This window comes from Psychrobacter sp. CX97 (assembly GCF_057396285.1).
The window spans coordinates 57672-103451 of sequence record NZ_JBXYJE010000012.1 but is presented as its reverse complement, the minus strand read 5'-3'; the positions used below and the strand labels follow the sequence as shown (position 1 = coordinate 103451).

Below are 45780 nucleotides of genomic sequence, written 5' to 3'. Positions count from 1 at the left end.
TAAAACAATATGTTAAATAATAATTACTATTAAAACCCATTGTTGAGATGCTTACTAAATAAGTTGAACTCAAGACTTCTCTAGCTCATTGATCCTAGCTTATACTCAAAACTGGCTTATCCAAAAATCATTACATAAGACTCATTATAACCTCATGACAAAACCCAACACTCTACACCGCTTTCCTAATAAGACTCACAACCAGATTCAAGCTATAGCCCAATTCAAGGCCTTATCAGAGATAGTGTTAACGACTCTACAAAAGGACATCGAAACCGTCCTAAAACATGCCAATATGCCCAGTCCCTTAAGGGATGCTTGTGCTTATGCAATCCAAGGCAATGGCAAGCGGGTTCGGCCTTTACTGGTTGCCGCCAGCTACCAAACTGTGATGAAAACCACAACAAATGCTCAAGTTGATACCCCTTTTTTAAACGACGCTTGCCGCCGTGCTATGCTAGCTGTTGAACTACTACATACCTATTCACTCATTCATGACGATCTGCCTTGTATGGATGATGATGACTTACGTCGTGGGCGAGCCACATGCCATATTAAGTTTGATGAGGCGACAGCCCTATTAGCAGGTGATGCACTGCAAACCTTAGCATTTGAAGTATTGACAGCGGACATTGCTGATTTTGAACCCGTATCAGTTACACAGTCTATTGATACCTTGCAAGTCTTTACCCCCCGTGCCCGTCGCATGGTAATGGGTCAAATGCTAGATATAAACGCAGAGAACAAAACAGTACAGCAGGATGCACTAGAGGCCATACACCATGACAAAACAGGCGCGCTGATTGAAGCGGCTACATTGATGGGTGGGTTATGTGCCTTAACTGAAGCTGATGAAAACAGTGATAAACACAGTCAATTGCTGGCTTTACAAGAGTTTGCTACTAACATTGGCTTAGCGTTTCAAGTACAGGATGATATCTTAGATGTGATTAGCAATACCCAAGATTTAGGCAAACCTGCTGGTAGCGATGAAGCGTTAAATAAATCTACCTATGTTAAGCTAATGGGTGTTGACGACGCTCAAAACTATGCCCAAACACTATTTAGTTCAGCAAACAATGCAATTACCCAAACCTTTGGCAACTATACTTACTTGCACGGATTGGCCGATTGGTTATGGACACGTCAAAAGTAATTACCCGATGAAATAACTATCTAAAATGATAATATACCAATATTAATAGTTAACAATCGATAGTTAAGATAGAGTTAAGGCATAAAGTCATAATAGGTTTTATCATATGTAGTCAAACCACTCTTACTAGTAGCGCCGTCTCGGTTGGTCTGGCTGTGAACACCGTACTTATTATTACTCACTTAATTTTTAGTCTAAGTATTTTTTTAGTAATTGTATAATGTCTTTAGTCCATTACAGTTGCACAGTATACGAACTTTACTTGGTAAACTGATTATACTACTCAGCTATATTCTCTTAGTTGTGCTCTAGTTAAATCAAGTTCAACATTGAATGTTTTATTTTTGCTACTCACTATCCGCTTTAGGGAATAGTCTATAGTCGAAGTTACCTTGATAAGAAGTTGCCTTAATAAATGGTTATAAAACAACCGAGCTTAGATAGTCGCTGATTGATTAAATTGGGTACAGCAAGCGACGTTACTAGGGTAAGCGTTTAAAATGACTTTGGTTATACTTAATTATTATCGGCTTAATCATGATATTCCTGCACCATTTAAATCCGTCTAAAACCTTCATTGAAGGCGATAATATAGGATGCGAAAACTATTTTCGTTGTGCTAGCACACGTCTGTGGGTGCGCCATTTAACTTATTTACCTAGCTCAAATAAGTCAAATAAAAAGAAAACTGGGTCTAAATATAAATTACCTGATACTCTGAAAAGTAGATTAAAAAGTCGCCGTATGTTAAAGGTTTGCTTGGTCATTACAGTTGTTGGTATAACCACTTATTCACTACCAGCCAGTGCCAGTGTGTTTGATCCGATCATACGTGTTTTACTGCCTTCTAAAGAGCATAAAAAGGCAGACTATAGAGCAAATACAAACCAAAGTTCAGGTTCAGCAGCGGAAGAGCAGTCAAAAATTGACAATCGCACTGAACCTCAAGTCACACCTGACCAAACCATAGTGCGTAAAAGACCAAGTCTTATGAATGTGATGCATGCCGAGTTCTTGGCTAATCGTGGTGACATAGACAAAGCGCTGTCTATTTATAAAGCAGAAGCATTCAAAAATGATGCCACTAGCGTTTTTGAACGCGCGCTCTCGTTATCACTGTTATATGAGCCCGTGGAAGATTCGCTAAGCTTTGCAAAATCTTGGCAGCAGCAGAATCCTGAGCATATCCCTGCTCAATTTTATGTCGCTCATTTAGCCCTCAAAGCTTATGATTATAGCTTAGCAGGTAATATACTAACTCAAATCTTAGAGTACGACCCTCAAGCAGATTTGAGCGAAATCCTCATTGGTATCTACCCAACCAACGCAGCCGATAAACGTAAGTTACTTGCAACATTGCAAGATCTACCAGACCACGAAAACTCATCCATCCAAGTGATGGAGGCGGGTTTGATGTCACAGCTTGGGCAACCAGAAAAGGCCTACGTTAGCATTAGTAAAGCCTTAAAAGCTCAACCTAATAATGCCCCTTATATTACCCTTAAGGCAGATATCATAAAACAGCTACAACCCTATCCAGAAGTATTAAGCTATATTGAAAAGGAACGAAAAAGATTTGTTAATAACAAAACTTTGTATTTATATGAAATTCGCTATCGCTTATCGCTCGGTCAAAATAAAGAGGCTTGGGCACTTCTTCTAGAAGCACACGATTTATTCCAAGATGATGAAATAACCTTACTTGCAGCTTTGGTCAGTATCGATATTGAAGCCTATGAAAAAGCTGATGAGCTCCTCTCTAGCCTAGCCTCTTCGCCTTATTATCTTGATCGAGCTTATTATTATTTAGGTATCAGTGCTGAGCGCCAAGGTAATTATGACAAAGCTGAGCGCTTCTTATCCAAAGTGATGCAAGAAAATTTGGTGTTAGAAGCCCGTAAAAAGCTTGTGGCTATTCAACTACTACAAAACGAACCTGAACGTGCTTTAGATACTCTAAAGTTATTTAGCGAGCAGTTTGATGTCTATGCGCCTGATAGTGCCATTATGCAGGCAGATATTTTACGCCAACAAAACAGAATTGATGACGCACTGAGAATATTAGCCGACACAAATCTGCGCTTCCCTGACGATACTAAATTATTATTTGCCAGGGCACAATTACTCGATAATGATAAGGATGCGACGCTAAAACGCAGCCTCTTAAATCGGTTAATTCTTCTAAACCCTGAGAATCCCGATTACAAAATTACCTTAGCTGTGCTTTTATTTGAAAGCGATAACCAGCAAGATATTGATAAATCACTTGAGATTGCGCAATCTATATTAAATTTACCTTTTGACTCAGCATTTTATAGTCAAGACAATTACTTAATGGCACTAAATTTAATAGCAGCAGACGCCTTAGCTAAACAGCGTTACCAAGCTGTGGTCAATTATTTAGAAGTACCTTATCAAGTGTCTCCAACCCTTGATACGGGTATAATTTTATTACGTGCTTATCAAGGGTTAGAGCGTGATGATGAGGTATCGAAATTACTAACCGACTTACAAAATCGTTTTGGATTGGGTCAAAAAGATATCAGTGATCGATTACAGGCTTACTAAAGGCCAGTATACCATTCGACTATCATATCATTCGACTATGCCACTACCCGAGGCTGATAAAATCTAGCAAAATAGCCCGTCACTATTGTGATTAAGACTTAGGAATTATCATGTCAATATTTTCAAAAAAATACTTATCCAAATATTCAACCACACACTCAACCAAGAGTGTATCCAAAAGCAGACTGAAAAAAGTTACCGACAGCCATTATTTACTGGCAGTTAGCTTGATCGCTTGTGCGCTTGTAACCTCAGGTTGCCAAACTATCAAACCGGTTGCACCCCATGATTCAAGTAGCCAGATAATGACGCCTACAGTGCTTCCTAAGTTTAATATACGGGGAAAAATTGGTGTAACCACACCGCAAAATGACAGCAAAGCAGCGCAGTCTGGTAGTGCTTTCTACGTCTGGGCTCAAGATAATAATCGATTTGCAATCGATCTTACCGGTGCTTTAGGCATAGGTCATACCACTATCGAGTATAACGGCAATACGGCAAAGCTGGTTAGTGAGCAGACAGGGGAGATGAGTGCTACGAGTCCTGAAGAATTATTATACAAAGCCACTGGCTGGTCTGCGCCCATATCCCAGATGCCTTACTGGATATCTGGACATCCTGCCCCTTCTGATAGTAAGAGTACGCAAGACAGTATGGGTCGTTTAAAAACTGCAACTAATACCAATTGGTTAGCAACGTTTAGTTATAATGCTCAAGACACCTTACCCAACAAGATTAAAGTACAGCGTGACGATGGACATAGAGTTATTATGACGATTATCCACACACAGCCTTAACCTTAAGAACGCTAAGTTAAGCTACTTTGAATCAATAGGGATGAACCTTCATTTTTAGCCCTCTCCATAAAGGCACGCCATTAGGGCAAGCTTTGTCACTTGGTCTATTTTACTAAGTTCATGTCACTAAGCTTATGTCACTAAGCTTATGTCACTAAGCTCATGTTATTAGACTCATAATGCAGTCATGTGAAATTACCATAAATATAGGGTGTCGCTTATGACTTCAATACCGCAGCTCAGCCTGTTTTCCCCAGCTAAAATCAATCTTTTTTTACATATTATAGGCAAGCGAGAAGATGGCTATCACAATCTGCAAACTGTGTTTCGTTTGCTCGATTGGGGTGATACCCTTGATTTTTATGTCACAGAAAAGCCGTTTCAATTATCTGAGCCTATTAGCGAGACCTACCTGCCCATAACCCTGAGCTGCAATGTTCAACTGACAGATAACCTACTCGATAACTTGATTGTTAAAGCCGCTAATGGTCTAATAAATTGGGTAAAAAATAATAATATACCACTGCCTACCAGTTCGCTACCCTCTAGCGGTTTAGAAAGCTTGCCGGTTATTCACATTCGATTAAATAAAAACTTGCCCACAGGCGCAGGCTTGGGGGGCGGCTCCTCTAACGCTGCGACCACCCTATTGGCCTTAACTAAACTATGGAGACTGCCCATAGACCAAGCCGCACTCATGGAGATTGGTGCAAGTATTGGGGCAGATGTCCCTATATTTTTATTTGGTAAAGATGCCATTGCCGAAGGTATCGGTGAGGTGCTTACTCCGATTGCGCTACCTAAGCAAAATTATCTCATTTTAAATCCAAATGCACATGCTTCAACACAAGCTTTGTTTGCTCACCCTGAGCTTAAAAGAGACGTCATTAACCTCACTCATATAGAGATCATTGAGCAACAAAGCTGCTTTGTTAGCAAGCTCAAAACACCATTTGGTAATGTTTTTGAGCCCATCGTAATAAAGCTAGTTCCAGAGGTCAGATGCGCTTTAGAGTATTTAATAGGATTAGAACGTATTACCCAAAGTAGCGCTCGAATGACCGGCACGGGTAGCAGCGTATATCTTCCTATTCCGAGTAGCAAGCTTAATGAGATAGAACATTATATTGAGCATGTCCATGTTCCACCATGCCGCTGGGTAATTACTCACTCTATTGTGGCTTAGGTCTTTTATTGGCTAGTACCGTTAGTAGATTGCATAATTTTTCTGTTGCAAAAAAACTTAAAAACAGTTGCAATCATCAATTTGTACTGTATAATAACTCGCCCATATAGGGGTATAGCCAAGTTGGTAAGGCATCAGGTTTTGATCCTGACATCCGTTGGTTCGAGTCCAGCTACCCCTACCATTTTCGTCATACTGTAAGTCGTTTTTAATAGTGGTTTTAAACGATTTAGTTTATTGACATGTCTAGTTAGTTTTCGGTATAGTTCGCCTCGAACGTTATCGAAAAGCAATATCAATATTAGAAGTTATTTTAAAAAATAAAAAACCTTCTAATAGCTAATTATCAAGAAGAATGTTAAATTTGTTCTTATAAGAGTATGAACAAGTATCTTGATGATTGTTATTTGTTATAGGGGTATAGCCAAGTTGGTAAGGCATCAGGTTTTGATCCTGACATCCGTTGGTTCGAGTCCAGCTACCCCTACCATTTTCTGAACGTTCAACTTCTCTTTTTTATTTGTGCAGTCTCTACTGCTCCTCTCTTAAGTCAAATAAATAGGACTTGAACCATGCCATATCTGGCGATTTTTACGGGTAATGCCCACCCTGAGCTGGCAAAAACGGTTGCTGACCATCTACATATTCCTCTTGGTAGAGCTGATGTTACCCGCTTTTCCGATGGCGAAATTGCAGTTGAGATAAAAGAGCATGTCCGTGGTAAAGATGTCTTCATTTTACAACCTACCTGTTCTCCAACTAACGATAACCTAATGGAAATCATGGTAATGGCCGATGCACTTCGTCGCTCAAGTGCTGGCCGAATTACTGCCGTTATGCCCTACTTTGGCTATGCTCGTCAAGACCGTCGTCCGCGTTCGGCACGTGTCCCTATCTCCGCCAAAGTAGTCGCTGACATGCTAAACATCGTTAGTATTGACCGAGTTATGACCGTTGACTTGCATTCAGACCAAATTCAGGGGTTCTTTGATATCCCAGTAGATAATATCTACGCCACCCCTGTGTTATTAAAAGACCTGCAAAAACAAGGTTATGACAATCTAATGGTTGTGTCGCCCGATGTTGGTGGTGTTGTGCGTGCTCGAGCCATGGCAAAAGAGCTTGGCGATACTGATTTAGCGATTATTGATAAACGTCGTGCCCGTGCAAACGAATCGCAAGTCATGCATATCATTGGCGATGTAAAAGATCGTGATTGTGTTATTGTTGATGATATGGTGGACACTGCTGGTACGCTTTGTAAAGCAGCACAAGCATTGAAAGACAATGGGGCGCGCCGTGTACTGGGTTATATTACTCACCCTGTCCTATCGGGTAAAGCTATTGAAACAATCAGTAACTCAGTACTGGATGAGCTTGTGGTAACTGATACCATTCCGTTGACGGCGGAAGCTGAAGCCTGTGATAAGATTCGCCAAGTTACTATAGCCTCTTTATTAGCTGAAAGCTTACGCCGTATTAATAATGAAGAGTCTATCAGCGCAATGTTTGAATACATTGATATTTAAATTCTAAAGCCGCTAATTTGCTTCTCGTTATTACTGGCGGTTATTATTTTCCGCTATTAGTCGATTGAAACCGCTATCTTATTGATAGCGGTTTTTTGTACTGGATTTTAACCAGACAAATGCGTATAATACGGCCTCTGTATCTGTGTGAAATGCATTTATTGCCTTTCTACGCAAATTCAGATTACCTGATTCTTGTACTGTCTCGTTGGTCGCAAACGTGCTGTACAACATCAACAACCTAATTTTTTCAAGGATACTCCTATGAGTAACGTATTATATACAGTTCAGGGCATTGCCCGTACTGAAGACCAGCAGGGCAAAGGTGCGAGCCGCCGCCTGCGTAAGCAAAACTTAGTTCCAGCCATTATTTATGGTGGTAACGATGAGCCCACTGCTATCTCTATTAAAAACAATGAGTTGTGGAAGCTGTTAGAGAATGAAGCCTTCTTCTCAAATATCTTAACTATTAAGATAGGCGATGACGAGCAATTAGCCGTTATTAAAGACCTACAGCGCCATCCTTCAAAGGGTTACCCAATGCATGCAGATTTCCAACGCATTGTTAAAGGCGAGAAGATCCACATGAATATCCCTGTTCATTTTGTTGGTCGTGAAGATGCCCCAGGTACTAAAGCTGGTGGTGTATTATCTACTCTAGTTTCAGATTTGGAAACTATCTGCCTACCGTCACAACTTCCAGAATATCTTGAAGTTAATGTGTCAGAAATGGAGATTGGTGATTCCCTACACCTATCAGACATCAAGCTTCCAGAAGGTGTTGTTTTAGTAGAGCTTGAAAACGAAGATGGTACAGACCGTACTGTTGCTAACATGCAGCCACCAACTGTTGAAGAAGTTGATGAAGTTGATGAAGATGCCGAAACAGTTGATGCTGCTGATGTACCAGCTACTGAACAAGGTTCTGAAGAAGAAGGTAAAGACGACGAGTAATTGTCCTCTATGACCTACTTTATAGTTATGACAAGTTTGAACCTAAGCATTTCAAGACTTAATAAAGTGAGAAAGCCATGTCCCAACTTAAACTAATCGTTGGGCTTGGTAACCCAGGCCAGCAATATGCCCAAACACGGCATAATGCTGGTTTTTGGTTTGTGTGCCAAGTTGCTGACCTGTTTAATATTGAGTTAACCAGTGATAAAAAGTTTCATGGCTTAACCGGTCGCGGACTCATATATAATACAGATGTGCGTTTACTTCTACCCACGACGTTTATGAATAAATCCGGTCAGTCCGTTGTGCCTATGGTTAATTATTATGGTATTAAGCCTCAAGAGCTCTTAATAGCTCATGATGAGCTTGACATTCCCGCTGGAAGCATCAAGCTTAAAACGGGAGGTGGGCATGGTGGTCACAATGGCCTCAAAGATATCACACCGCATTTAGGCAACGACTTTCATCGTTTGCGTATTGGTATTAGTCATCCAGGTCATAAATCTAAAGTAAGTGGGCATGTGTTATCCAAGCCCTCAACTGATGAGCAAACTGCAATTGATGCCTCATTAGATGCAGCAATAAACTCGCTTGAACTTATGGTTACTGGTAATATCGAAAAGGCGCGCACTCAAATTAATGGCTTTAGATTACCTTCGATATAAATTCAATGACTTAAACCGTATTAATTTTAATGTTAGGTTTTTGTTGATATTGATTAACCCGCTATTTAAAACTTTTATTTTTGCCCAATTTATATAAATATAGCCGTTTGCAAAACGCTCAAATGGCTAATTTAGCATGCACACCATTTAGACTATTTAATTGATTCCAAGGAACTGCTTATGTTGTTGACCCTACTTAAAGGCAAATTACACCGAGCGCGTGTTACTCATGCAGATTTACATTATGAAGGATCTTGCGGTATTGATGGCGACCTTCTTGATTTGGCAGGTATCCGTGAGAATGAATCGATTGATATTTATAATGTTAGTAATGGTAAACGTTTTCGTACTTATGCGATAAGAGCTGAAGCTGGCTCTGGCATTATTTCACTTAATGGTGCCGCCGCCTATCAAGCGGACTTAGGCGATATTGTCATTATTTGTGCCTATGCCCAAATGGACGAACAAGAAGCTGATTTACATAAGCCTAAATTGGTTTATTGTAATGAAGATAATACTGTTAAAGACACCGCTAACATTATTCCTGTGCAAGTATCTTAAAACATGACGGTAGTCAGGCTTTATAAACGCCAAACAATATGATTGTATGGCGTTTTTTATTGAAATAAACAAAAGGGGAAGCCTTATGGGGCTAGCTGTAATCGCTATTGTTATCGGTCTTGTTATTTTGGTATGGAGTGCTGATACGTTTATCGATGGAGCAACTGATTTAGCCTTACGCTTTAATATGCCTAGCTTCTTGGTAGGTGTCTTGATACTGGGTGTTGGTACTTCAGCACCTGAAATGGTGGTCTCCGCTCTTTCTGCCTATGCAGGTAGTCCGGGGTTGGCATTAGGTAATGCTTATGGGTCTAATATTATTAACATTACCTTAGTACTTGGTGCCACTGCCGTGATTAGTCCTATCTTAGTCTCCAGCTCGGTTGTAAAACACGATATGGTTTTGCTATTGATAATAACGCTATTAGCGGCTTGGCAACTAACCGATGGAAATCTATCATTAATTGATGGTGTGGTTCTTATTGCAGCCCTTATTATTGTGTTATTAACTCAAATTTTTTTGAGTATACGTAGTAATCATGATAGCAAAATTGAGCGTAGTCATAATATTAACACCACTAAAGCATTCTTTACTGTGCTTGTTGGTTTAGGGTTATTAATTGCTAGCTCGCGCGCTATTGTATGGGGCGCTGTTGAACTGGCCAGATTCTGGGGCATTAGTGAGCTTATTATAGGTTTGACAATCATAGCCATTGGCACCTCATTACCTGAACTAGTCGCTAGTATAACGGCGGCAAGACGGGGTAAACATGAGATGGCACTGGGTAATATTATTGGATCCAACCTATTTAATACATTGGCCGTGGTTGGACTCGCCGCTATTATTAGCCCCATGAGTGTTGAACCTGAAATCCTAACCCGAGATATGCTAATGGTGGGTATTTCTACTCTATTATTATTTGTGCTATCTATTTTTGCCTTTAAACATCAAAATCAACTTAAGCTAAAAAGTGGGGTTATATTAATAGCAGCCTTTATAGGATATTCTATTTGGTTAGGGTTAACTTCGCTTACTTAATTGACCAATTGCATACTATAGTCAGCGAACTACTAAACGGTTACGGCGTTAACCTCGTTAAGCCTACTCCAGTAGTACTTGCACTCGATTGCCTTGTAACCATTTTAGACTTCTTTGACTATAATAATCACTCAGCAAAAGCGCTTAATTAGAACCTCCTGATTAAAAGGCGCTACTTAACCGCCTTTACTGCGACATAAATTCTTCAAGCTTGCTAAGTATGAAGATCATAGACTAACGGTTATTAATAGAGTAAGTATTGGCATAGCTAACCCCAAAATTAAATTAAGATATAAAATGGATACAAGTAACTAAAATAGTAGGCTTAGTCAGTTTGACACACGAATACTTCAAGAATCATATTAAATCCCCATTACTGACTGAATTGACCGTTTGGCAAATGAACGAACAATACACATAAAAAAGCACCGCTATAGCTTAGCGGTGCTTTTTTATGTGTACGATCTACGCTACATATCTTTGTGGTTTAGTGCAAACTCATCATGTTCAACTTGATATAAAGCACCAAGGCGCTGCTGCAAATCGTCATCAAGTATCTGACTTGCTTCTTTGAAAAATTCGTTCTCTTCTTCTTTTAAGTGATGTCGTACTTTATGGATCAAATCGGCACAGGTATCGTTCCAATTATCAATACTAACACGTCCATCATCTAACGTTTCCATCATTTCATCCATTTCATGATGTTCAGTAATTGCATGGCGCGATAACTCCAAACCCTCATCGTGCTGCATGACTGGAACGTATAAATGACGCTCTTCAGCCGCTGCATGCGCTTGTAACTCAAGCTTAAGCTCATTATAGATAGATAGGCGCTGATCTCTATTATCAGTGGCTTCAAGCTTATCGCATAAGTCCCGTTGAACTTCATGCTTAGCTATCAACGCTGCAAAAATATCTTGCTTAAGGTTGATATTATTTTGCTTGCTCATAGTTATCTCCTAATCACACGATCGACAGTTTGTTTCATGTCTAGATTATACCGATTAATCTACGCAGTTACCGTCATAGTTAGCATAAGTTTTGTATGAACGTTTGAATAATGCTAGCAGTGCTTACTTATATCTATTCAACTGATAACAAGTCAGCAAGATGAACTACATTTAATCTCAGAATTAAGCGATCGGTATACAATTTAACTATGCACTTATGCCACTGACAAAGGCTATTGTTTCTTTCTGAGCGATTTAAATAATCCTTGGTGATGAATCTTTGGCATCTTAAGGGTAACCGTATTGGATAAAATATCATGTACCGCCAAACTACGCCGATTGAATGAGCAAAAAACATAATTAAAAATGATGCCGATAAAAGCACTCGCTAACATAGCGCTTCGCGACCCATGTAATGCTAAACCAACTAAGCCACATAATACGGGAACGAGGCATGCCGCCAAAATGCGTTTAACCGTTTGTCCCCAATTTAACAGCTGACCCGTGCTAGTTACTGTTTTTAATCGCCAAGTCTGCATACCAAGCGTTTGACCAGCTCGGCGCCAAAATAGCCCATAAAATCCGATGAGAGTGATGATGAATGCTGGCGTTAATACGAGATTTTGATACCACTGCGGTAACGTTTGTGCTTGATCTGAGGTAACTCCTGTCTCCATAGTCATCATAGTTCCTATCACAGTGAGTACTGTACCCACTAAAAATAATAGGGCGAGAATAAGCATACCATCATAAATAATTGCAATCATCCGCAAACCTGCCCCCGCCACTTCAGGTTCGCCCGATATACTCACGCCTTCAATACCACTCGGTCTAGATTTCTTAGTATCGCTTTTGCTACGATTAATAGGATCTGTATTAACCTTACTTTTTTTTATATGATGTAATTTTTTCATAAAATAAAGTTAACCTAAAATAGTATAATCATAATAAGTCTAGCATTGTAGCGTATTTTTGCTCATAAGGCGGAGTCAAAAATATTGAATAACATACAGGTATACAAAAAGCACACGCACAAAAAAATCGCCAAAACTTAGGGCGATTAAAATATAGTAACTACTTAGGTTAGAACCATAAATGTTAGGTTAGAACGATAAATAGTAGGTTGGAACAATAAATGAGATCAGGTAAATCAGCCGACAGATAAAATAGACACTTTAAAATGATAGTAAATTTTATACCAGTTCTGACTCTGTACATTAGATGGTGCGCCTTGAGAGATTCGAACTCCCGACCCCTTAGTTCGTAGCCAAGTGCTCTATCCAGCTGAGCTAAAGGCGCATAATTATCTAATAAGTTTTCTGAAACCTTCCTATAAATACACTTGATAAATAACTTTCATCTTTAATAGACTGAGATAGTTACTAATGGTATTTAAGAAGTTATTTACTTTACTTCTTACTAACAGCGATACTTCTTATTAAAGGCGATGTACTGCTATTAACAGGCTGGCTATTATAGCCAATATTTCTATTTAGTCAATCACTTTTAATTAATTATTTATTTAGCAACTGTTGAATTTAATAACTTATAACTATAAATTGCAACACTAATTAAATTATATATTTAAAAATGGCGGTGAAGGAGGGATTCGAACCCTCGATACGCGTTAACGTATACACCCTTAGCAGGGGTGCGGTTTCAGCCACTCACCCACTTCACCGTGACGATATAGACCACGACCTATGCAAAAGCTAAAGAATCCAGCTTATTGCATCATGTCGTGGGCGAGTATTATAGCAAAATAATCTAGCTTTGCAAGGTTGATTTACGCTTATTAATAACTAATTCAGTATTGTACTCATTAACACAGCACATAGAGAATCAACTTCAATAAGTTCATGTCTGTCATAAATGCTATTCAGCCATAAACACTGTACATCTATAAAATACATAACTTTTTATTAACCGAACATCGGCGCCAAATTATTTGCAATAGTAGTCACAATAATTTCAATTAATAATAAACCAAAAATAGCGATCATTGGCGATAAATCAAGCATACCAAGGTTTGGAGTAATGCGACGGAATGGAGCAAGTATCGGCTCTGCCATTTGCATGATAATACCTAAAATAGGATGCATTTTTTGGGTAAACACGACAATCCAACTAATGATAATTGAGCCAATAATTAAATAGCGAGCAGCCCGTAAGAAAGCTAAAATCAGTGACAGCGTGCCTTCAAAAAACAGCTTTACCGGAGTGTAACCATAACCCAGTAGCGCGGCATTGCCCGATATGTCAACGAGCTTTAACAAAAACAATAACATGACCGCGGCCAGACTAATACGGCCATCACCTACGGTTGGAAAGATGCGACCAAACACATCAACGACTTGGGTCGCTTTATACGCTGGCTCAACGTAAGGGTTATTACGTTCAATTCCTGAGAACTGTAACATAAACCGGATAAAAACCAGCAACATGGCAAAGTTTATAACCATATTAAATATGGTAAAAATAGGACTAGTCATTCAGCATACTCTTACTAATTGGGCTTAAAATAAATGGGATGTACTACTTTATAAAGATCTATCGGCAATCTAATTGCGTAGCTCTTCACTGATTTCTTCGCTTCTGTCATAGCAAGCCTGCATTGCTTTTTGCATTATCTGACTAAAATGACTGTCTTGTAAGGATTCAATAGCTGCTTGTGTCGTACCATTTGGCGAGGTAACTTTATGTCGAAGCTGGGCAGGTGTTTCATCACTAGCGATGGCCATTTGTGCAGAACCTAAAGCCGTTTGCATGGCAAGCGCTCCTGCTTGCTTCTCAGTTAAGCCTAACTCAATACCTGCATTGATTATCGATTCGATCATGTAAAAGAAATAAGCAGGTGCTGAACCTGATACAGCGGTTACCGCATGTAATAACACTTCGTCATCTACCCAGCTGACTAAACCTGACGTTGCCATGACGGCTTCGGCTAATTTTTTGTCTTCCTGCTTAATAATGTCGGTTGCATACAGCCCTGATGCACCCTTTTGAATTGTCGAAGGTGTGTTTGGCATAGTACGTACTATTTTTTGATATCCACCTAACATATTACTTAGGGTTTGCATTGAAAGACCAGCTGCCACTGAAACAACTAATTGAGTCTCCAATACGTCAGCAAAATCTTCTACAGCTGCTTTCATAACTTGGGGTTTTACCGCTAGTAATACCACATCAGCATCCTGAAGATATATTTTAACCTTAGGCGATTTTGGATCAATTCCAATAATGCCTCGACTTGTGACAAGGTCGTTTTTTTGGATATGTGGATCAGAAACAATAATGTTTTTAGGCTTAACCCCTCTCCCAAGCAAACCGTTTATTAAGGCTTGAGCCATATTACCGCCGCCAATAAACATAATCTTTTTTTTATCTAAAATATTTTTCATAACACCCTCAGCCATCCTTTATGTGCAGCTTATTCGGAAAAAGCCTTTCTCTATTCTTGATATGCCATTTTTGATAGGCCTATTCTTGATATTGTTGCTGGAAAATACGTACACTAAACTTTTAGCACTATTAAAATCAAAATGCTGCTTAGTGTAACATATCGCTTTGATGGTTTTCATGTGGCTATTTTTGACCGCTTATTCTCATAAAGTATCTTGGCAGATTCTCTTGCAAACTCTTTCGCAAAAATGACACCTTATAAAACTTATTTTATAGAACTCATATAGCTAACCAATGCCCAAGTACTGATTAAGTGATGATTAGCCAGTCTCAGAATATACCACTTGAGTGACAAGCTGATGATTATTCCTCAAACCTACTATCTTATCCACAAACTCACTTTGTATTGGATAAATATCATTGATTGCCACTATAAACAGCGGAAAAAGGGTTTCATTTTGATAGCAGCTTACGTTATCCCTCTGCTTGACTAAGGAACACAACACCACAGAGTCACGCATGAACGCAGGTTGATTGATTGATTGCAATAGTTTTTTGCCAGACTTTCTTCCTACCCTACCTGCTAAGGCAAGCTTTATATCACGAGGCAATAACTCAAAACGTAACACCCAATTTGAATTTTTATCAGCATCAGATGCTAACTTTTTTTCAAAAATGAATTCAATTAGTTTGGGCATGTGACCAACCCGCCACACAAAATTTGATTTATCAGCTTTTAATTCATGATACTCAGGTATAGTTGAAGCTGTATGATTAGTAACCTTTATTTCTGTTATTTCAGGCTTAACATCAAGCCAGTTGAGCCAATCCATTCTAAGTCGATATAACCGCTGTTGATAACGGCGAATCTCATATTTATATAAGCTATTGTCCCAAAATAAACAGGTTTGATGATTGTTATCTGTACGTTGAGACAGTCTCAACACATCATTTACCAAGTGTTTAGCGGGTGGTAACTCTAAACTGGTTGGACTCAACCATGCATGTATCACTGCTGACTGCATAGCAGACGATAATTTGTGCAGTTTATTGATATCAATGACCGACTGCATATCGGTAAGGGTATGAATACTTTGAGGGTTTATGGATAAGCGGTTTAATTCTATTTCAATCTGCTCATCAATAATATGACTAGCATCACGCATATGCTGGCTGGTTCTAAATATAGCTTCAACAGCGCGCGGATAACGTTCAGTAACAATCGGCATCAGTACACTACGTAGCCATGCCCTATCATTTACATTTAAAGTGGCACCAAACTCTGAATAATTAGCCTTTGAATGATTAGTCTCGCTAGTTAAGTTAACCACATTAGTTGGGTCATCTATATAGAGTAGTCTACTGGCTTTAGCATAAGCGGTAATCTGCGACCTATTTACCGTCAACCAAGGCCGCCATAAATGGATGGCTTTATCGGATGCACATTTTTTTATATCAGTATGATCTTCATTTAACATGAAACGTTTAATAGAGAAGTCAGCCATGCCGCTAAGGCCATTTACCCCTGCCCCATTAAATAGGCGCATTAATACAGTCTCGACTTGGTCATCCATGTGATGACCTAACATAAGCACATCATCCGAATTCATCGCATTTATCATAGCCTCATAACGAGCTTGCCGAGCAGATTGCTCAGTTTTAATATCGCTGTGAATGGTTAATACATGGCAAGACATGTGGTTATTATCTGCCCAGTCTTTTACCTGCTTTGCCCATGCTACATTTGATTCTTGCATACCATGGTTTACATGTAATAGCTGGGGTAGAAAAGGCAATCGACCTTCATCAAATAACTGACGACACAGCATTGCTAAGCTCAATGAGTCACGTCCACCACTACACGCCAGCCAAATACGCTTGCCGTTTAGCTGTTGTCGATGCTGATTGAGACTTGTTATTAAGGCTGATATTAAAGGGGCTGCAAAGGCAATCATAAATAAGGACTATTAAAGAAGCGTTTAAGAAATTAGCAGGTGTGCTAAAAAGACAACTAATGAGAACTATAGCTCTCTAGGAACAAAGCTTCCAGAATAATAAGTTACTCTATTATCCCTTAAGAATCCTGCTAATCCAAGACCATATTGCTGTGCTACTCGTACCGCTGTACTGGTAGGCGCCGACATACCCACTAACCAAGGTAATCGACAACGGACTGCTTTTTGAACCAGTTCAATCGACAGCCTTGAGGTCATGACCACGCAGTCAAGCTCAGCCTGATGACATAGCTGCCAGCCAATCAACTTATCCAGTGCATTATGGCGGCCCACATCTTCAAAAATTTGCAGCTCATCTTTATATAAAGTCGCTGCTGCATGAACAGCGCCAGTGAGCTGGTGCGTCTGCTGAGCCTTGGTTATCTGGTCACGCAGTCTGAGCAGTTCATCTAAATTAGGCTTAGAGGCAAAATCGTGCTGATATGCACTTAAATCGGGTAGAGCTTGCTTCAGCCCTGTGATACCACACATACCACAACCAGTACGCCCAGCAAGTTGACGGCGCTGTGCTTGAATACGCTGATGACGGCGCTGGCTTAAGGTTAGCTGAACCACATAGGCATCATAATACTGTAATTGTTGCACCAGAGCCGCAAATGTCGCCGGCTCATCAAAGCTTCGACTGGTAAAGTCTTGCAAGCTTGAAGAGGGCGTTAGCTGGGTAATTTCCCAATCTAGCAGCTCATGGCTATGTTCAATCAGACCTTCACTGAATAAAAACCCAATAGCCAGATACTCAAGCTCACTAGGACTTGCCATAAGCACCGCATAATGGATACCATTGATCACAATGGCTATTGCCGCTTCTACTGCCAGACTTTCAGGGGTCAAGCTGACATTTAACTGAGCCGATCTCGCTTGCTTTAACTCAGTTAAGCGATAAAAATCTCGCTGCGTCATGTGCTGACGAGCAAGAGGCACCTGTTTATGAGCAGCATCTAATGCAAGCTCTTCATCAACACTCTTTTTTATAGGATGTGATTTTACACTGTCAACTATCATCGCATTGTCTGCTATCGAAATACCGTTGTATAGGGTAATTGTGGGGCGCCAATGTTTGGAAATGTGTGGTGCAAGAAACATAGTCATGAAGCGTACGGCCATTAAGCACATAGGCATGAAGCGGCTTACGACCTACATTGACGCTAACCTTGTTAAGAAAACTTTCGGTCAAGAAGCTGGCTAAGCAGATGCTGCCTCCGTAATGTGCTGTAGCTCAACGGTTACCGATTTATAGGAAGGAATATGCGACTCAGGTGCATGGCTGTCTAAATCCATTAAGTCATTACATTCTGGGTAGTAGGCAGCGACCGCATTGGCTGCGATATCCATTTTAGTCAATATTAATGGCCCTAGGGTACGCCGTTTACCTTGGCTATCCTCACGGATGACCTTGATTTTATCGCCTTCACTCCAACCCATTCTACTCATCTCATCAGGATGCATAAATAGTACATCTCGGCGTTTGGTCTGCCGGTAACGGTCTTCATGACCAAAGATAGTGGTATTAAACTGGGTGTGACTACGGACACTGGTAAATTGCCAAATGGATTGCTGCGAGCCTTGATTCTCAACTTCGTGTTGAGGTAATGACTTCTGAGTGTATGCCACTGTTTTATCATGCATCTCTTTAGCCACATAAGTGATAGGATACAGGGGCACTTCGAACTGCGCTTTACCACTCTCTGTATGCCATTCATAATGGCGGGCAGGATGATACAAATGAAATCCACGCTTGTTTTCTCGTATACGCACATTAAAATTTTCAAACCCATCGATAGTCTGGGCAATATAATCACGCACCAGATCGTAATCCTCACTCAGTGCTTTCCAGTCAATAACGCTATCTTCTCCGAATAAATGCATCGCAATTCCAGCGACAATCTGTGCTTCAGATTTAAGGGAGTCACTAATAGGGGATAATCGCCCCTGCGTCGGCACAATCTGGCACATAGAGTCTTCAATTGTGGCAAACTGATTCCCATTAACTGTGCTAAAGCGTTCAGTACGACTCAAACAAGGCAATATAATATTATTTACACCTGGATACAGCATGGTCTCATTGAGTTTAGTGGCCACAAACACGTTCAGCTGATTATTAGCGAGCGCCTGCTGGATTGCTTTGTTATCTGGTGCGGCAACTGAGTAGTTCCCACCCATCGCAATAAAGGCTTTTATCTTACCTTGCGTCATTGCCTGAGCACCTTTGACAACATCATAGCCAGGTTCTTGGGGCATGGGCGACTTGAAAATACGCTCCAAGCTATCTAATAGTGTTTGGGCGGGACTCTCGTGAATCCCCATAGTACGATCGCCCTGTACATTAGAATGTCCGCGTACCGGTGAAGCACCAGCACCTTCTATACCTATCATTCCCATAAGCAGTAACAGGTTCGTAATCATTGCCACATTGTCTTCACCTTGCACATGCTGGGTAATACCCATTCCCCACGTACAAATAGTAGCTGGACTATCAGCTACTAAGCGAGCCAAACTAATGATATCAGCTTGTTTAATACCGCATCCTAGTTGGATATCAGCCCAACTCTGTGCTTGTACCCACTGGCTAAACTCGTTAAAGCCTGCTGTCTGCTTATCAATAAAATCTTGGTTGATTTTGTTATTTTCAATAAGCCACTTTGCCATGCCGGTAAGCAACGCAGTGTCACCCCCAATTTGGATTTGTATTACCTCATCCACCATCTCATCACTGCCTCCCGCCACCATATGGGTTACTTTTTGCGGGTTTCTAAAGCGGCGTAACCCTTGCTCACGCATTGGGTTAATTGAAATGATTCGGCACCCTTGTTCATGAGCATACGCTAACATCTCAAGCATACGCGGGTGATTGGTTGCTGGATTTTGACCAAACATTAAAATGAGTTTTGCCTTCTCAAAATCTTCCAGAACGACAGTGGCCTTACCTACCCCTATTTGCTTAGACAGCATTACCGAGGTTGGCTCGTGACACATATTAGAGCAGTCAGGTAGGTTATTGGTACCGAATAGACGCACAAACAGTTGATACATAAATGCCGGCTCATTGGTCACTCGACCCGACGTATAAAATAGCGCCTCATTTGGCGAGCCCAAACTGTTTAATTGCTGTGCGATACATGAAAAAGCATCCTCCCATGATATAGCCACATACTTATCTTGCTCGGCATCATAGCGCATAGGCTGTGATAGTCGACCTGCCTGATCTAGCTGATAACCTGACCATGTTTGCAGCTCTTTAACACGGTGCTTAGCAAAAAATGCGGAATCTGCACACGTACTCATGGTCTCACTGGCAAGTACCTTGATACCCGATTCACAAACATCAATCGTTTTGGGTGTTTTATGATCTGGCCATGCGCACCCCGGGCAATCAAAGCCGCCTTCAGGTTGATTACTGCTTAAAACACTATAGCTACCACGTAGAAAGGCTTTGTAATCCATCAACACACCAGCACATTCAACTAAAGCAGACCAGCCAGCAGCAGGATGATTATAAACAGGTATTTTACGCATGGTAAACCTCATCGGTATATCATATTTAGAAAAAGGTATAATCGAGCAATTGATAGGTAGTTTAGGGATGAACACTACCCAATACACTTCTCATTGCAATCATGAATGAGTATATATATTTAGTCAGAAATTATATTTAGTATAGGTCAAACTACCAATCAATGTCAGTTCTATTAGCAATTTGAATACATTTAAATAAGTACCAAGGATATACGGGTATAAAACAGGAACGTTTATAAGACAGGATTATTTATAGAATAGATAAGGTGCTACATTCGCCATTAAAAAAGACAGGCTCAAAACCTGTCTTCATAAAGAATATAGTTTAATAAAATAGTTTCGCAGTTAAGCCTAGCGAGGCAAAACTTACAGACTTACTAGGGAATCGAAGCCTTTTAAACGTTGATAACGCTGCTCGACTAACTCATCAGTAGTCAATGCTTTTAATTCTGCTAGTTGCTCTGTTAATAGATTTTTAAGCTTATCCATTATGGGTTTAGCGTCAATATGAGCGCCCTTACCTTCTTCAATGACCGCATCGATCAATCCAAGTTGATACAAGTTGCTTGCATTCAATTTCAACGCATCAGATGCTTCAGACGCTTTTTCAGCAGTCTTCCATAAGATGGAAGCACAGCCTTCTGGCGATATAACGGAATAAATACTATTTTGGAGCATATTTACTTTATCGCCCACGCCTATCGCCAGTGCACCGCCAGAGCCACCTTCACCAATAATCGTGACAATGATAGGCGTTTTCAGGCTACTAAAGGTAGCAATACTCTCTGCAATCGCCTGCGCTTGACCACGCTCTTCTGCCCCAACACCAGGATAAGCCCCCTGCGTATCGATAAAAGTCATAACTGGTAAATTAAAGCGTTCAGCAAGCTTCACTAATCGAATTGCTTTACGGTAACCCTCTGGATATGCCATGCCAAAGTTATGAGCAATACGCTCACGAGTACTACGCCCCCGATGTTGTCCAATAATTACGACAGGCTCACCATTAAATCTCGCTAAACCACCAATAACAGCCCTATCGTCAGCAAATGCTCTATCGCCGTGCAATTCATCAAATTCTGTAAATATCTGGCTAGCATAGTCCATAAATAAAGGACGCTTTGTATGTCTTGCTAAACCAACACTTTCCCAAACAACACTCATTATATATCCTTATATTTTCCTTTTTTCTCTCTGCCAACTTTAGGTTCTTTCTAAATCTTGGCGAACAGTTGTAAACTTATTATATATCATTCATCCTGTTGATGAGTGATTTATTGATTAATTTATGTGTCTTAGCCAGTGCTTAAACTAGCCGCCATCATTCTCGGTATTAACGATAAGATCAATCCCCCATCTCTTAAACTGATCGACTTCTTCATTTAAATCAGCAAATATTAATGGACGAGAGTCACTAGAAGCATTAAGGCATATTTGCCATCGGTCATTATCTTTTATAGAAAGAGAGAGTAAATCTTGATCATTATCACTACGGCTGTGGTGTGCTAAAACAGCGAGGCGTAATAATAAACATAAATTAACTAAGCTACTCCCCCCGATCATCTGGGCCTGATCAAACATCTCTGCTTTTAGCTTGCGTCGATGATTAAGCACCAGTTGAGCCATGCGCATCTGATCGACTTGTGAAAAACCTGGTACATCGGAATGCTCAAGTAAATAGGCACTATGACGGTGATAGCCGCTATGGCTAATAGCCAATCCTATTTCATGTAAATAAGCAGCACGCCGTAATAAATCGGCATCTTCATTATTAAGCCCTAAACGATGCTGAACTTGCTGAAATAGCTGGTGGCAGGTTTTCACAACTCGTTTTGCTTGTATCTTATCAACGGAATAACGTTCTATTAAAGCCTGAACACTTCTGTCTCTGACATCTTCACTGGCAAACCTACCAAGCATGTCATACATGACACCTTCTCGTAAAGCGCCATCTGAATAGGTTATTTTATCTATCCCCATTACTTTCATAGTAGCACGCAGTACCGCAACGCCAGCGGGGAAAACTGCTTTACGATGCTCTTTAACCCCTTCTAAATCGATATTATCAATATGTCCACACTTAATCAGTTGGTGTTGTAAAGATTTTACACCTTGATACGTAATTCGTTCTTGATCATCTGTAAGACCTTGGGATACCAACACATTACGCACCGCTTTGATAGTGCCACTTGAGCCTACCACACTCGTCCAACCTGTTTTTTGGTAGGCACTACTGATCGCTAGAATTTCTTTGCGAGCAGCAACCACGGCTTTATCAAACTGCTTTTCATTAATCTCACCCTCATCGAAGTATTTCTTAGTATAAGCAACACAGCCCATTTGCAAACTTTCAGTTAATATCGGCTCGAACTCTTGACCAATAATAAATTCGGTTGAACCACCACCAATATCAATGACTAATCGCTTATCACTACTGGCATTCGTATGTGATACCCCTAAATAAATTAAACGGGCTTCTTCGCGCCCAGCAATAATCTCTATCGGTTTTGGCAGGATTTTGTTAGCACGGCTAATAAAGTCTTTAGAGTTTTTGGCCTGACGCAGCGCATTCGTAGCAACAATACGCAGTCTATCTGGGGATACAGACTCCAAACGCCCCATAAATCTAGTCAGACAGTCAAGTCCACGCTGCTGAGCGTCTTCATCTAATATGTCATTCTCATCTAGACCTGCCGCTAGTTGCACCTTTTCAGACATCGACGCAACTTTGCGTACTTCTCCATGATCTAAGCGAGCAATCGCAAGGTGGAAACTGTTTGAGCCAATATCAATAGCGGCCATGAGTTCATTATTAGCGAGAAAATTAGTAGACATGTGAAAATAAGATACCTCTAATGCGTAAAAATAAGGGGACGATAAGATGAGTGAGAGACTCTTTCAAAGACTTTTTAAAAAAATTTTAGGTACTTTATGTTCAAAAGATTTAACGTTAATGGACGACACTAATATTAAATCACTTATGCTAAAAAGTGGCAAGGTAACTTAGACGCAATTAGAGACTAATTATAATTTAATTAAATTTTGGGAGGTTGTTGAAGCTTTACCAGTATTAAATTTACGATAATTTAATTTTCAGCTTAACATTGAACAATAAAAACTGATAAGAATAAAACTTGATATACATAAAATCTAACTGGATTTATCATATTATTAGATTTGCCCCATTATTTATTACCCTGTCATGTTTATTCACACATAATATGCCGTCATGATTTATTAACAACCGCAAAAAGGCCATCCAAAATTTGGATGGCCTTTTAATGACTCAGTACGTTGAAATAGTGTTAGCTTTTAGCCATTTCAGTAAATACATCTTTAGCCGCTTTTATGCTAATGTCTAAATCCTCAGTTGAATGTTTAGATGACATAAAACCGGCCTCATAAGCAGATGGCGCTAAATAAATGCCTCGCTCTAACATACCATGGAAAAAGGTGTTAAATTTATTCATATCGCAAGCGGTAACATCGTCAAAATTTTGCGGCGTACCTATATGGCTATCTTTAACAAAGAATACCCCAAACATACCACCAAGCTTATTGGTACGTAAATTGATACCCTGTTTATCGGCTGCGGATTGAATGCCATCTACTAAATAATCTACCTTTTGAGCAACTGTATCGTAAAAGCCATCCGCTGTTAAGTCCTCAAACATGGCAATACCAGCTCGCATAGCAAGTGGATTGCCTGATAGCGTGCCCGCTTGATATACACCGCCCATGGGGGCAATACATTCCATGATATCTTTTTTACCCCCAAATGCACCGACAGGCAAACCTGCCCCAATAATCTTACCAAAACAGGTTAAGTCAGGATCTATACCGAAGTGAGCTTGTGCACCACCTAACCCTACTCTAAACCCGGTCATTACTTCATCAAATATAAGTACCGCCCCGCCTTTAGTACACTCTGCACGTAAGGTATTATGAAACTCTTGCGTTGGAATAACCATGTTCATATTACCGGCGATTGGCTCAACGATAACACAGGCTATCTCATCGCCCCACTTCTCAAAGCACTCTATGATGGCTTGGGGATTATTATAAGGCAGGGTAATGGTATGTTTTGCAAAGTCAGCGGGCACCCCTTTTGATGTCGGCTCGCCAATATCTAACATGCCAGAGCCTGCCTTAACCAATAAGCTATCTGAGTGACCATGATAACAGCCTTCAAACTTAACAATTTTATCTCGGCCGGTATATCCACGTGCCAAACGGATGGCACTCATAGTCGCTTCCGTACCTGAGTTGGTCATACGAATGAGATCAACACTCGGTACAATATTGCAAATGATATCAGCGATTGTGGTCTCAAACGGCGTCGGTGTACCAAAGCTTAAACCATCGTCGGCAGCGGCTTTAACAGCATTAATCACTTTTGGATGTGCGTGTCCTAAAATCATTGGACCCCACGAGCCAACATAGTCAATATAAGGGTTATCTTCAGTATCATAAATTTTGCTACCGGCAGCTTTGTGTATAAAGATAGGTGTGCCGCCCACGCCTGAAAAAGCACGAACTGGCGAATTAACCCCACCTGGAATATGTTTTTTGGCTTGTAAAAATAATTGTTCATTTTTAGTACTCATATCAAAACTCTTTTTATTAATTAAATGGGTTAGTCTCATTCACAATGTGGTAGCTTTCGTTAATTGAATTTAATGCTGTTATAGGCCATCGAGAAATGTGTCGATGTTATACATTTGAATAGGCTACTACTGTTACAGGCTTTAAATGTGATGACTATATATTATGTTAACCTTCAATACCAACAGCTATTACTAAGGTCTGCTATCAATATCATACCAAAAAAAAGTGAACCCTTAAGAGCTCACTTTTTATCTATTCATCATTTATCAAAAATTTCACGATAATTTAATGACAATCATTAGTCACGATTCAGGTTTTTTCTACGTTCCCTTTCGGCCTTAACAGAATCTAGACGACCTTGCTCGTTTTCCAGCCATATAGCGTTAACAATGGCAAGGAGGACAGCAAAACCTAATCCTAATATCCAAGCAAAGTACCACATATAGTGTTCTCCATTTAATCTTATATTTAAATTTAGTTATACCAATGCCAAAAATTAAGGCTAAACGAGTTTGTCAAAGCTCCTTTAGCTTTTGGTTTGGTATTAATATGCGGTATGATCATTTTCACGTATATAAGCAACGGTAACTTTACCGCGCATCACACTATAGGCCCAGCCAGTATAAAAAACCACAAGCGGGAGTAATAGAACCACCACATATAACATAATCATCAAAGTAAGATGACTAGACACACTATCCCAAATAGTTAAGCTGGCACTTGGATAGGTTGATGACGGCATAATAAATGGAAACAAAGCAATACCCGCTGTCATAATGACACCAAGAACAGCAACGCTTGAAGTGACAAAGGCAGTTAAGGTTTTGCCTACTTTTAATAACGCTACTGTTATCAACGGCATCACTACACCCAGTACTGGGAATGCCCATGCCCAAGGGTACGTCTCAAAGTTTGCCATCCATGCACCAGATTGCAGCACCACTTCTTTGGTTAGTGGGTTCGGCTGAGCAGCGGGATCAATTTGCGATACAATAGCGTAGCCATCAATAGACTGGATCCAGAAACCTGCTGCGACAAATAATACCACCATCGCTATCGCAGTAATCATGGTGTATTTCTTTGTGCGTGCTTGAATTCCATTTTCAGTTCGATGCGCCAGAAAAGTCCCCCCCTGCATAATAAGCATAGTGGCACTAACCAGACCACAGAGGATAGCGAATGGATTTAATAAATTCCAGAACGTACCGGTATAGGTTGAGCGCATCGTATTATCAAAGCTAAACGGCACCCCTAAAAATAGGTTCCCAAACGCCACACCGAACACCACTGCTGGAACGAATGAGCCAACAAACAGACCCCAGTCCCATGCGTTACGCCACCGTTGGTCTTTAATCAAATTGCGATATTTAAAGCCAACTGGTCGGAAAAATAATGCCCACAGTACCGCCATCATTGCCCAATAAAAGCCACTAAATGCCAATGCATATACCATTGGCCAAGCTGCAAATAGGGCACCACCAGCAGTGATAAACCAGACTTGGTTACCTTCCCAATGAGGACCTATTGTATTGACAATGACACGGCGTTCATCATCATTCTTACCGACAAAAGGGAGCAGAGAACACACACCCATATCGTGCCCATCCATAATAGCAAAGCCGATAAGTAATGCGCCAACAAGTAACCACCAAATTATTTTTAGGGTTTCATAATCAAACAACATGGTCGATCTCCTCTTTGACACTAACAGGAGTAACATCATGTGGTGTCTCACCATCATAACGGCCGGTACCTAAACTTGCTGGCCCTAGCTTTACATACTTAACCATTAAGTAAACTTCAATGATAAGTAGAATCGTATAGAAACCGACAAACCCAGCCAGCGACCCATAGACATTCGCCACACTAAAGTTTGTCACTGATAAGTGAGTAGGTAGCACACCATAGATAGTCCAAGGTTGACGCCCATATTCCGCTACAAACCAGCCTAGTTCAATGGCAATCCAAGGGGCAGGTAGCATAATCACTGCCCATCTTAATAACCATTTTTTCTCAGCAAAAGTACCTTTAACGGTAGACCACATGCTGACTATGAATAGGGCGAGCATTAAGAAGCCTAGGCCGACCATACCGCGAAAAGACCAGAACATAGGCAGCACTGAAGGAATCGTATCGTCCACCGCTTTTTGAATCATTTCAGGGGTTGCTTGTGACACATCTTCGGTATATTTCTTGAGCAATAACCCAAAGCCCAGATCATCTTTTACGACTTCAAACTGTGCCTTTAACGTCTCATCTTTAGGGTTTTCACGCAGTTGTTCAAGTAGCCCAACTGCGGCTATACCATGTTTAATACGCTCCCGATTGACCTCTTTAATCTCATGAATACCCGGAATCTCTTTATCAAAAGAGCGAGTACCTATAATACCCATTGCATACGGTATTTGGATTTGCCAATCGTTTTTCCCTTCTGCCTCATTAATACCGGCAACTAAATTAAACGCCGCTGGGGCTGGCTCGGTGTGCCACATCGCTTCAATAGTTGCCATTTTAGTCTGCTGTGCAGCGCCGATTGAATAACCCGATTCGTCTCCCAATACAATGACACTTAGAATTGAGGCAATACCGAATGCTGAAGCAACTTGAAAGCTACGCTTTGCAAACGCTACATCTCGTTTTTTCAGCAAGTAAAGTGCGGAAATTGATAGAACAAACATGGAAGCAGCCACATAGCCCGCCGATACCGTATGCACAAATTTATTTTGAGCGTCTGGATTAAATAGGATCTCAGTGAAGCTGACCATCTCCATTCGCATGGTTTGGTAGTTAAACGCTGCACCAACAGGACTTTGCATCCAACCATTGGCAATCAAAATCCATAGAGCTGATAAATTGGTACCTAGCGCCATTAGCATAGTGACCACAAGATGCTGGGCTCGTGAAAGTCTGTCCCAACCAAAAAAGAAAAGACCCACCATGGTGGACTCTAAAAAGAATGCCATGAGACCTTCAATTGCCAGAGGTGCCCCAAAAATATCGCCCACATAGTGTGAATAATAAGCCCAGTTAGTACCAAACTGGAACTCCATTGTGATACCCGTTGTTACCCCCAATGCAAAGTTAATACCGAAGAGCTTTCCCCAGTATTTGGTCATATCTTTCCATATCTGATTACCCGTAGAGACATATACAGACTCCATGATAACCAGAATCCAAACCATGCCCAAGGTTAAAGGTACAAATAAAAAGTGGTAAAGTGCAGTTACCGCAAACTGCAAGCGGGATATATCTACTAGATGTTCAGTAATCATACTAAACCTCCTAAAAAGAAGGGCCTAATAGATGGTTAAACAATACTTAGTTGAATAAAGAAAATAACCTTTACATGCCCCTTGTGTCGTAAAGCCATCATCCCTCTAACTAACTATATGATCTAACTTTGAACCCTACTGTAAGCCCTACATACCCATAAGATTTAACGACTTTAAAAGTGATCATTTTCGGCAATAAATATATATGCTGCTGGCATATTTACACCCTAAACTACCCTATTTTTAAAGAAGCCAACAATAAATGACTCTATCAACACCTCACAATTTAATGAAATGCTTATTTATATAGTGAGAATAGACCAATACACATTTAACGGATAATATACATATTAGTATATTATTTGCCATACCCTAACTCAAGAACTAAAAACCTAACCTGTTCAACTAGTTAAAACCTTTATATGGGCTAATACTTATCCATTAGATTAAGCAATTGTGCCCATATCGCTTATAACCTCAGTGATAGGGTGTATGAACAAACAGTTTACTGCCGATATTGAGAAGAAAATAAAAAATTAATGAACACTAACCAGTCACTATTGAGTGGTAAATAAAGCAAGATTGATAATCAAGATTAAATACACCTAGTTAGATAATCTAAAACTTGAATGAGTAACGCCACTTGACGCATCATATATCGTACGAATCATTGTTGAAAATAGTAGGTATGTCTCTATAATCAATAACACATAAAAAACTCATGCTACATATGTAGCCAATCCTTTGCGATAGACAACCTTATGGCAACTCTCTCAAACGCCGAAAAACGGTTTTTAAAGCAACTTGTCTCTACGGTCAGTCGTCCACTCAATTTAGCTTGGTTACTTACCGTAGTCAGCACCCTCTTATTTGTATGGCAGACTTATTTGCTTGCTCGCATTTTTAGTACATGGCTTACCAACTACTTCAATGCTTTTCCTTTATCAACTGATGTCTCTAACTACTGGTTTTTAGGGCTTATATTTTGTTTTCTAATGCGCCCTTTACTTAATAGCGGACGACAGTTAATCAGTAGCCGTGCTAGCCTTAAATTACGTAGCCAGTTGCGAGAGTCTCTATTAACGACTATGGCAGCTCTCGGCCCCAATTTAAAACACTTTGGTAGCGATGGCAGTTTATCTAGCCAAATAATCGACCAAACCGATGCGCTAGATGGATTTATAAGCAGCTTCAGCGTACAAAAAAAGGTGGCCACAAGCACGCCCCTTATTTTATTAATCGCAGTAGGCTCACAAAGTTTATTGGCTGCAATACTACTGCTGATGACAGCTCCATTAGTCCCTATTTTTATGATTTTAATCGGACATTTAACCGCACGTAAAAGTGCAAATCAATTTACCGCTCTAGCACAGTTAAGCGGACGCTTTTTAGACTGGGTACGCGGTATGCCCACCCTAAAGAGATTACAAGCGACTGAAACAGCAAGTCTCAACCTTGCCGTGAGCAGTGAAGACTATCGGCGCCGTACTATGGAGGTACTAAAAATTGCGTTTTTAAATGGCGCTGTACTCGAGTTATTAGCAGCACTGAGTATTGCTTTGGTAGCGGTTTATCTTGGCTTTGGATTGATAGGTATTTTACCTTGGGATAAAGGTCACATACCTGTTCACTATTTTTCTGCTTTATTTATATTATTACTGGCGCCTGAATTCTACTTACCGCTGCGCCAGTTAGGAGCAGATTATCATGCAAAAGCACAAGCTGAAGGTGCTGTGCAGAGCTTACTACCAATAATTACTGCCGCCGAACAAGCTCAGTTATCTAAATCGACCCAAATAGATAGTAACGGCACGTCCACAGTTAGCATTGTCAACCATAAAGCCGCTAATCAAGAAGAGACGTCTAACACCATTGATGTTTCTAAAGCATTCGGACTACAACTGCGTCATCTAAGTATTCATAGTTCCATATTAACAGCAGCAGATGACAGTCATAAGGCACAATCAAACAAAAACGTTAGTGACTTACCCATTTACAGAACCCGCTTAGCGCCTGTCAGCTTAGATATTAAAGCAGGCGAGAGAGTGGCTTTGGTCGGCGATAGTGGTAGCGGTAAGTCTAGCTTATTACAAGCACTAATGGGATTTGTTAAATATGAGGGAGATATTTACTTAGTAAGTTCTGATAGTAATCAAAGCTTCCCTTACAAAGCTTTTGATACTGATATGATACGTCAAAATGTGGGGTATCTCGCTCAGCAAGTAGCACTGATGCCCATAACCATACGTAATAACCTGCTCTTAGCAAACCCCAATGCAACGGAACAACAATTAATTAATGCGCTTGAAGTAGTAGGATTATGGCAATTAATTCAACGGTTACCAGACGGTATGGATACCCAACTTGGCGATAGGGGACAAGGCTTGTCAGGGGGGCAACAACAACGCTTAGGTATTGCCCAGCTTTTACTACGTGACGATAGCCTTTGGCTGCTTGATGAACCCACAGAGCATTTAGATCCAGATACCGCACAACATATTAATCGTTTATTAGAGCGCCTTAGCAGAAATAAAACCGTCATTTGGGTCACGCATGCAGTTGAGCAATTAGACTGGATTGATAAAGTCGTTAAGCTGTCTATAACGTCGCCTATTGATGCTCAGCCTACGGTTCAGAACACCTCTGCTACCCTAGCATTGTCAAATTCTGGAGTAGTTAGATGAACCAATCAAATGAGACTATAAAAAACGACCGCTATCAAGGCATCCAGCCCGTATTTCGCTTACGGGATATGTTTAAACCATCACTGGATTTATGGGTGTTTTCGTGGATTTTAGGTCTCGTTTTTACCCTTTCTATGATAGCTCTATTAATGGTTTCTGGATGGTTCATTACTAGTGCCGCTCTAGCAGGCATGGTTGCAGTAGGTTCACATACGTTTAATTACATGTTGCCTGCTGGTATTATTCGTATGCTAGCAATCGCTCGGACTGCTGGCCGCTATGGTGAACTTATGGTGTCTCATCATGCAGTATTTGACTTATTGAAAACACTCAGGCTGCGCTTTTTTAATCAAATGGCTGCTCTACCCCTATCACAACAACGTCATGCACTGCATGCCTCACAATATATGCATAGATTAGTCAGTGATATTGATAAACTTGACCAATTTATTTTGCGTGTGGTTTCGCCTTGGTTAATTAGCACCCTTACTGTTGTCTTATTAGCATTATTTATTGGTATAGTATTGCCACTACCTTTGCCAGTAAAACTTATTATTTTCTCTTTATTGGCATTCGCTTTGATATTGCCTCTACTTGGCACTATTTTGGGTATTAATCAAGCCCAACAGATGTTAGCAATATCCGAATCACGCCGTCATAAACTTCTCGCACCGTTATCTATCATCACACAGTTACTACTATGGCAACAATGGCAGGCCCAAACCAAGCCCTATACCGATCGAGATATTGCTTTACAAGAGCTTGAGTGGCAGGCACAAAAAAGACGCTCATTTTATATGTTAGGCATCCAGTGGCTGTTTTATATAAGCTTAATGGTGGTGTTATTTACGGCCGCTAAACAGTCGCAAAGTCAACTAGATCCTTCAACGATTGATGTCCCCTTAGTACTCGCTGTTACCCTTGGTTTATTAGGTATTCAAGAAGTCGTTGTCCCATTAGGTCAGCACTACTTATCACTCGGTAATAGTATTGCTGCTAAAAACCGTTTAAACGCTCTTTTAACACCTAGTTCCGGCTCTCCAGAGAGTAATAAAGCCCAGCAGCTTGTGAATCAACCTGAACAAAAAGGGGGTAATAATCCATTGACACCATTACCCAATGGTAAATTGTACGCTGAGTTAAAACATGTCTATGCGAAAATCTCTAATGCTTTGGTAGGTGCTCAAGATGTGAATATTGATATTGTCTCAGGCACACCTCTTATTATTAAAGGGCCATCTGGCTGTGGTAAATCTACATTGCTACACATGTTAGCGTGCGAACTGCCTGTTCTTTCTGGTAGAGTCCTCTTAAATGGTGCCCTATGGCAGGATTATGATTGGCAAGATCAACTTGGTTATTTGGGTCAACAGCTTGATATTTTTGACCAAAGCTTAGCTGCTAATCTACGTCTAGGTAAGTCTGATGCCACTGATAATGAACTTGTCGAAGCGTTAGAAAAAGTGGGATTAGCGAATTGGCTGCAGGCACAGCCGCAAGGTTTAGATACGCCTCTCGGCGAGTATGGCGCTGCTATTTCAGGTGGTCAGGCAAGGCGTATCGCTCTAGCGAGGCTTTTGTTAAAACCACGCCGTGTCTTACTACTCGATGAACCTTTTGCTGGGCTCGATAATAAAACTCAGAATCAGGTGTGGCAGAATATACAAAAACATCAAAAAGATGACATTTTAGTGATTATCAGCCATCAAGATTGGGATATGGGTAGCGTAGATATCTTAAGGTTAAAAGAAGGCATTTTTACACATTAAATCAGGGAACTATTATTAAATCTAATGACTACTAAAAGCGCATAATTAAGAAAAACGCTATCAAAGTATGCTTATGGCTACAGATTATATGACGTCAAAATCCGTTAGCATTCGCATAAAAACACCCCATAAGTTGTGTCCAACTTATGGGGGTTAGTTCAAAATGACAGGATTTTTTATAGGATATTTGAAATATATCTATTTAAGCAACCGCTAAATCATCTTTCTCGCCTAGCTCATACAGTGCACCAGCACGACCAACGATTAATGGGTCTGGTTTACCCACTTGTTTCATATCTTTACCATCGTATGACAGCTTATTTAAAACATAACGCATGGCATTCAAACGAGCCCGCTTTTTACAATCAGACTTAATCACAATCCAAGGCGATTCGGCAGTATCTGTGTTATAAAACATTGCTTCTTTAGCTAAAGTATAATCATCCCACTTATCCAATGAGGCCATATCAATGGGTGATAATTTCCACTGTTTTAAAGGATGGGCTTCACGTTGCTTGAATCGGCGACGCTGTTCATCACGACTGACTGAAAACCAGAACTTAATTAAGTGAATGCCTGATTCGATAAGATGTTTTTCGAAATCCGGCACTTGCTTCATAAACATCTCATACTGCTCATCAGTACAGAACCCCATAACACGTTCAACACCGGCACGGTTGTACCAAGAACGGTCGAAAAACACCATCTCTCCCGATGTAGGTAAGTGCTGTACGTAACGCTGAAAGTACCACTGACCCATTTCACGCTCAGTAGGCTTTTCAAGGGCAATAACTCGGGCACTCCGTGGGTTTAAGTGTTCCATGAATCGCTTGATTGACCCCCCCTTACCCGCTGCGTCTCGACCTTCAAAAATAATAACCACTTTCTGATCGTTCTGTCGAACCCACTTTTGCAGTTTTAATAGTTCAACTTGTAAATGATATTTTTGCTTTTCATAGTTTTTACGTGACAAACGATTTTTATAAGGATATCCTCCTTCACGCCAATTATCTGACAACTCGTCATCTTTTTTTGAACCTGTTTTAACATGGTTAGCAAGGGCGTGTTTCGCAAATAAATTCTTAAGCTTAATTAAATCATCCGCAGAGGCATCTTCGATAAGCGATTGCAGATGTTCCGACATGCCATCGATATTGCCATCTTTCAAATCTTTCAATAATACGTCATCAATAGCTTCTTTAGTCGCTATATTAGCACCAGACTTTTTCTTTTTTGTTTCGTATTTTTCAATACCTTTTTCATCTGTAATATAGTCATCATCAGTGTGTTCAATTTTCTTTGATTTGCTAGACATTATCCACCTCCAGTTATAAATAAAACTTCAAAGCTTTTCAGCCTTTAATTTATTATAGCAAGATTGAGCAAAGTATATAGTACCCTTTAAAGACTAAGTCATCACATTTCTAAAATTGCATTATGTTAAATCAAGTAATGTAATGAAAAATAATTGACTATTGATACTATTGTGTTTTAAGGGAAACTAAGATAACTTACTCATCAATTACCTAAAATAAATTACTGAATAATGATGACGGATAGTATCCACTTGATAAAATCAAGCTTAGACTGTGAACCATTAATATTATCTAGATAATATCGGTGCCATACTAAAATATACTAGGATGATATATAATTATTTTTTATACATCATAAGAACTTTAGTTATTAGTTAAAGATGTGATTAACATACTTATTACTAAGCAGCGGAACCCCTTATATGAGTCGCATCGTTTTAAGCACCTCTTCCACTGGACTTGATAATCTTAATATTCGGAATGATATTCAAACCATTCAACTAAGAATATATATCAATAATGTGGAATTTGTGGATGGCAAAAATATTAATACTCAATCCTTGCAGTATATGATGCAAGAAGTAAGTAAGTCGCCTATATATATAGCATCCGCACCCGCTATTGAAGTTGCTGAAATTTTGACCAAATTACAGAGTGCTAATGTTAAAGAGGTTTTTGTTACAACCCTATCCTCAGCAATGTGTAATAGCTATAACCTTATAAAAAAAGTATCTCAAAGCTTTCAAGATAGCATGGCGATAACGGTCTATGACTGCAAAGACTTAGGCAGCTGCGAATCACTCTTTGCGTTAGAAGCAGAGTCTTTAATGAATCAAGGCCATAGTATGCCTGGGATTGTAGACCGTTTGGATGAGCTGCGTGCTAGCTACCAGATGTTATTTGCGGTTGAAGATTTAGCAAGTTTCAATCGAAATTCAACAAACTATCAACCCTATGTATCTGGAGATTTTTTTAACAATTTATTAGGAATTAAGCCTATTTTACAAGCCACCCAAGAGGGTCAAGTCATTCCGGTCAGTAAAGCCCGCAATTTGAATAGAGCGCTAGAGTATATTATTCACGAATTAGGCGATATTGTACAAAGAGTTGACTCATTTGCCTATGTAATAAGTAGTGGCCAAAAAAGCTTAGATGACCAATTCGTCAATCTACTTAAGAAAAAAACAGGCATAAATAGCATTGCTGTTGTACCCGCTTCAACTATTGGGCTGACCAATTATGGACCCACTGGGGTTGGGCTAGGTGTATTTTACGGGCAAATACCCTACGCTGCTAGGCTATGTACACTCTACTAAATTGATGCTGATACTTGAATGACAACCAATCTACTAGCATTGATGGTTCTATGAATCTAATAATTTCTATAAGGATATAACCGTCGATTCATGATTACCTGCTATAAATCTCGCCTTAGCCTTACCTAAGCCTTAAGAGTAAACGTAAGCTAGAACGCTACTAAACTTAATTCCCGTATCGCTATAATTGACTGATATTGCTAACCTATGGTAGTTTTTTATAGTTTCATTTAGTTAGTAGTTATGCATTAATAGTAATCAATAAATACTAACTGTCTTGGATCTTCGCACCTGTATTCACGACCTATAATTGGCTATTATCGCCTAAAGCAAACCCCTACTTCGTTAAAATTAGGATTAAATAGAGTGACTACTCAACCCCAACTTTTAACTTAATAGTGCCTTGTATTGATTCATTTTATTCTTAAAACTCTCTGAGTTTAGCTTTTGAATAAAGGCTCTAAGCCTTTTTAACGACTGATGACTTCAACTTCATTTGACCAAAACCATCAATCTTGCAATCTATATCGTGATCATCAGGCGCATCATATAGTAGGCGAATGCTTTTAGCTTTAGTACCTACTTTAAGAGGGGTGGATGAGCCTTTTACCTTTAAATCTTTAATAACGGTTACCGCATCGCCATCTTGCAGTACATTACCAACGGCATCACGGATAATTGGCGCTGCATCTTCAGCTTCTTCTGCTTCAGAAGTTGTCCATTCATGTGCACACATTGGGCAAACATATAATGCCCCATCTTCATAGGTTAAATCTGAATCACAGCTTGGGCAATTAGGTAAGCTCATCTTATCCTCGCTAATAGTGTTGAGTTAATTTTGGCTTGTATTGTATATTAATTAGTAATACTTTGCTTAACTGCGCTCAATACCTTTTTCATTTTTAGGTAGAGTTTATTTAGAAAATATGTATTTTACTCAAACAAATATCTTTATGTACAATATGGACTGACAATCGACGCTAATAACCATAATAATAATAAACAATAAACTAGGATATCTAACTATGAACATACCAACTTTTAAACAAATAACTTTACAAGGTAAAGATGCTGCCACTTTTTTACAGTCGCAACTTACTGCAAATATCAATAAACTTAACTCAAGATATCAAGCCACAGCAATTGCTAATTTAAAAGGGCGGATAGAGTTTGGCGTCTGGGTAAAGAAACTTGATGATACACAGTTTATGGTCGTGATCAGTGAGGACTGTTTGTCCGACCTGCAAAGCCATCTAAAAAAATTTGGGGCATTTTCAAAATTTACCACTTCTGAGCCGGAGAACATTTACCCCTATGTAAAAGAGGAAGTAGCTACTTTCACGCCCAATGAAGCTGAATCAAATATATCGGCTTGGATGAGTCAAAGCATAGCGACAGGCAACTATTGGATTACCAAGGCCACACAAGGCATTTTTCAGCCACAAGAGCTGCGTCTACATCAACGTGGGGGCGTGCATTACGACAAAGGTTGTTACCTTGGACAAGAAGTGATTGCCCGTATTTACTTTAAGGCAGCCCCCAAAGCTTTTTTACATCGAGTCCAAGGAGAAGGGAAAACACCTAACGCAGGTAACACCTTAGATAAAATACAAGTAGTTAATGCCGTTGCCAATCATGATGACTCAGGATATGAAGCATTGGTCGTTGCTCGCCCCGAGCACATAGCGGAAAGTGAACTAAGCGTTTTAGATCTCCCATCAGCCTTACAGGTAAGTGTCGGACGTAATAGCTAAGTCAGGAAATTCCGAGCATTAAAACTTAGGTCGTTAAAACTTAGATCATTAAAATTAAAGGTAGCCTGATAATATTCTAAAGCTATCTTTAATATTTGATATATTCATCAGCTAAAATAAGGAAGTTTTTAGAATGAAATGAGTCCATACGAGGCATCATTCAGTTAAAAGCTCGGGTTGAATCGTCACTCTATTTAATCGTGAATTTAATCCTAATTTTAACGAAGTAATGGTTTATTTTATTCTAAGATAGCCAATTGTAGATTGTGGAAACAGGTTTTTAAATGACCTATGCAACTAAATGACTTATGCAAATAGTGCTTTTTTACCCTTAAACTTATTTACTATTATTTCAAATGCCTATTGTCTTATCCTGTTGCAATGGTCTCATTTATCGGTATTCTCTGGACTTCTTTTCAATGGTTTGACTAAGGCTCACGCCTTATCTTTTGAAGGCTATCTTACTTTGATTTTGCAATGTCAATATTAATGTTTATATTGATACCAACAAATTCTACTGATCATAAGAAGAGAATTACTATGAACAAAGAAACCATTAAAGGCGACTGGAACCAGCTTAAAGGTAGCGTTAAACAGCAATGGGCTGAACTGACAGAAGATGACTTATCTCATATCGAAGGTAGTTTCGATAAATTGGTCGGGAAAGTTCAGGAACGCTATGGTTTAGCGAAAGATAAAGTTGAACAAGAAGTGCGTGAATGGCGTGCTAAACACGACCGATAACTGTTTATTGGTCTAATTAAAGTTTATATTTTATAGATATCCCGAAGGTATACTAATGGTTATCTTAAATATGATTAAACCTTAGGGCTAATTTTAATCAATATTGAGTAGTCTTTAATATTTAATATACTTATTAAATCGCTAATCATTGTATTGCACTTCTATCAGTTATATACGTGCTTAGTTATAATTGCTATAAGTATACCGATTCAGTTCTGCATTGCACGGGGTAATAAATGAATTTGTTACCTCTCCCACAGTTTATCTAAACACAACAAAGCCGTATGATCTAAATCATACGGCTTTTGTTTTAATCATCCTAATTACTTATCATTTAATATTCCATCCTAGATTATTAAATGATAAATGAGCATCCTGCTCGGCTTGCTTAAAACCAGTTCTAGGTTATTAAAACTTAAAACTAACATCCTTGCTAATTATCATCGTACCTAATCATACTAGATCTGGTACTCATGACCGCTATTTCAAACGCTCATGTTAACAGTAAGTTAACATAAATGTTCAAATAGTAGTTATCCATAATACGGTACTCACGTTACTGAGCGCTCAATCCTTGAGTCATCATCCTTGATGCCGTAGAGCTATAGTCTCAAATTATCTGCAGTGTTAGTAGTGGCAATAGCGTCTTGTTGTGTAAGCATATGCTTACACAACAAGATGCTATTGCCATTACCATTATTTATATAACCTCAACTGAATTTAACATTGAAATTATTTATTATTTTTTGAGTTTAACTTATCAGCGGCTAACATAATTTTAGCAGCTTCAACAACATAAGCTTCATTTTCTGGAAGTTGAGGACGTTCACTATCTTTTAAACGGCTTCTTTCTTCAAAACGTGCTTCCACTGCTGCCTGATAAGCTATCCAATTGGGGTATGGTTTTTCGCCTGTAGCAATACGACGTGCGTTTTCAGCTTGCAGGGTTTTATTCTCGATTTCTTTTTGATACGCTCGTCGATTATCAATATTTAGTTGAATAGGTTTCTTATCATCTTCCATGTTACGTATTTGGTTAAGTCTATTTAAATAGACAAACTGAGGATTTGTAGTCTGACGTATAGATGACTGATCATTTAACGTCGCTAAAGTCTCGCTTGTAAACTTACCTTCAGGCTTATAAGGCGCTGTTTTTATAGTATCCCATGCCATTGCATTTTTTTGATCACTTTCACTAAACTCTGCTCCCTCATAAATATTTACCAGTTTTACATCAGGTATAACCCCTTTGTTTTGAGTACTACCTCCTGTAATACGATAAAATTTACGCTGTGTCAACGTTGCAGAACCAAGGGCTAAATTATCAAGCTGAATTTGTGCGGTGCCCTTACCCGTTGTACTGCTACCTACCACTAAACCACGACCATAATCTTGAATAGCCGCAGCAAAAATCTCAGAAGCGGATGCCGAAGCTAAGTTGGTAATAACCACCATATTGCCTGTGTATAATTGTTTCCCACCATCTTCATCTTGATAAACCTGAACATTACCACGATTATCACGGATCTGAACCAGTGGTCCTTCTTTAATGAACAGTCCCAGCATTTTGGCAACTTCATCAAGCGAGCCACCTGGGTTATTCCGTAAGTCGACTACCAAACCATCAATATGTTGTTTGTTTAGAACCTGAAGTGCATTTTGAGTATCAATGCTGACACTACGATAATTCTGACCATTCCGACGTGCTTGATAGTTTAAATAAAAGCTTGGAATCTCAAGTACCCCAATGCGTTTTTCTGTATCATTGCCATCAGGCTTCACTGTAATAATACGATGATCTACGCCAGAGTCTTCCTGCTCTATCACATCACGAGTAATGACCACATTGCGAGCAGCAGATTCAGGGCTGTTAGGCTGCTTTACCTTAACTGTCACATCGGTCCCACGTTTACCACGAATAAGAGCAACCACCTCCCGCGTTGACCAACCTACGACGTCTTGCATAGTTTCGCCATCTTTTGACACACCGATAATAAGATCATTTGGCTGGATCTGACCGGATTTCGCTGCTGGACCGCCATCGACTAAAGTAACAATCTGAGTATAATCAGGATTTTTACGATATGGTCGGATAGATACACCAATGCCTTCAAGCTGCAAGCTAGACTGTACTTTCATCTCCACTGATTGTACAGGCGCATAATAATTACTATGAGGGTCATAGGTTAAAGTAGCCGTATTTAATATAGACTCCATGATTTCATCACTTTTAATTCGCTCCATCTGCTCTTTCTGACGGTTTAAGCGATTTAAAAGTATCTCACTTGGTGTTCTATCTTCTCCCAGCACTAAATCATTACCGCGAGTTAACTCTGGGTTTTTTAAATAAAGCTCATCACGGGCTTTGTCCTCTTCTTGACCTAAGGTCAGGTTAATGACCTGAAATGCCAGTTGACGCTCCCAGTAACTACGCTGCTCATCCTTCGTTTTAAATCTAGGCGCCTCTTCTCTATCTACCACGATAAAATCTTTACGATTTAAATTAATGTCTTTTTTCAAAAAAGCATCAGCAAACTGATAAAACTCCTTTGAGCGTTGACGATAGCGATTAAATATCTGCTGGGCAGCACTCAGATCACCTTGCTTTAATAACCTAGCAAATGAAGCACCATAACGTCTGGTCATCTCATCAATATCAGATTGTAAAAACAGAGTATGATTCGGATCTAACCGATCAAAATACATATTTAAGATCTTGCGGCCCATCTCTTCATCGAGTCTGATATTAGAGTAATGCCCTCTATCAAGCAGCGCAGCAACTTGACGAGTGGTTTGTTTTTGCTCAGGGGTAGCCACAAACTCAGCATAGTCGGCAGCAGCAGCAATAGAGTAACTTTGAGAAAAGACAATACCTGCCACACCAATTGCAGCTACACTTAATACCAATTGTGATGGTTTAAAATTCATGAAAAGCTCTCTTATTTTTATATAAACACTCAATTATGCTCAAATATTATCATAATACTTGAGGATTGACTGTCTTAAACTGTATTAGCATTCTTACAAAATACTATATCATTTGGTCTTAGCAACTTTTATTGTAATAATAACTCAATAGATTTAAATAGTTGATAAATTTGACTCAGAAAAACGTAAAACTATAAATTTATTAAACTCAAGATAGCGGGTTTACTAACTAAAATCAGCTATTAGCATTATTCCAAAATAGCGGATGCTAATCGATTAAAATACAAAAGGTAATAAGTATGTTCGGCTCAATAATGATTGATGTGGCAAGCACTTGTTTAAGCAGTGATGATATATCTATATTAAAAAACCCTGAAGTTGGCGGCATTATTTTGTTTTCTCGAAATGTTGAGACGCCCGAACAAATACGTGCATTGTGCGATAACATTCGCCAAATTGACAGCCATATTATAATAGGTGTCGATCAAGAAGGGGGGCGAGTTGCCAGACTTCGTCAAGGGTTTACCCCGCTTCCTGCAATGGGTAAATTAGGTAGCCTATTTAATGAGGATCCTTGTAGGGCGTTAAGTTTAGCATACGACTGTGGTTATTTAATGGCGGCAGAAGTTATGGCTGTTGGTATCGATATTAGCTTTGCACCAGTGTTGGATATAGATAATATTAGTCAGGTAATTGGCGATCGTAGTTTTCATCAATGTACTGAAGGCGTAGTGGCTTTATCTATGCAGTTTATGCGGGGCATGAAAGCGGCAGGTATGGCAACGACAGGAAAACATTTCCCTGGCCATGGCGCTACTGCTGCAGATTCTCATGTAGCGGATGCTATCGATGAGCGGAGTTTTGAACAAATCGAAACGGTCGACTTACAGCCCTTTATTCAATGTATGCCTTGGTTAGATGCGTTAATGCCTGCTCATGTTATTTTTAACAAAGTAGACAATAAACCAGCGGGATTTTCAAAAATATGGCTACAAGATATCGCTCGTAAGCGACTTGGCTTCGATGGGGTGTTATTCTCAGATGATTTATCCATGAAGGCTGCGCAAGTTGCAGGCAATGTAGGTGATAGGGTTTTCGCAGCGCTTACTGCGGGATGTGATATGGCTTTAGTATGTAATGACAGAGAATCTGCGCTACTCGCAATTCAAACTGCAAAAGACCTACCCAAACCCAATCAAACCCGCCTTGGTACCATGCGTAGTCGTATACCAAAGTGGTTAGGTAACTTAGAGAGCACCTGCTTACAGTTTGAATATTGGGAAAAAGCAAAAGTAAACGTGACTAAGGCTTTTTTTAACGACAATAGCAACTATGACACACTAAAAGATCCTACTCACTATCGTACTTAAGCGTAAACTTGAGTTATCGAAATTATGAAAATTGTTGTTACTACATATTAAGTTAGTCTCACACCATATAGTCAAAGTTGTCTAAAGGGGCTCATTGCTAAATACGAGCGCTTTACTAACTGGGCTAGATTGTGTTATCAGTGTTTACCAAGTAACTGGTTGCAAGGTAACTGTTATAAACTTATTATCAAGATTAAGACTCATCTAAATCACTTTTAGATCTCTTCTTCAAGTCATTTCAATAATAACAAGCTGATCGTTGGATCACTATCACAAAAAAACCGCCTAACAAATGTTAGGCGGTTTAAAATTAATCTTATGATTGATCAGTTAGTTTTAAATCAATGACCTTTAAGAGCAATAATTAAATAGGATCAGTGATTTAATAACAGCAATGATTTATTGACTATTAAATCCTAACAGATTATTGAGTTTTAGAAGGATCATCTTGATCCGGCATAATATCGTCATTATCAGCATCTAATGGATTCATGTCTGGATCAGGCATAACATCATTATTATTCGCATCAAGAGGCTTCATGTCTGGATCAGCTTTAATATTAGAGTCTTCAGCGACTAAAATGGCATTATCTGCCTCCATAGTTTCATCATATACTTTAAATTCGATACGACGATTACGGAAACGACCTTGCTCAGTTTCATTGGTTGCAATTGGGTCTGCCTCGCCCATACCTTTGGTCATTAATTTAGACTCATCAGCCCCTTTTGCTACAAGGTAATCTTTCACTGCTTGAGCACGGCGCTGTGATAACTCATTGTTATAGGCGTCAGATGCTTGGCTATCAGTATGACCCAAAATCATCAATTCCATTTCAGGTACTTGCTTCATAACATCAACTGCACGGTCTAAAACCGCTTTATTAACATCAGGAATAATCGCTTTATCTACTTCAAAGTTGATTACCTGTAAGCTTAGAGCGCGAGCAACATCTCTAGGATCTGGATTATCGCCTAGTCTATCCATAGCAGCAGTAGCCGCATCAATACTAGATTGAATTTCATTGTCTAAGTTAAGTGGGCCTTCTGCTACCACGTTCATATCTGGCGCAGCGGCTTGTAAATCTGAAACAAGCTTATCTAGCTGTGTTGCATCTGGGGCATCTACTCTGATTTCATTACCTTTAATAACGACATTTGCGTTAGGGGTGTTTTTAACTAGAGGCAGGATTTTATCTAAATGAGCAGCAGCTGGCATATCAGTAGCATAGTCATCATTGATATCAGCACGACATTTGTCTGCTTCATCAGCAAACACATTTTTAACGGCATCCGTAACTGAAGTCGCTAAACCATCGTTACCTGCGTTAATACGACAAGCATACAGATCACTACCTTCCCCTGTAGCAAGGGTTAGAACTGCTGGCTCTAATAAAGTTTCGCCAGCAACTTCCTCTTCAGCTGACTGTTCAACCGTATCGACTGGTGCTGCTACAGGTTGAGGATTTTCTTGACATCCCTTTAACAGTGCCCAAGCCAGTGCGCCTAAAATGATTAAACCAATAATCGGTAATAGCGCTTTTAAAAATCCACCTTCTTTCTTTTCTTCACGATGAAGGGGTGCCGTACTTGTAGTGTTAGAAATACGTTCACCAGTCTGAACATGAGCAGCTGTAGAATCAACGCCTGTAACAGGGGGTACTTCGTCAAGATGACCTGCCAGATAACTCGCGGGCAGGATTGCTGCTGCCCAAGCTGGTATAAGGTCACGGTATGTAGATAGATTATTTCTTAAAAACTGTGGTACTGTTGTCGCACCAGCTAAGGTTTTTAGCTCGTTAAAAACCAAAGGTGCTGCTGTTGCAATTAAGCCTTTAACTGACGACTCTTCAACATTATTAGCCGCTGCAAGTTCATGGGTAATACTGTTTTTATGAACCTCATCGGTCCAAACACGATCAAATAGTCCAAGGTCGTCATTAGATACTTCTTGGGTCGAAATATGACTATATGAATCATCATCTGCTAATTTTGCTGCGAATATAGCGTAAAACTGTTCAAGCAAACTTTCGCTTTTTGGATCTCGATTATTACCTAAAACAGCAGGGGTAACGGTTCGTGTTAAATGACCAATAATATCCATAAAAAATTCTCCTAAATTGGTTAAAAATATATGATGACGATAAATTATACCGTTGTACATTTACCAGTTCTTACTGATAAAGCAGTAATAAATTGCAACTATCTCATTAATAAATCGTTAACATAATAATAAACTTGCTAGTTGATAATTAAGTCAATGTAAGCATATATCATAGAGCAGGATAACATCAACGAATATGCATATAAATTTATCTAAAACGATTTATGAACAAGCTAGTTATGAACAAGTCAGTAATTTACGTAAAACTTTCAGTACTAAGTATCTATTCATCATTCTTATGAATTACAATACCTGAAATTAAAATCTACTCCGTTACATTTAGGTTAATAGTCAGTTAACCCTTGTTACAAATATATGAATAATACAAATTAAACCATTACTGGGGAAGTTAATTGGAACGTTTATTAAATAATCATACAACTATTATCGTCGTCATTACCGTTATTATCAGTCTATTAGCATGGCAAAATAAAACCTTGTTAAACAAACTGATCTTTTATCCGCCAGAAGTTAATAAGGGCCAATGGTACCGATTTTTATCGCACGGGTTTATTCATGCTGACAGCTTCCATCTACTGTTTAATATGTTTACGCTGTTCTCCTTTGGTATATTCATGGAGAGTTTTTTTAACCAGTATTTAGGCGGATTTGGTTTTGTTGTTATGTATCTTTTGGCAATTATCGTCGCCATAATTCCGAGTTATTTACAGAATAAAGACAATCCTCGTTATCGAAGTCTAGGAGCATCTGGAGGTGTCTCCGCTGTACTTTTTGCTTTTATTTTAATTAAACCTTGGAGTACGCTTCTGATATTTGGGGTTATCCCGATCCCTGCCATTGTTTTTGCTATTGCTTATGTTGGCTATAGTGTTTATGCCAATCACAAAGGCAATTCAAATATCAATCATTTAGCTCACTTATGGGGCGGTGCTTTTGGTATGGCTGCTACGATAGCTTTAGAGCCAAACGTCATTCCGCACTTTATTTCAGCTCTATTAAACCCAAGCTTTTGATGACTGGTCATAAAGAACACCTAATTTGTCAATATAGTTCATAAATAAATATAGTTGAAATAATCAACGTGTTAAAACTATTACTGCCAATGATCTAACGACTCCGCTTATTAAGTTTGATTGAGTTAAAGGATAATAAGCGCGGACTACCAGTCTAAATGACATAAAAAAGCACTTATAAAGTCAGACGCCTTTATAAGTGCTTTTTTTATAAGTGCTTTTTTTTATAAGTATCTTGTTTATGTTGCCCCGCTATACGCTATATTATATACGACCTAATATAACCTACTTACTACGGTACGCCTCTTTTAAACCTGAAATGACCATTTCTAGTAACTCAGGGTTACCATCACGTGCTGCTTTACGCATTAAGGTGGAAGGTGGATGAGATAGCATTTGTGTCAAGCTACGTGTTAGTTCTGCCATTACATCTTCAACCGGCTCATCAGTGGTATGCAAACGATATAATGATTTAGCAAGTACATCTGCTGCTTTTTGTTCCGCCAACATACGATAGTCATAAATATCGTGCCCCACTTTGCGTACCTG

At 39.5% G+C, this 45780-nt stretch carries 34 protein-coding genes and 4 tRNA genes (1 of these 38 cut by a window edge); 18 read left to right on the top strand and 20 right to left on the bottom strand.

All coding sequences use genetic code 11. The features are described 5' to 3' along the window. The first annotated feature begins 154 nt into the window (after positions 1 to 154). From AC2SLL_RS10335 to AC2SLL_RS10285, 11 genes are all read left to right on the top strand, one after another. A complete protein-coding gene (locus AC2SLL_RS10335; RefSeq protein ID WP_486531610.1) occupies positions 155 to 1156 on the top strand; it encodes a polyprenyl synthetase family protein in 1002 nt (333 codons plus the stop codon). Positions 1157 to 1693: 537 nt separating this feature from the next. After that, positions 1694 to 3724 (top strand): tetratricopeptide repeat protein, encoded by a 2031-nt coding sequence (locus AC2SLL_RS10330; RefSeq protein WP_486531609.1) that lies wholly within the window; start codon positions 1694 to 1696, stop codon positions 3722 to 3724. A 110-nt stretch (positions 3725 to 3834) separates the two neighbouring features. Then, entirely contained in the window at positions 3835 to 4521 is a 687-nt protein-coding gene (gene lolB, locus AC2SLL_RS10325; RefSeq protein ID WP_486531608.1) for a lipoprotein insertase outer membrane protein LolB, read from the top strand. Positions 4522 to 4741: 220 nt separating this feature from the next. Beyond that, on the top strand, positions 4742 to 5707 hold the full coding sequence (gene ispE / locus AC2SLL_RS10320; protein WP_486531607.1) for a 4-(cytidine 5'-diphospho)-2-C-methyl-D-erythritol kinase: 966 nt from the start codon (positions 4742 to 4744) through the stop codon (positions 5705 to 5707). Between the two features lie 108 nt (positions 5708 to 5815). After that, positions 5816 to 5891: transfer RNA gene (locus AC2SLL_RS10315), tRNA-Gln, on the top strand. Positions 5892 to 6121: 230 nt separating this feature from the next. Then, a tRNA-Gln gene (locus AC2SLL_RS10310) sits at positions 6122 to 6197 on the top strand. An 82-nt stretch (positions 6198 to 6279) separates the two neighbouring features. Then, positions 6280 to 7236 carry a ribose-phosphate pyrophosphokinase gene (locus AC2SLL_RS10305; RefSeq protein ID WP_486531606.1) on the top strand — a complete coding sequence of 319 codons (957 nt, stop codon included), beginning with the start codon at positions 6280 to 6282 and terminating at the stop codon, positions 7234 to 7236. A 264-nt stretch (positions 7237 to 7500) separates the two neighbouring features. Continuing rightward, positions 7501 to 8190 (top strand): 50S ribosomal protein L25/general stress protein Ctc, encoded by a 690-nt coding sequence (locus AC2SLL_RS10300; protein ID WP_486531605.1) that lies wholly within the window; start codon positions 7501 to 7503, stop codon positions 8188 to 8190. Positions 8191 to 8267: 77 nt separating this feature from the next. Continuing rightward, positions 8268 to 8855, top strand: a complete 588-nt coding sequence (gene pth / locus AC2SLL_RS10295) for an aminoacyl-tRNA hydrolase (RefSeq protein WP_486531604.1) — start codon at positions 8268 to 8270, stop codon at positions 8853 to 8855. A gap of 180 nt (positions 8856 to 9035) precedes the next feature. After that, positions 9036 to 9416, top strand: a complete 381-nt coding sequence (gene panD / locus AC2SLL_RS10290) for an aspartate 1-decarboxylase (protein WP_486531603.1) — start codon at positions 9036 to 9038, stop codon at positions 9414 to 9416. 85 nt (positions 9417 to 9501) lie between these two features. Beyond that, a complete protein-coding gene (locus AC2SLL_RS10285; protein ID WP_486531602.1) occupies positions 9502 to 10455 on the top strand; it encodes a calcium/sodium antiporter in 954 nt (317 codons plus the stop codon). 470 nt (positions 10456 to 10925) lie between these two features. Here the strand turns inward: AC2SLL_RS10285 and AC2SLL_RS10280 are convergent, their stop codons facing one another. The 15 genes from AC2SLL_RS10280 to AC2SLL_RS10210 form a co-directional block, all read right to left on the bottom strand. Then, positions 10926 to 11405, bottom strand: a complete 480-nt coding sequence (locus AC2SLL_RS10280) for a hemerythrin domain-containing protein (protein ID WP_486531601.1) — start codon at positions 11403 to 11405, stop codon at positions 10926 to 10928. Between the two features lie 233 nt (positions 11406 to 11638). After that, entirely contained in the window at positions 11639 to 12319 is a 681-nt protein-coding gene (locus tag AC2SLL_RS10275) for an RDD family protein (protein WP_486531600.1), read from the bottom strand. A gap of 308 nt (positions 12320 to 12627) precedes the next feature. Continuing rightward, a tRNA-Arg gene (locus AC2SLL_RS10270) sits at positions 12628 to 12704 on the bottom strand. Between the two features lie 292 nt (positions 12705 to 12996). Further along, positions 12997 to 13086, bottom strand: a tRNA-Ser gene (locus tag AC2SLL_RS10265). Between the two features lie 241 nt (positions 13087 to 13327). Continuing rightward, positions 13328 to 13897 carry a YggT family protein gene (locus tag AC2SLL_RS10260; RefSeq protein WP_486531598.1) on the bottom strand — a complete coding sequence of 190 codons (570 nt, stop codon included), beginning with the start codon at positions 13895 to 13897 and terminating at the stop codon, positions 13328 to 13330. A gap of 69 nt (positions 13898 to 13966) precedes the next feature. Continuing rightward, on the bottom strand, positions 13967 to 14806 hold the full coding sequence (gene proC / locus AC2SLL_RS10255) for a pyrroline-5-carboxylate reductase (protein ID WP_486531597.1): 840 nt from the start codon (positions 14804 to 14806) through the stop codon (positions 13967 to 13969). Between the two features lie 321 nt (positions 14807 to 15127). Further along, complete coding sequence (gene tilS, locus AC2SLL_RS10250) at positions 15128 to 16762, bottom strand: tRNA lysidine(34) synthetase TilS (protein ID WP_486531595.1); 1635 nt, start codon at positions 16760 to 16762, stop codon at positions 15128 to 15130. Between the two features lie 66 nt (positions 16763 to 16828). Next, the gene (locus AC2SLL_RS10245) at positions 16829 to 17911 is read right to left on the bottom strand and encodes a formate dehydrogenase accessory sulfurtransferase FdhD (protein ID WP_486531594.1); all 1083 of its coding nucleotides are present in this window, start codon (positions 17909 to 17911) and stop codon (positions 16829 to 16831) included. 93 nt (positions 17912 to 18004) lie between these two features. Next, positions 18005 to 20335 carry an FdhF/YdeP family oxidoreductase gene (locus AC2SLL_RS10240; protein ID WP_486531593.1) on the bottom strand — a complete coding sequence of 777 codons (2331 nt, stop codon included), beginning with the start codon at positions 20333 to 20335 and terminating at the stop codon, positions 18005 to 18007. Between the two features lie 366 nt (positions 20336 to 20701). Then, a complete protein-coding gene (locus tag AC2SLL_RS10235) occupies positions 20702 to 21499 on the bottom strand; it encodes an acetyl-CoA carboxylase carboxyltransferase subunit alpha (protein WP_486531592.1) in 798 nt (265 codons plus the stop codon). Between the two features lie 147 nt (positions 21500 to 21646). Continuing rightward, the gene (ppx, locus tag AC2SLL_RS10230) at positions 21647 to 23170 is read right to left on the bottom strand and encodes an exopolyphosphatase (protein ID WP_486531591.1); all 1524 of its coding nucleotides are present in this window, start codon (positions 23168 to 23170) and stop codon (positions 21647 to 21649) included. 470 nt (positions 23171 to 23640) lie between these two features. Then, the gene (hemL, locus tag AC2SLL_RS10225) at positions 23641 to 24942 is read right to left on the bottom strand and encodes a glutamate-1-semialdehyde 2,1-aminomutase (RefSeq protein ID WP_486531590.1); all 1302 of its coding nucleotides are present in this window, start codon (positions 24940 to 24942) and stop codon (positions 23641 to 23643) included. Positions 24943 to 25241: 299 nt separating this feature from the next. Next, complete coding sequence (gene cydX, locus AC2SLL_RS10220; RefSeq protein WP_486531589.1) at positions 25242 to 25385, bottom strand: cytochrome bd-I oxidase subunit CydX; 144 nt, start codon at positions 25383 to 25385, stop codon at positions 25242 to 25244. 102 nt (positions 25386 to 25487) lie between these two features. Next, positions 25488 to 26624 (bottom strand): cytochrome d ubiquinol oxidase subunit II, encoded by a 1137-nt coding sequence (cydB, locus tag AC2SLL_RS10215; RefSeq protein WP_486531615.1) that lies wholly within the window; start codon positions 26622 to 26624, stop codon positions 25488 to 25490. Next, positions 26617 to 28215: a cytochrome ubiquinol oxidase subunit I gene (locus AC2SLL_RS10210; protein ID WP_486531588.1), complete on the bottom strand. Its 1599-nt coding sequence runs from the start codon at positions 28213 to 28215 to the stop codon at positions 26617 to 26619. Before AC2SLL_RS10210 ends, cydB begins: the two co-directional genes overlap by 8 nt. Before the next feature lie 761 nt (positions 28216 to 28976). On the opposite strand from AC2SLL_RS10210, the gene cydD reads away from it, so the two are divergent. Both cydD and AC2SLL_RS10200 read left to right on the top strand, forming a co-directional pair. Then, positions 28977 to 30899 carry a thiol reductant ABC exporter subunit CydD gene (gene cydD / locus AC2SLL_RS10205; RefSeq protein ID WP_486531587.1) on the top strand — a complete coding sequence of 641 codons (1923 nt, stop codon included), beginning with the start codon at positions 28977 to 28979 and terminating at the stop codon, positions 30897 to 30899. Further along, positions 30896 to 32668 carry an amino acid ABC transporter ATP-binding/permease protein gene (locus tag AC2SLL_RS10200; protein ID WP_486531586.1) on the top strand — a complete coding sequence of 591 codons (1773 nt, stop codon included), beginning with the start codon at positions 30896 to 30898 and terminating at the stop codon, positions 32666 to 32668. Before cydD ends, AC2SLL_RS10200 begins: the two co-directional genes overlap by 4 nt. Before the next feature lie 202 nt (positions 32669 to 32870). Here AC2SLL_RS10200 and ppk2 read toward each other — a convergent pair whose 3' ends face one another. Further along, positions 32871 to 33983, bottom strand: a complete 1113-nt coding sequence (gene ppk2 / locus AC2SLL_RS10195) for a polyphosphate kinase 2 (protein WP_486531585.1) — start codon at positions 33981 to 33983, stop codon at positions 32871 to 32873. A gap of 423 nt (positions 33984 to 34406) precedes the next feature. Between ppk2 and AC2SLL_RS10190 the strand changes: the two genes are divergently transcribed. Beyond that, complete coding sequence (locus AC2SLL_RS10190) at positions 34407 to 35300, top strand: DegV family protein (RefSeq protein WP_486531584.1); 894 nt, start codon at positions 34407 to 34409, stop codon at positions 35298 to 35300. A gap of 460 nt (positions 35301 to 35760) precedes the next feature. On the opposite strand, the gene AC2SLL_RS10185 is transcribed toward AC2SLL_RS10190, so the two are convergent. Continuing rightward, entirely contained in the window at positions 35761 to 36108 is a 348-nt protein-coding gene (locus AC2SLL_RS10185; protein ID WP_486531583.1) for a zinc ribbon domain-containing protein YjdM, read from the bottom strand. Positions 36109 to 36325: 217 nt separating this feature from the next. Here AC2SLL_RS10185 and ygfZ point away from each other — a divergent pair, with 217 nt between their 5' ends. Both ygfZ and AC2SLL_RS10175 read left to right on the top strand, forming a co-directional pair. Continuing rightward, a complete protein-coding gene (gene ygfZ, locus AC2SLL_RS10180; protein WP_486531582.1) occupies positions 36326 to 37054 on the top strand; it encodes a CAF17-like 4Fe-4S cluster assembly/insertion protein YgfZ in 729 nt (242 codons plus the stop codon). A gap of 540 nt (positions 37055 to 37594) precedes the next feature. Next, the gene (locus AC2SLL_RS10175) at positions 37595 to 37798 is read left to right on the top strand and encodes a CsbD family protein (RefSeq protein ID WP_486531581.1); all 204 of its coding nucleotides are present in this window, start codon (positions 37595 to 37597) and stop codon (positions 37796 to 37798) included. Positions 37799 to 38530: 732 nt separating this feature from the next. Here the strand turns inward: AC2SLL_RS10175 and AC2SLL_RS10170 are convergent. Then, positions 38531 to 40726 carry a carboxy terminal-processing peptidase gene (locus tag AC2SLL_RS10170; RefSeq protein ID WP_486531580.1) on the bottom strand — a complete coding sequence of 732 codons (2196 nt, stop codon included), beginning with the start codon at positions 40724 to 40726 and terminating at the stop codon, positions 38531 to 38533. Positions 40727 to 41025: 299 nt separating this feature from the next. Here AC2SLL_RS10170 and nagZ point away from each other — a divergent pair, with 299 nt between their 5' ends. Next, entirely contained in the window at positions 41026 to 42096 is a 1071-nt protein-coding gene (gene nagZ, locus AC2SLL_RS10165; RefSeq protein WP_486531579.1) for a beta-N-acetylhexosaminidase, read from the top strand. A gap of 424 nt (positions 42097 to 42520) precedes the next feature. Here the strand turns inward: nagZ and AC2SLL_RS10160 are convergent, their stop codons facing one another. After that, entirely contained in the window at positions 42521 to 44197 is a 1677-nt protein-coding gene (locus AC2SLL_RS10160) for an OmpA family protein (protein WP_486531578.1), read from the bottom strand. Between the two features lie 413 nt (positions 44198 to 44610). On the opposite strand from AC2SLL_RS10160, the gene AC2SLL_RS10155 reads away from it, so the two are divergent. Then, complete coding sequence (locus AC2SLL_RS10155; protein ID WP_486531577.1) at positions 44611 to 45231, top strand: rhomboid family intramembrane serine protease; 621 nt, start codon at positions 44611 to 44613, stop codon at positions 45229 to 45231. A gap of 285 nt (positions 45232 to 45516) precedes the next feature. Here AC2SLL_RS10155 and hemA read toward each other — a convergent pair whose 3' ends face one another. Then, positions 45517 to 45780, bottom strand: the end of a protein-coding gene (gene hemA, locus AC2SLL_RS10150) for a glutamyl-tRNA reductase (RefSeq protein WP_486531576.1). The gene runs 1077 nt beyond the window's last position; the window shows 264 of its 1341 coding nt (coding positions 1078-1341); its start codon lies off the right edge, out of view; it ends in the stop codon at positions 45517 to 45519.

Bases quoted from the DNA above. Each gene is read 5' to 3' on its own strand.
- AC2SLL_RS10335 (WP_486531610.1), top strand. From the start codon at position 155: ATGACAAAACCCAACACTCTACACCGCTTTCCTAATAAGACTCACAAC.
- AC2SLL_RS10330 (WP_486531609.1), top strand. From the start codon at position 1,694: ATGATATTCCTGCACCATTTAAATCCGTCTAAAACCTTCATTGAAGGC.
- lolB (WP_486531608.1), top strand. From the start codon at position 3,835: ATGTCAATATTTTCAAAAAAATACTTATCCAAATATTCAACCACACAC.
- ispE (WP_486531607.1), top strand. From the start codon at position 4,742: ATGACTTCAATACCGCAGCTCAGCCTGTTTTCCCCAGCTAAAATCAAT.
- AC2SLL_RS10305 (WP_486531606.1), top strand. From the start codon at position 6,280: ATGCCATATCTGGCGATTTTTACGGGTAATGCCCACCCTGAGCTGGCA.
- AC2SLL_RS10300 (WP_486531605.1), top strand. From the start codon at position 7,501: ATGAGTAACGTATTATATACAGTTCAGGGCATTGCCCGTACTGAAGAC.
- pth (WP_486531604.1), top strand. From the start codon at position 8,268: ATGTCCCAACTTAAACTAATCGTTGGGCTTGGTAACCCAGGCCAGCAA.
- panD (WP_486531603.1), top strand. From the start codon at position 9,036: ATGTTGTTGACCCTACTTAAAGGCAAATTACACCGAGCGCGTGTTACT.
- AC2SLL_RS10285 (WP_486531602.1), top strand. From the start codon at position 9,502: ATGGGGCTAGCTGTAATCGCTATTGTTATCGGTCTTGTTATTTTGGTA.
- AC2SLL_RS10280 (WP_486531601.1), bottom strand. From the start codon at position 11,405: ATGAGCAAGCAAAATAATATCAACCTTAAGCAAGATATTTTTGCAGCG.
- AC2SLL_RS10275 (WP_486531600.1), bottom strand. From the start codon at position 12,319: ATGAAAAAATTACATCATATAAAAAAAAGTAAGGTTAATACAGATCCT.
- AC2SLL_RS10260 (WP_486531598.1), bottom strand. From the start codon at position 13,897: ATGACTAGTCCTATTTTTACCATATTTAATATGGTTATAAACTTTGCC.
- proC (WP_486531597.1), bottom strand. From the start codon at position 14,806: ATGAAAAATATTTTAGATAAAAAAAAGATTATGTTTATTGGCGGCGGT.
- tilS (WP_486531595.1), bottom strand. From the start codon at position 16,762: ATGATTGCCTTTGCAGCCCCTTTAATATCAGCCTTAATAACAAGTCTC.
- AC2SLL_RS10245 (WP_486531594.1), bottom strand. From the start codon at position 17,911: ATGACTATGTTTCTTGCACCACACATTTCCAAACATTGGCGCCCCACA.
- AC2SLL_RS10240 (WP_486531593.1), bottom strand. From the start codon at position 20,335: ATGCGTAAAATACCTGTTTATAATCATCCTGCTGCTGGCTGGTCTGCT.
- AC2SLL_RS10235 (WP_486531592.1), bottom strand. From the start codon at position 21,499: ATGAGTGTTGTTTGGGAAAGTGTTGGTTTAGCAAGACATACAAAGCGT.
- ppx (WP_486531591.1), bottom strand. From the start codon at position 23,170: ATGTCTACTAATTTTCTCGCTAATAATGAACTCATGGCCGCTATTGAT.
- hemL (WP_486531590.1), bottom strand. From the start codon at position 24,942: ATGAGTACTAAAAATGAACAATTATTTTTACAAGCCAAAAAACATATT.
- cydX (WP_486531589.1), bottom strand. From the start codon at position 25,385: ATGTGGTACTTTGCTTGGATATTAGGATTAGGTTTTGCTGTCCTCCTT.
- AC2SLL_RS10210 (WP_486531588.1), bottom strand. From the start codon at position 28,215: ATGATTACTGAACATCTAGTAGATATATCCCGCTTGCAGTTTGCGGTA.
- cydD (WP_486531587.1), top strand. From the start codon at position 28,977: ATGGCAACTCTCTCAAACGCCGAAAAACGGTTTTTAAAGCAACTTGTC.
- AC2SLL_RS10200 (WP_486531586.1), top strand. From the start codon at position 30,896: ATGAACCAATCAAATGAGACTATAAAAAACGACCGCTATCAAGGCATC.
- ppk2 (WP_486531585.1), bottom strand. From the start codon at position 33,983: ATGTCTAGCAAATCAAAGAAAATTGAACACACTGATGATGACTATATT.
- AC2SLL_RS10190 (WP_486531584.1), top strand. From the start codon at position 34,407: ATGAGTCGCATCGTTTTAAGCACCTCTTCCACTGGACTTGATAATCTT.
- AC2SLL_RS10185 (WP_486531583.1), bottom strand. From the start codon at position 36,108: ATGAGCTTACCTAATTGCCCAAGCTGTGATTCAGATTTAACCTATGAA.
- ygfZ (WP_486531582.1), top strand. From the start codon at position 36,326: ATGAACATACCAACTTTTAAACAAATAACTTTACAAGGTAAAGATGCT.
- AC2SLL_RS10175 (WP_486531581.1), top strand. From the start codon at position 37,595: ATGAACAAAGAAACCATTAAAGGCGACTGGAACCAGCTTAAAGGTAGC.
- AC2SLL_RS10170 (WP_486531580.1), bottom strand. From the start codon at position 40,726: ATGAATTTTAAACCATCACAATTGGTATTAAGTGTAGCTGCAATTGGT.
- nagZ (WP_486531579.1), top strand. From the start codon at position 41,026: ATGTTCGGCTCAATAATGATTGATGTGGCAAGCACTTGTTTAAGCAGT.
- AC2SLL_RS10160 (WP_486531578.1), bottom strand. From the start codon at position 44,197: ATGGATATTATTGGTCATTTAACACGAACCGTTACCCCTGCTGTTTTA.